Annotated in this window: 41 protein-coding genes, 1 tRNA gene and 1 pseudogene; 15 read left to right on the top strand and 28 right to left on the bottom strand. The window is 41.2% G+C overall.

The features are described 5' to 3' along the window. Positions 1 to 76: 76 nt before the first annotated feature. The 3 genes from RMY31_RS31975 to RMY31_RS31965 form a co-directional block, all read right to left on the bottom strand. A complete protein-coding gene (locus RMY31_RS31975; RefSeq protein ID WP_322659957.1) occupies positions 77 to 1,111 on the bottom strand; it encodes a YihY/virulence factor BrkB family protein in 1,035 nt (344 codons plus the stop codon). Positions 1,112 to 1,395: 284 nt separating this feature from the next. Then, entirely contained in the window at positions 1,396 to 1,608 is a 213-nt protein-coding gene (locus tag RMY31_RS31970) for a hypothetical protein (RefSeq protein WP_322659955.1), read from the bottom strand. A gap of 234 nt (positions 1,609 to 1,842) precedes the next feature. Continuing rightward, a complete protein-coding gene (locus RMY31_RS31965) occupies positions 1,843 to 2,079 on the bottom strand; it encodes a hypothetical protein (RefSeq protein ID WP_322659953.1) in 237 nt (78 codons plus the stop codon). A gap of 509 nt (positions 2,080 to 2,588) precedes the next feature. Here RMY31_RS31965 and RMY31_RS31960 point away from each other — a divergent pair. Next, positions 2,589 to 2,891 (top strand): hypothetical protein, encoded by a 303-nt coding sequence (locus RMY31_RS31960; protein ID WP_322659951.1) that lies wholly within the window; start codon positions 2,589 to 2,591, stop codon positions 2,889 to 2,891. Positions 2,892 to 3,028: 137 nt separating this feature from the next. Here RMY31_RS31960 and RMY31_RS31955 read toward each other — a convergent pair whose 3' ends face one another. The 3 genes from RMY31_RS31955 to RMY31_RS31945 form a co-directional block, all read right to left on the bottom strand. Beyond that, positions 3,029 to 3,439, bottom strand: a complete 411-nt coding sequence (locus RMY31_RS31955; protein ID WP_322659949.1) for a response regulator — start codon at positions 3,437 to 3,439, stop codon at positions 3,029 to 3,031. Between the two features lie 154 nt (positions 3,440 to 3,593). Beyond that, the gene (locus RMY31_RS31950) at positions 3,594 to 4,331 is read right to left on the bottom strand and encodes a Crp/Fnr family transcriptional regulator (RefSeq protein WP_322659947.1); all 738 of its coding nucleotides are present in this window, start codon (positions 4,329 to 4,331) and stop codon (positions 3,594 to 3,596) included. Positions 4,332 to 4,666: 335 nt separating this feature from the next. Further along, complete coding sequence (locus tag RMY31_RS31945; protein ID WP_322659944.1) at positions 4,667 to 5,680, bottom strand: NAD(P)-dependent alcohol dehydrogenase; 1,014 nt, start codon at positions 5,678 to 5,680, stop codon at positions 4,667 to 4,669. A gap of 102 nt (positions 5,681 to 5,782) precedes the next feature. Here RMY31_RS31945 and RMY31_RS31940 point away from each other — a divergent pair. After that, a tRNA-Val gene (locus RMY31_RS31940) sits at positions 5,783 to 5,855 on the top strand. Between the two features lie 399 nt (positions 5,856 to 6,254). Next, positions 6,255 to 7,409, top strand: coding sequence for a glycosyltransferase (locus RMY31_RS31935; RefSeq protein WP_322659942.1), 1,155 nt, complete (start codon positions 6,255 to 6,257; stop codon positions 7,407 to 7,409). A 657-nt stretch (positions 7,410 to 8,066) separates the two neighbouring features. On the opposite strand, the gene RMY31_RS31930 is transcribed toward RMY31_RS31935, so the two are convergent. Then, the gene (locus tag RMY31_RS31930; RefSeq protein WP_322659940.1) at positions 8,067 to 9,353 is read right to left on the bottom strand and encodes a hypothetical protein; all 1,287 of its coding nucleotides are present in this window, start codon (positions 9,351 to 9,353) and stop codon (positions 8,067 to 8,069) included. A 13-nt stretch (positions 9,354 to 9,366) separates the two neighbouring features. Further along, entirely contained in the window at positions 9,367 to 11,187 is a 1,821-nt protein-coding gene (locus RMY31_RS31925) for a fatty acyl-AMP ligase (RefSeq protein ID WP_322659938.1), read from the bottom strand. Positions 11,188 to 11,305: 118 nt separating this feature from the next. Between RMY31_RS31925 and RMY31_RS31920 the strand changes: the two genes are divergently transcribed. Further along, positions 11,306 to 11,818, top strand: a complete 513-nt coding sequence (locus tag RMY31_RS31920) for a sterol desaturase family protein (protein WP_322659935.1) — start codon at positions 11,306 to 11,308, stop codon at positions 11,816 to 11,818. 111 nt (positions 11,819 to 11,929) lie between these two features. Here RMY31_RS31920 and RMY31_RS31915 read toward each other — a convergent pair. Both RMY31_RS31915 and RMY31_RS31910 read right to left on the bottom strand, forming a co-directional pair. Further along, positions 11,930 to 12,311: pseudogene (locus tag RMY31_RS31915) on the bottom strand (IS4 family transposase); the annotation flags it as partial. A gap of 21 nt (positions 12,312 to 12,332) precedes the next feature. Then, the gene (locus RMY31_RS31910) at positions 12,333 to 12,812 is read right to left on the bottom strand and encodes a cupin domain-containing protein (RefSeq protein WP_322659932.1); all 480 of its coding nucleotides are present in this window, start codon (positions 12,810 to 12,812) and stop codon (positions 12,333 to 12,335) included. Positions 12,813 to 13,087: 275 nt separating this feature from the next. Here RMY31_RS31910 and RMY31_RS31905 point away from each other — a divergent pair, with 275 nt between their 5' ends. Continuing rightward, on the top strand, positions 13,088 to 14,203 hold the full coding sequence (locus RMY31_RS31905) for an acyl-CoA desaturase (protein WP_322659930.1): 1,116 nt from the start codon (positions 13,088 to 13,090) through the stop codon (positions 14,201 to 14,203). Here the strand turns inward: RMY31_RS31905 and RMY31_RS31900 are convergent. After that, positions 14,192 to 15,514, bottom strand: a complete 1,323-nt coding sequence (locus RMY31_RS31900; RefSeq protein ID WP_322659928.1) for an oligosaccharide flippase family protein — start codon at positions 15,512 to 15,514, stop codon at positions 14,192 to 14,194. The genes RMY31_RS31905 and RMY31_RS31900 overlap by 12 nt on opposite strands. 63 nt (positions 15,515 to 15,577) lie before the next feature. Here RMY31_RS31900 and devC point away from each other — a divergent pair, with 63 nt between their 5' ends. Continuing rightward, on the top strand, positions 15,578 to 16,744 hold the full coding sequence (gene devC / locus RMY31_RS31895; RefSeq protein ID WP_322659926.1) for an ABC transporter permease DevC: 1,167 nt from the start codon (positions 15,578 to 15,580) through the stop codon (positions 16,742 to 16,744). A 23-nt stretch (positions 16,745 to 16,767) separates the two neighbouring features. Further along, positions 16,768 to 18,243, top strand: coding sequence for a cyclic nucleotide-binding domain-containing protein (locus RMY31_RS31890; RefSeq protein ID WP_409879003.1), 1,476 nt, complete (start codon positions 16,768 to 16,770; stop codon positions 18,241 to 18,243). 173 nt (positions 18,244 to 18,416) lie between these two features. Here RMY31_RS31890 and RMY31_RS31885 read toward each other — a convergent pair whose 3' ends face one another. From RMY31_RS31885 to RMY31_RS31875, 3 genes are all read right to left on the bottom strand, one after another. Continuing rightward, on the bottom strand, positions 18,417 to 19,571 hold the full coding sequence (locus RMY31_RS31885; RefSeq protein ID WP_322659921.1) for an ABC exporter membrane fusion protein: 1,155 nt from the start codon (positions 19,569 to 19,571) through the stop codon (positions 18,417 to 18,419). A gap of 90 nt (positions 19,572 to 19,661) precedes the next feature. Next, on the bottom strand, positions 19,662 to 28,019 hold the full coding sequence (locus tag RMY31_RS31880; RefSeq protein WP_322659919.1) for an SDR family NAD(P)-dependent oxidoreductase: 8,358 nt from the start codon (positions 28,017 to 28,019) through the stop codon (positions 19,662 to 19,664). 377 nt (positions 28,020 to 28,396) lie between these two features. Continuing rightward, positions 28,397 to 28,849 carry an Hsp20/alpha crystallin family protein gene (locus RMY31_RS31875; protein ID WP_322659917.1) on the bottom strand — a complete coding sequence of 151 codons (453 nt, stop codon included), beginning with the start codon at positions 28,847 to 28,849 and terminating at the stop codon, positions 28,397 to 28,399. Between the two features lie 687 nt (positions 28,850 to 29,536). On the opposite strand from RMY31_RS31875, the gene RMY31_RS31870 reads away from it, so the two are divergent. From RMY31_RS31870 to RMY31_RS31855, 4 genes are all read left to right on the top strand, one after another. After that, on the top strand, positions 29,537 to 29,830 hold the full coding sequence (locus RMY31_RS31870) for a hypothetical protein (protein WP_322659915.1): 294 nt from the start codon (positions 29,537 to 29,539) through the stop codon (positions 29,828 to 29,830). A 249-nt stretch (positions 29,831 to 30,079) separates the two neighbouring features. Beyond that, positions 30,080 to 30,262 carry a hypothetical protein gene (locus tag RMY31_RS31865; protein ID WP_322659913.1) on the top strand — a complete coding sequence of 61 codons (183 nt, stop codon included), beginning with the start codon at positions 30,080 to 30,082 and terminating at the stop codon, positions 30,260 to 30,262. Between the two features lie 120 nt (positions 30,263 to 30,382). Beyond that, entirely contained in the window at positions 30,383 to 30,787 is a 405-nt protein-coding gene (locus tag RMY31_RS31860) for a DUF4112 domain-containing protein (protein WP_322659911.1), read from the top strand. Positions 30,788 to 31,277: 490 nt separating this feature from the next. Further along, entirely contained in the window at positions 31,278 to 31,658 is a 381-nt protein-coding gene (locus RMY31_RS31855) for a nuclear transport factor 2 family protein (RefSeq protein WP_322659909.1), read from the top strand. 199 nt (positions 31,659 to 31,857) lie between these two features. Here the strand turns inward: RMY31_RS31855 and RMY31_RS31850 are convergent, their stop codons facing one another. The 9 genes from RMY31_RS31850 to RMY31_RS31810 all read right to left on the bottom strand — a co-directional run bounded on the left by RMY31_RS31850 (position 31,858) and on the right by RMY31_RS31810 (position 50,969). Beyond that, positions 31,858 to 32,130, bottom strand: coding sequence for a GlsB/YeaQ/YmgE family stress response membrane protein (locus tag RMY31_RS31850; protein ID WP_322659908.1), 273 nt, complete (start codon positions 32,128 to 32,130; stop codon positions 31,858 to 31,860). 615 nt (positions 32,131 to 32,745) lie between these two features. Continuing rightward, complete coding sequence (locus RMY31_RS31845; protein WP_322659906.1) at positions 32,746 to 33,126, bottom strand: cupin domain-containing protein; 381 nt, start codon at positions 33,124 to 33,126, stop codon at positions 32,746 to 32,748. 27 nt (positions 33,127 to 33,153) lie between these two features. After that, on the bottom strand, positions 33,154 to 33,990 hold the full coding sequence (locus RMY31_RS31840) for an EndoU domain-containing protein (RefSeq protein WP_322659904.1): 837 nt from the start codon (positions 33,988 to 33,990) through the stop codon (positions 33,154 to 33,156). Between the two features lie 521 nt (positions 33,991 to 34,511). Then, complete coding sequence (ilvC, locus tag RMY31_RS31835) at positions 34,512 to 35,507, bottom strand: ketol-acid reductoisomerase (protein WP_322659902.1); 996 nt, start codon at positions 35,505 to 35,507, stop codon at positions 34,512 to 34,514. 242 nt (positions 35,508 to 35,749) lie between these two features. Then, positions 35,750 to 36,616, bottom strand: a complete 867-nt coding sequence (locus tag RMY31_RS31830; protein ID WP_322666411.1) for an aldo/keto reductase — start codon at positions 36,614 to 36,616, stop codon at positions 35,750 to 35,752. Between the two features lie 303 nt (positions 36,617 to 36,919). Then, on the bottom strand, positions 36,920 to 42,367 hold the full coding sequence (locus tag RMY31_RS31825) for an AAA family ATPase (RefSeq protein WP_322666413.1): 5,448 nt from the start codon (positions 42,365 to 42,367) through the stop codon (positions 36,920 to 36,922). Positions 42,368 to 42,574: 207 nt separating this feature from the next. Further along, entirely contained in the window at positions 42,575 to 46,318 is a 3,744-nt protein-coding gene (locus RMY31_RS31820; RefSeq protein WP_322666415.1) for a HEAT repeat domain-containing protein, read from the bottom strand. A gap of 254 nt (positions 46,319 to 46,572) precedes the next feature. Next, complete coding sequence (gene metK, locus RMY31_RS31815) at positions 46,573 to 47,757, bottom strand: methionine adenosyltransferase (protein ID WP_322666417.1); 1,185 nt, start codon at positions 47,755 to 47,757, stop codon at positions 46,573 to 46,575. A 164-nt stretch (positions 47,758 to 47,921) separates the two neighbouring features. Continuing rightward, on the bottom strand, positions 47,922 to 50,969 hold the full coding sequence (locus tag RMY31_RS31810; RefSeq protein ID WP_322666419.1) for an HAD-IC family P-type ATPase: 3,048 nt from the start codon (positions 50,967 to 50,969) through the stop codon (positions 47,922 to 47,924). 453 nt (positions 50,970 to 51,422) lie between these two features. Here RMY31_RS31810 and RMY31_RS31805 point away from each other — a divergent pair, with 453 nt between their 5' ends. From RMY31_RS31805 to RMY31_RS31790, 4 genes are all read left to right on the top strand, one after another. Continuing rightward, entirely contained in the window at positions 51,423 to 51,863 is a 441-nt protein-coding gene (locus RMY31_RS31805; protein ID WP_322666420.1) for a pyridoxamine 5'-phosphate oxidase family protein, read from the top strand. A 160-nt stretch (positions 51,864 to 52,023) separates the two neighbouring features. After that, positions 52,024 to 53,142, top strand: coding sequence for an aldo/keto reductase (locus tag RMY31_RS31800; RefSeq protein ID WP_322666422.1), 1,119 nt, complete (start codon positions 52,024 to 52,026; stop codon positions 53,140 to 53,142). 47 nt (positions 53,143 to 53,189) lie between these two features. Further along, positions 53,190 to 53,429, top strand: coding sequence for a ChaB family protein (locus RMY31_RS31795; RefSeq protein ID WP_322666424.1), 240 nt, complete (start codon positions 53,190 to 53,192; stop codon positions 53,427 to 53,429). 685 nt (positions 53,430 to 54,114) lie between these two features. Further along, positions 54,115 to 54,630 (top strand): hypothetical protein, encoded by a 516-nt coding sequence (locus RMY31_RS31790; protein WP_322666426.1) that lies wholly within the window; start codon positions 54,115 to 54,117, stop codon positions 54,628 to 54,630. Positions 54,631 to 54,664: 34 nt separating this feature from the next. Here RMY31_RS31790 and RMY31_RS31785 read toward each other — a convergent pair whose 3' ends face one another. From RMY31_RS31785 to RMY31_RS31765, 5 genes are all read right to left on the bottom strand, one after another. Further along, on the bottom strand, positions 54,665 to 54,844 hold the full coding sequence (locus RMY31_RS31785; protein ID WP_409878994.1) for a hypothetical protein: 180 nt from the start codon (positions 54,842 to 54,844) through the stop codon (positions 54,665 to 54,667). 195 nt (positions 54,845 to 55,039) lie between these two features. Further along, positions 55,040 to 55,240 carry a hypothetical protein gene (locus tag RMY31_RS31780; protein ID WP_322666433.1) on the bottom strand — a complete coding sequence of 67 codons (201 nt, stop codon included), beginning with the start codon at positions 55,238 to 55,240 and terminating at the stop codon, positions 55,040 to 55,042. A gap of 147 nt (positions 55,241 to 55,387) precedes the next feature. Beyond that, on the bottom strand, positions 55,388 to 56,017 hold the full coding sequence (locus RMY31_RS31775) for an HPF/RaiA family ribosome-associated protein (protein ID WP_322666428.1): 630 nt from the start codon (positions 56,015 to 56,017) through the stop codon (positions 55,388 to 55,390). A gap of 65 nt (positions 56,018 to 56,082) precedes the next feature. After that, positions 56,083 to 56,748 (bottom strand): phosphoribosyltransferase, encoded by a 666-nt coding sequence (locus tag RMY31_RS31770; RefSeq protein WP_322666429.1) that lies wholly within the window; start codon positions 56,746 to 56,748, stop codon positions 56,083 to 56,085. Between the two features lie 39 nt (positions 56,749 to 56,787). Further along, positions 56,788 to 57,195, bottom strand: coding sequence for a DUF2267 domain-containing protein (locus tag RMY31_RS31765; RefSeq protein WP_322666431.1), 408 nt, complete (start codon positions 57,193 to 57,195; stop codon positions 56,788 to 56,790). Between the last annotated feature and the right edge of the window lie 476 nt (positions 57,196 to 57,671).

The raw sequence follows: 57,671 nt of genomic DNA, 5'->3' as shown, positions 1-57,671 counted from the left end.
TTTTCAATGCTTAAATTTCATCAGTATTAAGAATTCTCTCCTCTGCCCCTCTACCTATGACTCTTGAGGTTTTTAACTAAAAGTACTGGTTTTTTCTTCTGTATTTTAAGCATTTTGGTTGTTGAACATACCGAATAAGACGATTAATTAAGCGAGAAAATTGCTTTTTACTATTGGTGTTTTGCCCAGTTTTCGCAGTACCATTACTGTTCAAACTCTGATGAGCAGGAGCGTTCTTAGTCAGAGGTATAGCATTCTTAGTTGGAGTTATACCAGAACCGTGCCTTCTGGCATAAACCTGAGTAAATTCCGCACCAAAAAAGAGAATCTGAGCGGCATAGTAAACCCAAGCTATGATAACTACTAGTGAACCAGCAGCACCATAAGTTGAACCAAAACTACTGTTACCTAAATACTGTCCTAATAAATATCTACCAATGGAGAATAACAGGGAAGTGAGTATAGCTCCAATTAAAACATCCTTCCAAGTTATTTTGACATCCGGTAGAACTTTAAAAATTAGTCCGAATAGTACTGTAGTAATACCAAAAGAGAGGATAAAGCTGATTATCTGCCAAATAAAATCTACGCCTGGTACTAAGTTACTAAAATACGTCACCAGTGCTGCCAATGCCGCACTAATTACCAAAGATACCAGAAGTAAAAAGCCAATACCTAACACCATTGCAAACGATAAAAAGCGTTGACGAACGATGTTTTTTACGCCCCGTCCAGGTTTCGGTTTTACTTCCCAAATCGTGTTTAAAGCATCTTGTAATTCGGTAAATAAACCAGTAGCACCTAATAACAAAAGTACAACACTAATCAGAGAGGCAATAGTTCCTGTTTGCGGTCTATCGGCATTTTTGATCGCTATTTGGATGAATTCTGCGCCATCTTTGCCAACTAGCCCTTGAATTTGTCGGACAATTTCACCTCTTGCTGCTTCCTCTCCAAATACTGCTCCCGCGATCGCAATTACGATGATCAACAAAGGAGCGATAGAAAAAATCGTGTAATAAGCTAATGCTGCCGCTAACCGTGAGGCTTTATCTTCATTCCATTCTTGAAATGTCTCTTGGAACAGCGCCCAAATCGCCTGCCAATTCATCTAATCAGTCTCCTTATCGCAGGAATGTGGTTTTTATCCTGTTATATTTGATACTGATTCTCTGGATAATAACATCTTCCCAAGGATGTTAATAAAGCTTTCTGGAGGAGGAGTTTATTTATTACTAGGCTAGTTTAAGATTGAGTTAATAACTTTTTGTAAGAAAATTTAGGCATCCAATCAGCTTTTTTATATCAAAAGTTACAGCAATTTTCAAGTTGATGAAGTAAAGATCCTAAGTCTCAAACCCAGGCATAAAGCCTGTTTCACTTCTAAATTCTGAATTATGAAGCCAGTTGACGGCAGTTGCTACAACGGGGAGGCAGCCGCGTGGGCGGGTTTCCCGACTTGAGCGGACTGCCGTGGGAACCCCACGCCAATCGCTTCAACGGATAGCGAAGTGGTAACGAGTTACCGAGCGTCGGGAACCTCCGCACAGCGCTGGCTCCGCAACGCACTGCCTCCTCTACTTGGGGAGACCCCTGTGTACCCGTCACTGGCTCCTCCTGAATTCTGCTGTAAATATTTGAGCGCCGAGGTGAGACAGCGCTACGGAAAGGTTTCCCTCCGGAACCACTTCCCTATGGGGGTTCCCCCCTTGAGGAAAGTGGTATCAGGCGATTGTGTTAGCGCAGCGTTAGCGACGTTCGCGTTAGCATCTTGCACACAAGGAGCGCGTCACCCAAAGGGTCGATCGTTAGATATCACCTCTATTCAGTCAAAAACTTTATTTAAATCACAGCTTCTTCGCGTTGACAATCAAAAACAACCATGAAAGAAGCGTTAGGTTTCATTTGGCGTAGATGCTGCATGTAACCATCTGCATCAGAGCGACTGCGAAAACGAGCAACAATCTCCCGTTCTGCATCAGGAAGTATACGGGCAATAGCCCAAGAATTAAGACGCTCTTTGTAAGCAATACCCTGATTTTCTGAGTTAGAAGCTTTGTAATCAGTATTTTGTGGCATGATTATGTTATCCGTATTAACTTTTTCACAGGGCGTTACTGAGTCTCCAAGGAAAGATGTACTAACGCCTTTTTTCATGATTCTGCCACCTTGTTATTCGATTATTAATAAATTGTCAATACTTAGTGCTATATTTCAGACAAATTAAGTTGAAATTTTCAGTTAGCAACAAGCCTCAAAGCTTTAACTAGCAAATAAAAAAGGAAAAACAAACTTAAATCTAAAAAGTATGGCAAATATTCTATTCAAACTACTTGTATCATTAAATCTAAGTAAATTTAGTAGCAGTAGTTAAATACTTGATAGTGTTTTAAAAGATACTGAGCATTTTAAATTTTAGATAAAAATTAAGGTGCTTGATTAAAATTAATTAGTATCAGTACTTTCATATTTCGTGAGTTAAGATAACTTTTTAAGATTATTTTATTGATTTTTTTTAATATTTTTCGTGTTATATAATCTGCAAAAAATATTACAGGATCGAAATCTAACGATCGCAGTAAGAGAAGATGAGTGTCTCTGTCTCAGTTACTTTGCATAATGGTGACATTATTGGCTATTCCAACCTCAAGTGGAGTGACCCATCAATGGGTGTGCTTTCAGGACAATTTACACCGATATCCAACTATGAATCTATAGCTTATGTGTTTCAATTTTTTGCTGAAAACCCTTACAGTCTGCTAGAGAAAAATGATTTACGAGATGTTTACAATAAGATGCGTGACGAAATGGGACTTCAATTATTTGACCATAAAGGCGATCGCATTACAGATGCACAGCAATCTACATTGATGATTACTCTCGTGAGTTAGGTGCAGATGGACAAGAGCTTGTAGTCTTTATAAGGGATGGACAGCATTGGGAACAGTATTTGCCAAGGTAAATCTCAACTCTATTGGGGAAATAGTTTGATGATTTTGGTCTATTTATCCGAAAATGGTTTTTAGTATTAGACTAACTGCTTGCAGTCAGCTAGACTAGCAACTGCACAAACTAACTCATCTAAGTTGATAGGCTTGCATATATGCATTTGAAAACCTATAGCATAGGCGTATGCACGCTCTGTTTCTGAAGCAAATCCCGTTAAAGCAATAGCTGGAATCCATTTTCCTTGCGTTGCTACCAGATTTCTAACTTTTGTGAGTGATGAGTAGCCGAGTTCATCCGATAAGTAGATGTCGGAGATAAGGATATCAGGATTAAAATAGGACAATACTTCTAAAGCCTCATTTACTGAACCAACAGCTAAGATTTCTGCGCCCTCCATTTGAAATAGGATGGTAAGAATCTTTCTTGTATCAGCATCGTCATCAATAACTAGCAAGTGTAAGCCATCAACAGAGATGGGTTGACTATACATTAATTTTACCTTAGTGTAGTTCCAACACCTCGAGCAGCAATAGCATCGAAATGCACACTCCTCTAAATGGCATTAAAAGGCATAATTTTCTCAAGGTTACACAAACTCTAGTTTTAGTGTCTGTCCGGTTTCGCACATAGAAACCTAAAATTATTCATCGGATATTACGCTCAAATTCTTTAACTAAAAACTGCTCGTACTCGTTTTTGAGAACTCGATAACACTCACATGATGCGACTTCTAAAGCTTCGCGATTTATGATGCTGATATTACCACGATTGTAACACATTATTCCTGCATTGCTGAGTGTTTTAGCTGCCACACTCACACTGGAGCGACGTACACCCAGCATTTGAGAAATAAATTCTTGAGTGAGGAATAACCGATCTGATTGCAGACGGTCTGAGACGACCAACAACCAGCGAGCAAGCCTCTGCTCTATTGTATGGAGGCTATTGCAAGCAACGCCTTGTGCTACTTGGGTGTGTAAAGCGTGGATGTAACGTAACAAAAGACTTTGCAGTATTCCACCTCGATGGAACTCGGTTTTCAAGACATCTGCTCTCATCTGCATCGCACTCTCTGGAATTTGCACAATCGCTCTTGTGGTCGTTGTATTAGTTCCCAAAATTACGGATATACCTACCACACCTTCATTACTTACTACAGCGACTTCAACCGATGAGCCATTTTCCATAGTGGTTATTAAAGAAACCATTGCTTTATGAGGAAAATAGACGTGTGTGATAGGTTCTTCTGGCTCTATAAGAATTTGCTCAAATGAGAGTTGTACTAACTTTAGGTGAGGAACAAGACGCTTATATTCAGAGGTAGGCAGAGTTGAAAGCAACCTATTTTCTCTAAGAACTGGGACATTATTTTCTATTGACATTAAGGATCTCCTTGATATAGGTCTCTTTGCGAAAAAGCAGTTTCAAGCTAGAAGGAGAGCAACTGAGAACCTATTTGTAACGTCAACTAATGTGTATTTTCTCAAATAATTTTTTTCAGAGTAACATTTGATTACAGTATGTTGTAGATAAATTAATTGACAATTTCACTATTGCAGTAATTATAATCGTGAATCTCAAAAGTGTGGTGTAGGTTGCCAGAATTTTTTATGAATACCGAACAGCTAAACAATATACTTTGTATTATGGAGTTATTAGGCAACTCTTTACTCCATATTTTCTTTGTTAATTACCTGTAATTCTTCCAGTATAAAGATTATTCTATCTCAATCACAACCTTACCGAAGTGAGCAGCACTTTTGAGGTAAAGATAAGCTTCCCGTGCTTCTGTGAAAGAAAAAACTCTATCAATAATAGGCTGAAGTTGATGTTGAGCGATCGCCTGATTCATTGCCTCAAACATTTCCCGACTACCGACATAAATTCCTTGAACTGTTAAACTCTTGAAAAGTATCGGTGTGGGGTCAATTTCATTTCCTCTGCCTGATAATACGCCAATGTAGCTGATTTGTCCGCCGATCCTGACTGCTTGTAGGGATTTGGGAAAAGTACCCGCACCACCTACTTCCACTACACGATCTACGCCTGTGCGATTAGTTAGTGCATAAACTTGCTTTTCCCAGTCTGGCGTTGTCTTATAGTTTATGGTTTCATCAGCACCAAGCTGTTTAGCTCGTGCTAATTTCTCATCACTGCTAGAAGTAACGATCGCTCTAGCACCATGTATCTTGGCAAACTGAAGGGCAAAAATTGAAACGCCGCCAGTACCAAGCAACAAAACACTGTCATTTGGACTAACATTGCCCTTAGTTACCAAAGCCTGCCAAGCTGTAACGGCTGCACAGGGCAAAGTTGCACCTTCAGAGTAAGATAGATGGTCTGGTAATATTACTAACCCTTCTTGATGTAATACAACATACTCAGCAAGTACGCCATCGATGCCACCTCCCAGATCCGATTTCATTTTTTCTTTGCTCAAAGAGCCATAAATCCAGTTTTGGAAGAAGATACCAGCGACGCGATCGCCTATTTTTACCCGTGTGACTCCTTCCCCCACTGCCACGACTTCCCCTGCACCATCAGACAGGGGAATAAGCGGATATTTCACTCCAGAACCGTAGGCTCCTTCAGCCACAAGTAAGTCGCGGTAATTTAGGGATGTCGCTCGGACTTTGATGAGAACTTGCCCTGCTGCGGGTTTGGGTTCAGGGCGATCGACTAATTTGAGGGCATCAATGCCTGTATTGCTCTGAATCTCGTAAGCTTTCATAGATAGATAAAGGGTGAGAATTAGAAAGTCAAAAAGATTTTCCTAAAAATACTAGCGCGATCGCAAAATATTTTGCTATACTAAATTCTTGTGTGCAACAGCGGGTGGTTAGCTCAGTTGGTAGAGCGCCTGCCTTACAAGCAGGATGTCACTGGTTCGAGTCCAGTACTACCCATTTAAGAAAAAGCTGCTTAAATATCGACTTTTACTGTACATTGACAAAATTATTTGTCGCTGCACTCCGTAATTTCCGGTAATTCAATATCTGAAATTACCTCATATATTTGCAATTACAAAGTAATTTTAGCTCGTATTTAGCACAGTGAAACTAGCAATTGAGGTAATTAAGGCTAACTCCTGCTAATAGTTGTATTCGCAAGCAGACGTGTGAAAAACTGTATTTACTACATTAATTATAGGTATAAACTATTGCTTATTTTGCGTCTGCAATTACAGTAACCCCTAGACCAAACCAAGAATTATACCCACTGATAATGAGATAATTGCAGCGCTTGGCTGGGACATTTGGAAATTCGCGCTCACTTGCACGCCAGAAGTTACATTTGGATTAGTTATGAGTTATGAAAAAATCTTTTCGCTACATGTTTTTACACTCAGTGCTGGTGGAGGTCACTACGCTACCCTAAGAGCTTTAAGTGCGATCGCACAACAACAAAAACGACCCTGGCAGATCACTGTAACAGATATCGGTCAACTATCAGAGCCGTTAGATCCCTATAAAAAGCTGTTCGGTTCAGACGGTAATGAACTCTACAACCAGATGATCGGCGCAGATTGGACATGGCTACATCCAGTGATGATGTTTCTTGATAAGTTTTTCATTCGCTTGTTGCATCCGATTGGGGTGAAATTGGGCGAACGACATTGGCGACAGCAACCTCCTTTGGATCTAGTCATTTCTTTAATTCCCCTGTATAACCGAGCAATTTGGGACAGCCTGCAACGAGTTAAAGTCAACACACCTATGGTTACAATCATGACTGACTTTGCAGATAGTCCCCCCCATTTTTGGATAGAACCTAAAACTAAAAGTTACTTAATCTGCGGAACCAACCGCGCCACTGAACAAGCGCGTTCTTTAGGTGTATCAAAAGAATACATTGTGCAAACTTCAGGAATGATTGTACATCCCCGCTTCTATCAACCGATGTCTAGCAATCGCCGTGTAGAAAGACAGCGTTTAGGATTAGATCCAGACCGAGTAACGGGAATTGTTTTGTTTGGGGGAAAAGGTTGTGCAACAATGCTCAACATTGCCCAATCCTTAGATTGTATGAGCGATCGAGTGCAGTTGATTTTTCTGTGTGGTTATAATCAGAAACTTGCACAAGCATTGCAAGAACGTCCAACTCAGTTACGGCAACACGTACAAAGTTTTACTGATGAAGTGCCATATTTCATGAGTTTGGCTGATTTTTTTATTGGCAAACCTGGTTCTATTAGTATTAGTGAAGCGATGGTAATGAATTTACCTGTAATTGTTGAACGCAATTCCTCAACACTCATCAATGAAAAATACAATGTTGAGTGGATATTAGAGAAACAAGTTGGTCTGGCAATTAAAAGCTTTCGCAGGATTGTTCCAGCCGTTGAGGAACTCTTAAAACATGAAAATTGGCTTCGCTACAAGGCGAATCTTGCAGCTATTCAAAACCAAGCTGTATTTGAAGTTTGCGATATTTTACAAAACATTTTTGATAAAAAATAAAGTGTAAGATATTTATAGTCTATCTTTTGCAATAGAGCGATCGCGATAAGTTATGAAAAGCAATTGCTTCCCTGCTTAAACCGCAAGTGTTTCGGCTTTACAAACGTGCGATTCGATTGGCATACTTTGGGCAATGGAAAACCAAATTACAATATTCAGGAGCGATAAAATTCATACCTTAATAGTCATTGTCAGCTACACAAATCCCTTTACATTTAATACCGTTCGTAGCGGTGCGCTGACAATGAGAACATAGAACTTTTTCTTTTTCTGTTTCTTGATTTATCTTTATACTAATGCTTGCCGTCAGAGAGTCGTTTTCGGTCTGGAGTTTTACAGTCATAAGAATGGAGGAATTGTTTACGATTTACATTTTACAAGTCATAAAAATAGCGATTATCAGTTAAGCACGCTCTAATAATTCCATTGCACATTGAATTATTGAGTATTTTCGTTATATCTATATATTAAGCAACATTGCGCTCTTTTACAAAATATAGTGAATTGTTTTCTTGGATTTGAAATACACCTGCTTGTGACAGGCTTTGTGTAAGTGCTTAAGATTTTCTGCGTCGAGCCATGATGGGGTTTTAGTGGGGGATAATTTTATTTTACTTTCAGCATCTGGCTATTTCGTTTAAACGGACACGACATTACCTAACTCTCAAGCGATCGCAATAATATCTTACACAAGTTTGCACTTTGTTCTTCAAAGGTAGATGGATAGTTTTTGAGTAAGGCATCGATCTGATTTTGGTACAGTTCTTTTTCGTTTAACAAACGCCTGATTTTTAAATTCAAATCCTGGCGATCTGTAAAGCACTCACCTAATTGATATTTTTCGACAAAGCTAATAGCTCCTCGGTCGTTAGCTGCTGCTTGTCTAGGAAGTAATAATGGTGTGCGGGCAAGCATTGCTTCCAATAAAATACCTGCTGAAGGACGAGCCAGAATTATATCTACAGCAGACATCCATTTATGGAGATTATCTACAAAACCTAGCGATCGCACTTGGCAATTTTGCTTTTTCCCAGCCATCAGCTCAATTTTGACACGCAGTTTTTCATCTCGACCACAAGCCACAATTACAACTAAGGAGTCTAGAAATAGGCTTTGTAAATATTTCAGGTATTTTGTGCAAAAGTTGCCACCAAAACTGCCACTAATGATGAGAATACAGGAATTACTAGGGGATAGTTCAAAGCGATCGCGCAGTGTTTTTCGCTCTCTAATTTTAAAGTGCTTGGCTTCACGCAGAGGCCCGATTACTTGGCAACGAGCCTGATTTTGGGGTTTGTAATCTCTATCTATATTTCGATAGATTCTATTTTGTGGATAGCAAATCACAAAATCATAAAGGTATCTGCTAATAAACTGGATTTGCTCGGACAAGCTGCTGGAACGAGTTAACTCATAAGACCAATAAGTAAGTTTAAAGGGGAAACTCTGTACAGCATTCACAGTTTCCGGAAAATAGCAGATATGGGTGGCATCTGGGGAAACTAAATCTATAAAAACAGACAAATCTGTAATTACGAGAAAAAAAGGAATTTGCTTTTCTTTAGCCCAACTACCCAAGCATTTACCAGCAGTATCGGCAGTACAAATGAGAATATCTGGTGCAATCTGGTCTAAAGTTTGGTGCATGGCTGCAACTGAGCTAACCTCACCAATAGGCAATAAGATCAAGCGCATCAAATAATTAATTAGTATATCTGCCAACTCGATCCAGTTATGGCAGATGAAGAAGTTCCAAGCACTAACCCAAGCTTTTGTCAATAGTTCGCTTAATGGGTCTTGCAGTAATTCAGTTATGGTGTACCTGAGCGTTTCAAAACGATCGTCCTGTAAAATTTCCTCGGCGAGAATATTGGCCATAATTTCATGACCCATTCCCGATCGCTCATAGACAATCAAAATTTTAATTTTGGCGGCATCAGACATGGAATATGTGCAATCAAGCTTCTTCAATTCCTGGCAAACTAGTCAAATCAGTCGGATCTAATCGCTCCGACACAGAACAGAACCATTGTTCGACAACCGCTAAAGTTCCTGCTAAAAACCGATCCCGACAGCGACGGCGTTGTACTTTGCCACTGGAGGTTTTGGGGACAGTACCAGGTTTTAAAAGGGCGATCGCATAAACTTCGACCAAATGCTGCATCACGATAGTTTGACGAATGGCAGCAATTATGTCTGCAATTTGCTGAGAATTCAACTTGCGGAGGGCGTGGCGATCAATTTCTTGAGCAATTACTAGTCTTTCCTCTCCTTCCACATCTACAGAAAAAGCGGCACTGGCATTCGCTGATAAAGCGGGATGGCTCTTTTCTGAAGTTTGCTCTAGAAGTTGAGGATAGAAATTGCGTCCCCAAAAAATCATCATGTCTTTGAGACGACCAGTAATAAACAATTGGTCATTGTGAATAAAACCTAAATCCCCAGTTCTTAAAAAGGGGCCTTTACCACTATCTGACAAATAAGCCTGGAAGGTTTGCTCGGTTTCTTGGGGTCGATGCCAATAATTGCGACTCAGCCCTGGTCCTTGCACCCAAATTTCGCCGACACCATCAGACGGACAAGGAGCCAGAGTTTTCGGGTTGACAATTATCACCTGGTTTCCCGGCCACGCACGACCGCAGCTAATCACCGTTCGCGCTCCAGTTTGCCCTTTTGCTACGGTCACAACTCGATTCTGTTCCAAAGCTTGCTCATCCACAAACTGAATGGCTGATGACTCTTTAACAGCACCTCCAGAGATCACCAAAGTTGCTTCTGCCATGCCATAAGACAGATAAAATGCCTCTCGTCGAAAGCCGTATGGTGCAAATAAGGCTGTAAACCGTTCTAGAGTTTCCGGTCGTACGGGTTCAGCCCCATTGCCGGCGATTTCCCAACTACTCAAATCGAGGTCTGTTATTTGTTCTGGTTTAACCCTTTGCACGCAGAGGTCGTATACAAAATTAGGCCCTCCACTGATGGTTGCTTTATGGGTTGAGATTGCCTTGAGCCAACGACTGGGATTTTGAAATACAGCTACTGGTGACATTAAAGCAGTACAGGCTCCAGCATAAAGGGTTTGCATGATGCCAGCGACCAATCCCATGTCATGGGTTAAAGGCAGCCAATTCACCCCTCGAAAGTCAAGAGTAGGAAATGTCTGCTGAAAATTGGCGCAGTTTTGCAACACATTGTCGTGGGAGATGGCGACTGCTTTGGGAATTCCTGTGGAACCAGAGGTGTATTGGAAATAGGCGATCGCATCGCGATCGATTTTTCGTTCTTGCCAGTTCGAGCCACCATCCCACAAAATTCGATCCGTGGCTATCCAAGGTAGATTTTTGCTCTCTTGTGGCACCAAAGATTGAGCCAACCACTCTAACCATGAATCCTGTAACTTATCTATAAGTGCGGCAGAGGTAAGAGCAACACTTACTTGACATTCCCGAACGCGAAAGCCAAAATCTCCCCATTCTTCTGAGTTTTGAGGCGGTCTTGTGGGTATAGCGATCGCGCCAGCATAGAAGCAGCCAAACAAGGCTGCAATAAACTCCAGACAGGCATTGAAGGGATAAACTAATAAAACGCGATCGCCAACTGAAGTGACGGACTCAAGACTGGCAGCAATAGCACGAGCCTGTCGGTCGAGGTCTTGATAGGTAAGGCGATCTGATTCTATTTCCCCATCCTTGAGAAATGTGAAAGCCTGATTATGAGGCTGTTTTTGAGCGCGATCGCTCAGGAGGTCGATGAGAGAACTGAACGAGGAGGATGACACTGTAACAAAACTCTTATGATAAGGTGCAGGGCAAAATCATAATAATGCATTCCTACCAGTTTTGAAGGAATAGAGATGTTTGAGGTCGATTAAATGGCTACGAGCGAGTAAAAAATATATGTTGACTAATATTGCACAAATAATGGCTGCTTTGATGGCAGCTTTGCTGATTACTAGTCTGGTTGAGTACTGGGGTCATCGCCTGATGCATATATTTCCCCAAACTTGCCGATTTCATGTCGATCACCATCAGGACGGAACAGGACAAGGCGTAGTAAAAGAATTTCGAGATTATATCGTTGGTGGTTTGCCTATACTGTTGTTGACGGTTCTAATTCTTCAGCTAATTGGGGCAAACTGGTACATTAAAGTTAGCTGGTTAATTGGATGCTTAGGTTATACAGTGTTTGCAGCCTATGCTCATCAACTTCAACACGATAACCCCAAGCTTTGTTTCTGGATAGCGATGCCAGTTCACTATGTTCATCACCAATACAACCAATGGCACCACAACTTTGGTATTGGTGTTGATTGGTGGGATCGAGTTTTTAGAACCTATAAACCTATAAATTGGCAGACTGAGGCTGAGTTGCAGCCACAGCGTGGATATTTGCAAATCCGTTGGTGGTAATGAGTAGGTCGGTGTTAAAAATTGTCGTTATCACAAGGCAGATGGCAGAGGGCAGAAGGGAAGAGGTTTTTAGGTAACTTTACTTTTCATTACATTAATACCTTAGCCAATTTACGAGGGTTCAATGCCTGTGGAAAGGGGATGAATACGTCCGCGCATAAGTAAGCTTGGCTAAAATTTGAGCTAATAAAATCGGCTCAGGTTTTTCAGGAAGCATTTTTAAAATTTCACGTATATATCGAAAACCACGGTAATAAGCTTTCAGGTCAATAATGCCAGAGTTAGGATTATATTTACGGAAATCAGCGAGAAGATGATAGGATAAATTGACCATAAAGAATGCGAGATTAGCCGCATTGGTTACAGCAGTTTGGCTCAGATTCATAAAATCTTCTAGCCCCTAAAATTGCTTGGCATCACGGAAGTTAAACTCGATTTGAAAGCGGAGTTTGTAGTAATCTATTATTTTGTCACATGGCATGGAGTCGAGATCGCCTTACTGACTCTTCCAAAATTAGTACGGTGTGCCGTCTTTATGGACAAATCTCCACTTGCCATTCTCTAACAAGGCCATGAGGTCGTCATCGGGATAGCTGCCTTCGTCTTCCGGTGTTCTGTCTCCGATTTCTAGGTAAAGAACATCCTCTGAGGTTTCATTGATTAGATGGTGGCCGTTACCAGTACCAGCCTTGAAGCCGGCACACATACCTGGGGAGAGTTGTGTACAACCTTCGTCGGTACAAAGCGTTGGATGCCCCTCCAAGATGTACACGAACTCGTCTTGCTTGCTATGAGCGTGACGAAGAGCTGAAATTGCCTGGGGAGCTAGGCGTGTTAGGTTTACACCAAAGTTCGTGATGCCAAACAGGTCACCAAGTGGGTGTTTCTCCCTGCCCACCATACGCGATGCAAACGGTTCAGGATAGTTTGAGGGCTTAGTTCTTGTCGGTGCATCAGATGCGTTGATGGCGATCAATTTTTCTCCTTCTGACATAAGAACCTCGTAAGACGAATGATAAGGGCTAATACCAATTTAAAATTTTTGTAGGCTCTTATTTTGGCAAAGGTATTATTACATACTTCGGTTTTTTGCGCCTCTCTACTTACCATTTTGGATCGCTATATGCTTTGTGAAAATAAGGCACAAGAAAAGAGAGTTTTGCACTTTTGGCTTTATGTTCATATCTTAATATTTCATTGTGCTTTCTTACTTAATGGGTATAGTCATAAAAAATTGAGATCGTTGCGACATTATCTAAGAGAGAAGTTATGCAAGTTAGTAAAGTTCGCTTTTCCAACCAAGAGGCGACGCTCTTTGCACAGGAAGTAAAAACACAGGTTGCAGATTATTTTGCAGTCACGGGTCGCTCGCCAAAGGCTGATTCCCGAATGGTCTTCAAGACAATTGTTTTCCTTGTAATCACCTACGGTAGCTATGCCCTCATCTTGAGTAACCAATTTTCGGCATGGCAGATGCTCGCTCTGGCTGTATTAATGGGTGTAGGAATAGCAGGTATTGGCTTTTGTATTGCACACGATGCGCTGCACGGGGCCTACTCGGCAAACCCACGAGTGAATAAATTCATCGGCTATATTTTCGATCTGCTGGGCGCTAACGGATATATATGGAAAATCGCCCATAACACTATCCACCACACATACTCCAACATCCCCGGAGTAGACCAAGACCTGATGGTTTCGCCGCTCATCCGATTTTCATCGGCTACTCCCCTAAAACCTATTCACAAATATCAACATATCTATGCTTTTTTAGCATATAGCCTTGCCACACTGAATTGGCTTTTCATGAAGGATTTTCTTTGCTTTCAATTGCGGGACTTTGGGCCATGTAAAGACCTAGTACATTCCCGTGCTGAGGTCGTAAACCTGATTTGGACAAAGTTATTCGTCTATGCCTACACGATCGCAATTCCATTACTGGTTTTAGATGTAACCTGGTGGCAATTTCTCATTGGGTTTGTAGTCATGCACGTCACGGCTGGACTGATTCTCGGTGTGGTATTTCAGTTAGCACACGTAGTTGAAGGACTGGAATTTCCTGTGCCAGATGAAAACGGCACGATCGAACATACATGGCTGGTTCATCAGATGGTAACTACAGCTAATTTTGCCCATGAGAACCAATTTCTATCTTGGTTCGTAGGCGGGTTAAACTATCAAATTGAGCATCACCTGTTCCCCCAAGTATGCAGTATTCACTATCCAGCAATCAGCCAAATTGTACGTGAGGTGGCTCAGAAACATAGCGTACCATACAACTATTACCCAACATTTTTTGGTGCGATCGAATCACACTACTCTATGTTGAAGAAGTTGGGCGCTCCACACACAGAGGTAAACACTAATCCCAGCCTATGTTCGTAACCTCTGACGTAACTGATGCCAGATTAGTACGCTACTGAAAATTAGGATTAAAGCTGTGGACGATAAGGTTGCTATTCCTGTACCGACGATGCCAAAGGATTGAGTTAAAACCAGCAGCAACGGCAAATAAACTCCCAAAATGGCGATCGCATTTATTCTCAATGGGAAACTGGGCTTGCCGATTGCATAAAAGGCGGGTTCTAAAGCACAATTTCCCATTGTAAAGACTTCTGCTGCCACTAACAGTACTAAAATCCCATAGGCCGAAATAAATGCCTCGCCAAAGGCATACTTCAGAACGATCTGACCCAAGCAAACGATAATGATGAAGATTATCGCCCCAATTCCGGTGGCGATCGCAGTTGATTTCAGCAGCAAGGACACGAACAAACGCCATTTATCCTGGCTGTCTAACCGAGCCAATTCTGGATAGACAGATTGAGTCAAAATCTGAGCTAAATCCTTAAGTGGAGTAGACAATTCATAGCTTACCTGGAACAGTCCTGCGGCTGCGTGAGTAGTCAAAATTCCCACTACTAAGGGACTGGCTTGTCTCATCATCATTGGCAAGGAAGAATCGAAGTTAGACACGATGCAAAACTTCAACAAGCCGCGATGGTGTTGGCTCAAATCGATCGCAGACCAATTTATATTCTTTAACATTCCTCGTTTCCAAGCTTCTCGCCAACCAACTAGGAACAACAATAACCCTCCAGAAGCTTGGGAAATAAACCAAACCAGAAGATATCCCCATACAGGAGCATTCAGAATGGCAGCAACGAACGCTCCAAACATGCAAATAAAGGTAGGAATAGTAATCTGTAACGCTAACAAATCAAAGCGATTGCAAAGCTGTAATAAACCTCTGGGTGTCGCTACACTCGTGAAAAGAATAATCAAGCTACACCACTGAACTTGAAAGATCGTCGCCTGATTCCATCCCATATAGAAACCAATATAGGGCGCAAGAATAACTGCGATCGCTAAACCAATCAGCACTCCTAGTAAATCGAGTAGGGTGGTAAATTTTAAGAGCTGTTGCAAAGCGACTTTATTTTTTTGCTCAAGACAAATAGTCCCGTAACGAATTACCGCCTGAGAGGATTGAAAGGTGGTTAAATCTGTGACTATCTGAATATAGGTTTGAATGAGAACCAGCGTGCCAAAACCTGTAACACCTAGGTGATGAGTAACTATACTTAAATAGACTAAACTGGCGAATCCAGTCATCACTCGCCCTCCCAGCAGCCAAGTAGCATTTTTTATAACTGTCGTGAGGAAAATACTGTCGGCAAGCCATCGCTTAATCATTGCAAACTAGATAAGTTGGAATATCAAAAATCAATATAAACAATTTGAATTTAAAAAGTATACATGAATTCTTTTGGAAGAATCCCCTTAGCTTGGTTGCAACTCACTCGCTATAAGCTGCGGCTTTTGGTAGCGATTGTAGGTATTGCTTTTGCGGCAATTCTGATCTTTATGCAATTGGCCTTTTTAGATTCTCTCTACGATAGCCAAACAGCACTACACACTCGTCTGGTGGCTGATTTGATTTTAATTAACCCTGAAATGAAGACTTTGGCTAACACCAGAGATTTTCCTCGGCAATACTTGTATCGCACGCTCAATTTCAGCGAAGTTGACTCTGTTAACTATGTGTATCACGGACAGCAGTCTTTCAAGTATGGCAATGTTAGTGGAGGAAAAGGAATTATTATCTTGGGTATTAACCCGGATAATTGCCCGTTTAAAATTGCCAAATTCGATCGAGTTGCTCATTTGTTGAGGGCTAGGGGTGTGATTCTATTCGATCGCAACTCTGACTTAAAAGAATATGGCAATATCTTAAACGATTTGGACTCAGGAAAATCAATTGCAGCAGAAATAGGCGCTCGGCAAGTTTGGATTAGCGGCTTAGTTGATTTTGCGGGTGCATCTTTTGCCGATGATGGCAATGTAATTACCAGCAGTGCGACTTTTAATTATTTATTACCCGAACGTTCTGCAAACAATATTACCATTGGGTTGGTAAACCTTAAACCTGGTGTCGATCGAAAAGCGATCGCCAAAAAAATCAGCACTCAACTTCCCGCTAATGTTCGAGTAATGACACGGCAAGAATTTATTGACTATGAAAAACATTATTGGGCTACCAGCGCTCCTATTGGATTTGTATTTAGTACGGGAGTCTTCGTTGGTTTTTTAGTAGGTGTGATTATTGTCTATCAAATTCTATATGGCGAAGTCTCAGATCATTTACCAGACTATGCTGTTCTCAAAGCCAGAGGCTATAAACATCGTTATTTTTTAAACGTTTTGTTTCAAGAAGCACTTATCTTAGCAGTATTAGGTTATATTCCTGGGCTAATCGTTTCTATAGGATTGTATGAAATTGTCAAAGAAGCAACCGCTTTGCCTATGTACATGACGTTTCCCCGAGCATCATTAGTACTTTTACTAACTATTATTATGTGTTTTACATCCGGCAGTATTACTATGAATAAGCTCAGAGATGCCAATCCAGCAGACTTGTTTTGAACAATCCCCAATCCCCATTTCTCGTGTCTACTCAAACAGTTGTTTCGATTCAAAATCTCAATTACTTCTTTGGAGAAGGCGAACTCCAAAAGCAAGTTTTATCTGATATTAATCTGGAAGTTAAAGCCAAAGAATTTGTGATTTTGACCGGGCCTTCAGGTTCAGGAAAAAGCACATTGCTCAGTTTAATTGGTTGTCTGCGTTCTGTTCACCAAGGAAGTCTCAAGATTTTGGGACAAGAACTCAATGGTGCTACCAAAGAGCAATTAGTCCAAATGCGTCGGAATTTTGGTTATATTACCCAATCAAGTAATTTGTTGGATTTCTTGACAGTTCAGCAGAATATTCAGATGTCATTGGAATTGCAGCCAGACTTCTCACCTAAAGAAGCTCGTGCAAAAACAGTAGCTATACTGGAGGCTGTTGGATTAGCCCAGAAGCTCGATGCCTATCCAGGAAATCTTTCTGGGGGACAGAAGCAACGCGTGGCGATCGCCAGTGCCTTAGTGACTAGACCCAAGTTAGTACTTGCCGATGAACCTACAGCATCTTTGGATAAAACAGCAGGACGCAATGTAGTAGCGTTGATGCATCGTTTAGCTAAAGAACAGAGTAGTGCTGTTCTGATTGTCACCCATGATAATCGCATACTTGATTTGGCAGATCGCATTGTAAATGTTGAAGATGGCAAGTTGGGTTTAGCTTTCAACCAAGAACTTTCACTGGTGTTACCTGGTTTTGATGATGCCTTGCTAGAAAAAGCAACCACTAAACCAATCCTGTTGACTTACCAATCAGAGGAAGTAATTGTTCACCAAGGCGAGCCAGCCAGTAAATTTTATATTCTTTTAGAAGGTGAAGTCGAAATTTTCCAAGAATCTCCTGATGAACCACCTCGCCTGATAAATCATCTCAGTCGTGGGGATTATTTCGGTGAAGTGGGCTTGCTTCGAGGCGGTAAACGTACAGCTACAGTACGCGTTGCTAAAAATTCAGAAGTTAAAGTGATGGTGATTGAGGAAGAACTGTTCCAGCTTTTCCTTGGGAACTCTGAATTAACCAAAGCTGACATTGTGCGTCGCTTGCATCAACGTGTGATGACAAGTCATCTCTCAAATGCATTGCCCAACGTCGATCCGTCCCAAACTATAGCAGTTGCCTCCCAAGCAAAGGTAATTAGATACGGAGCCAATTCTACTATCGTTAAACAAGGTGAAGTAGCTGATAAATTCTACTTGATATTAGAGGGAGAAGCTGAAGTATTTGTGGGCGATCGCCATAATGAATTAGCATCCTCTCAGATAAAAGCAGGCGAATACTTTGGTAATGCCCAGTTGGTTGATGGGCAAAAGTATCCGTTTACCATTCGAGCCGGAGCCAATACAGATATTGAGGTTATGGTAATCGATCGAGAAAGTTTCTGTAGCCTGATTTTAAAATCCAATACAAATCAGGATGTTGTTGCTTCTGTACTTCGCCATCGATTGATGAACTCTTGACCAAGCCTTCTGGGAAGGCTAAGGGCAGATGGCAGAGGGCAGAAGGGAAGAAAGATGTTTAATATCAAGTCCGGCTAATTATTTATAATTCACCGAATCTATGCAGAAGAGCAGCGAAAACCCCTCCCCTCTGCTCCCCTGCCCCTCTGCCCTCCACCTCGTACCTTTCTTCATCACCGAACTTGAATCGATGCTCTTACCTGTAACTTATTTAGGGTTCTCACTCGTTCGCTGTCATTGGGATTGAGACGAATTTTAACTTTCACAATTCTGACATCTGCTTTAGCAGAGGGATCGTCATTCACAATTCCTGGCTGATCGATTTGCAATCCAATGCGATCGACAACTCCTTTAATTTCCCCAGTGAACCCTCCATATTCGCTAACAATGATTGCGGGCTGATTTATCTTAATGTATTGAATATCGCTTTCGTAGACTTCAGACATAACATACATCTGCTGTGTCTGGCCAATGTCAACAATGCCACTACTGCCGACAACTTCACCTACTTTAGCGTTGACACTTAAGATTTGGCCTGCTACAGGTGCTTGCACATAGGTAGATTCCAGGTCAACTTTTGCTTTTTGTAATTGAGACAAAGACTCATTCAATTCTGCTTTGGCTACCAGGATATCTGTTGGCTTCACATGATTGAGACTTTCCAGAGTTGCTTGAGACTCTTTAAGACGCTCCTGACGCGTACTAACTTGTTCGCTCAGGTTTGCTTTTACTTCCTGTAACCTTTGTTTCTCAATCTGTACCTGCAAACGTCTGGTTTCAGTATCGGCTATGGAAACAGCGCCTTGTTGCGATAGAGCTTTGTACCGCTCATAGTCATTTTCGGCTTTGCGTAGTTCCACTTCCTGACGGGCAATAATAGCTGTTTGAACCTTTACGCCCTCAACTAACTGAGCTTTCATTTCCGCAACTTTCTTGCGTTGAGCCTCAATTTGGCCAAACTCTTCACCAGCCTGCACCTGAGCTAAACGCGATCGCGCTACATTCACTTTTGCTCTAGCATTTTCCACAACCGCTTGATACTGATTAAAGTTGTCCATAATCGCAAGGATTTGGCCTGCTCTAACCCGATCGCCTTCCTTCACATGCAGTTCAGCCAAACGCTGGTTAGAGGCTGGAGCAGACAGATGAATGATATCTCCTTGGGGTTCCAAGCGCCCCAAAGCTGTTACATGACTTATAGTCTGTTCGTGACTTGAGGTTTCCTGGAGGTTGTTTTGCTTGGTGCTTAAATATCCCCGTGAATTAAGACCAAAAATAGTACAAACAGTAACAACACCAATAGATAAAAGCAAAGCGATCGCTTTCATGTTAAGTATAGATTGAGCTTGGCTAGGTACTTATTTTGCCCATTATGTTTACGAGTTAAATATGTTTGGTGCAAAATATCGGTTGAAAACCTAATCCCCAATCCCTTTTATATCTTGAGATATTGCTGACAAAAGCAGGTTTTGATCGCTGTGTAAGAACAGATGGTTGCCAGGAAAAATTTGCAGCTTAAATGTGCTGCAAGTCTGGTTGCGCCAAGCCTGGAGATGTTCTTGAGTTATCACCTTATCCTGTACGCCTCCAAAAGCAGAAATTGGACAGTCTAAAGGTTCCTGCTGTGAGTAGGTATAATTTTGAGAAATCAAAATTCCTGCCTTGAGACTTGGTAGCAACAACCGCATCAGATTGCGATTTTGCCAAAATGATTCCGGGAAATCGAGCAGAGATGCTTTTTCTAGGGCTTCGGAGTCAGAGAGTTGAGTAACACAAGGATAGGGATGCGGTAGCTGGGGAGCCTGCAAAGCAGCAACGAACAGGTGGACGGGAATTTTACCAATTTCTCGGCGCAGATATCGAGCGAGTTCAAAGGCGATCGTTGCTCCTAGACTATGACCGTAAAAAGCAAATGGCTTGTCTAGATTGGGAAGCATAACACTTGCCAAAGTTTCCACCAGCAAGTTCAAAGCTTTGAAAGGTTCTTCGCTCAAGCGATCGGCTCCCCCAGGTAGCTGAACGGCACAAACTTCAATCTCTGAGGGCAGTTGCTTTGACCAGTCACGAAATGTGGAGCTACTTCCGCCAATATAGGGCAAACAGAACAGGCGCAAGCGGGCATTGGGATTTGGTTTGGGGAAGACGAGCCAATCAGCTACTACCGTAACCGAAGAGTTGGATTGTTGGGAATTGACTGCATTAGCGGCAGAAGTACCTGTCAATTGCTCAATTAGCTCTGTTGTTAACTGGGAAATGCTCAAACCCTGCATCAGTTTCATTGCGGGTACTTTCGCATCCATTTCGTTCTTGATGCGATTGCTGAGTTCCACTGCCATAAGGGAGTCAAGCCCGAGACTAGTTAGCGGTTTGGAGTTGTCCAGTTTGGCGGCAGAAGTTCCTAATACTCTGGCAACTTGTTCGAGTAGGCGAGACTCCAACAACTGTTGACGCTCTGCTGGTTCAACTGCCAGAAGGGTATTGTACAGTGAATCTACTTCACTATTGGAATTACTTGCTGCTTGAGAGACAGCTGCTTTGCTTGTTAGATAAGAGAATCGCGGCGATGTGCCAGCAGGATAAGCTTGATGCCATTGCTGCCAGTCTACTGGAGCCACTGCTGTCTGGACTGCTTCAGTTCTGAGCAATTCGCCCAGAATCTTCAGTGCTTGCTGTGACTGCAACGGTTTAAGTCCAAGTCGCTGGAAATGTTCCCCAATCTGCGGGTTCTGAGCAACGTAACCAACATCGGCAATCACTCCCCAGTTGACGGTCAGGGCTGGAAGTTGGAGGGTGTGACGGTGATGAGCTAAGGCATCCAGAAAAGCACTGGCAGCCACATAATTTCCCTGGCCTGGGTTGCCAATAGTTGCAGCAACAGAGGAGAATAGCACAAAGCAATCCAGAGGTGCATTCAATGTCTGGGCGTGTAAGTTCCAAGCACCAATAATCTTGGGACTTGTAACCTTAAAGAATCGCTCTGGGTTTAGTTGCAGCAATACAGCATCGTCCAAAACCAAAGCTGCATGGAATATGCCTCGCAACGGTGGCATGGATTGCTTGATATCAGTCAGAACATTAGCTACTTGGTCGGCTTGGCTTACATCTGCCTTTGCCACCACTACCTTCGCACCTGCTGCTGCTAAAGTTGCGATCGCTGACTGAGCGGCTGGTGAAGCGACACCACTCCGTCCCATCAATACTAAGTGTCTAGCACCGTTTTCTACTAACCATTTAGCCACCGCTAAACTAAACCCACCGAGTCCGCCAGTAATCAGGTAAGTGCCATCTGAGGGAAATGTCACTTTCTCTTCTGTTGCGGGAACCACCATTACATCTGATTCTTGTAAAGAGACAATAATCTTACCGATGTGTTTAGCTTGAGCCATGTAACGGAAGGCGGATTGCACCTGAGAAATAGGGAAAACTCGATGAGGTAAGGGGTGCAGGGTTCGCTCTTCAAAGAGTTTCATGACTTCGCCAAATAAAGACCCGGCAAACTCAGGGCGTTCTCGCCACAGTCGGTCTAAATCCACAGCAAAAAACGACAAGTTATTCTGAAAAGGTCGCAGACCCAATTTACTGTTTTCGTCAATATCCCGCTTGCCGATTTCGATGAAACGACCGTAAGCTCCCAAGACAGAAAGGCTCTTGGCGATCGCAGCTCCCGCTAAAGAATTAAGTACAATATCTACACCTTTGCCATCGGTGCATTCCATCACCTGCTCGGCAAATGCTAAAGACCGGGAATCCATCACATGTTCCACACCGATCGCTTGCAAAAATTCCCGTTTTTCGGGACTACCTGCTGTGGCAAAAATTTCTGCCCCAGCTTTTTGCGCTAGTTGGATTGCTGCAAGACCTACACCACCTGCTGCGGCATGAATCAGAACCCGATCGCCTTTACTGATTCGTCCCAAATAGTGTAGGGCATAGTAAGCAGTGAGGAAAACAGCAGGAATAGTGGCAGCTTCTTCAAAACTGAGATGTGCGGGTTTACGTACCACCAAGCGAGCATCTGTAATGGTGTGGGTGCTGAAGCTATGCGGAGCGCTGGCAATCACTTCATCGCCGATTTGAAATTCTGCAACGCCAGAACCAATTGCGGTGATTTTTCCGGCACATTCCAAGCCAAGCGATCGCCCGGAGAAATTCCCTTCTAAGTTCGCATCAGCCAACAAGTTCATTGCTTTAGCTACATCTTTAAAGTTAAGTCCCGTGGCGTAAACTTCAATCTCCACCTCTCCCATCCCAGGTTTTTGTCGCTCTAACTGCCGCAAAGTCAGGTTGTCTAAAATTCCGGGTTGGGTAGTTTCCAAACGGAAAGGTTGATTTCGGATTTGGGATTTAGAATTAATTTCTGCTGCTTGTATCCGCACCAGTCGGTGGACGTATCGCGCTTTACCTCGCAAAGCTATTTCATCTTCTCGCTCATCTGACCACAATTCGGCAAATAGAGAATCAATTTCTTCAAAGTTTTTGGTGGAGCTAATATCCACCCTCACACACTGAAGATTCGGAAATTCATTGTTAATTACCCGCCCCAGACCCCACAAGGGAGATTGAGCCACCGAGACGACTGGGTGCTGAGTTTCTCCCCCTGTCTCTTCTCCTAATGCCTGCACTCCTGTAGTAACAAGCACCAGACGAGGGTAACTCCCCACTCGCTCCAATGCTTGAACTAGGTGCAGTACGCACAGACAGCCAAGTTTCTGGGCTTGTTCGAGAGAAACAACGGTGGTTTCCTCGGCGGGAGGGATGTCGAGACTCCAGAGGTGAATCACACCACTCAAAGCAGGCTGACTAGTACTCACAGCCTCTAAGAGTTGCTGCATATCTTCTGGATGCTCTGGGCGAATCTGGAAAAAGTCAGCATCAAGGTGCTGGTAGTCATCTCCAGGCAAAATAAAAATGGGAGTTTGTGAGTATTGTTTGAGTTTTTCTGCTAATTGCTGCCCAATCCCAAAGCGATCGCTAAAAATCAGCCAAGTTCCTGGCTGTTGGGGTTGCAGAGGAATGGCAAACTCAGGTAGAGTTTCTGGCTGAACTTGAGGGCCTTGAGCCAAAAACACTGTATGCACCGGTTCAAAAGTCCCATCTGTATCGGAAATACCGTCTACCTCTGCAAACCCGACTTGAGAGAGTAAATCTCGCCACTTTGGTGCTGAAAGCAGTGGGTTTAGCGATCGCAAATCCAAATCGGAAAATAGCCACCAGCCTTTGAGCATTCCAAATACTAAGTCGCTCCAGTAGGGAGCATTTGTCAGTTCGATAAATACCAGCAAGCCCTCTGATGCTAGCAGCTGTTTGATATTCTCTAGGGTGGAGCGTAAGTCACGGGTGGCGTGCAATACATCTGATGCCAAAATCACATCGAAAGTATGGGCATCGAATCCCTGGGAAACTGGATCGGCTTCAATATCCAAAACCAGGCACTCAATAAAAGGATAATCGCTAAATTTCTGCTGGGCAGAGGTAACAAAAACTTGGGTCACATCTGTAAACACATATTCCGTCTGCTTGGCTGGTAGCTTCGGCAAAACGTAGGATGTCATTGAACCCGTACCCGCACCAATTTCTAATATTCGCAGCTTTCGCCCTTTTGGCAAGCGCTCTAGAGCGAGGGCGATCGCTTTTTGCACCAGCAGATTGTAGATGCGGTAATTAGGCGAGTCTTGGTACAGTTGCTCGGATGCTGTCAGAGAACCTTCCGGGAAAATCAGTTGCAGGGGATCGACTTCACCACGCAATACCAGAGTCAATTTCTCACCGCACCGTCGATGTAGCATCAGTTCGGCTTGATAAGCTGGAAATTGAGCAAAAAGCCCTTGCCAAATCTCCTGTGGTGCTTTAAATTCTGGATGGCGTACCTGCCATTGGTCATCTACGAGTTGCAGTACACCTTCTTGCTCAAGGATTTCCAGCATTCTACCTAGAAGACGGCGATGCTGAGGCACTACACCCAATTGCTCTGCTAAAGAATTCGTGCTGATGCGAGTCAGTAATTGAGGTTGCCAACCGAGCTGTCTAAGAGCTTGCAAAATGTAAGCGGCAGATAAAACATCTACTTGGGGATTTACCGTTTCGTAGTAATGTTTGCGTCCTAATTGCTTACTCAACCGAGCCGCTTCGCTTTGTAGACTGGCGGCGATTTGATGGGGAGAGGACAGATAATTAGCAGGCTGGCTGATTAAGGTTTGACCGAGGCGGGGCTGCAACTCCCACTGATATTCGTAGAGATAACCATCTTGTTTGGCAACACCTTCCTGTGCTTTGCCTAAAGACTGACAGCAGAAACCCTGAATTTCTACTAGCACATTGCCTGCTTCATCCAACAGGTGAATATCTCCGTGAATTTGCTTAGTATTTTGTGCAACCAAACGAGCGTGACTCCACACTTGCAGTCCGGGGCGCTCGTAAATGCGAAGTCGTTCGATCCGAGTTGGTAAGTAAGTGTTTTTGTCTGACACAGCGCCAATCAGAACTTGAAAGCAAGCATCCAAGATAGCCGGATGCAACTGGTAGTCCTTGACTTCTGGCGCTAAAGCTTCCGGAAGTTTGATTTGAGCGATCGCTTCTTTTTCACCACCCCAAAGTTGCTCTATACCCTGAAAGTTCGAGCCATATTCCAATCCCATGTCTTGGAACTGCTGGTAAAGAAGATTTTTGGAGATTTCGCTAGGGCAGCGGCGGCGAATCTTATCCAATCCAACCGCATCGGGTATATTAGTCTGTAGCTTGAGTAAATTGCCTGTAGCATGGCGCATCCATGACATTTGCTCGCCTTTAACAAGACTGTGGATTTCAAAAGAAGTTTGACCCTGGCGTTCTACGCTCAGCTGCACTGTAACTGGTTCATCAGCCAAAAACAGCGCCTGCACAAACTCAATATCTTCCAAAACATAACGCCCCTCACCGAAAATTTCCTTAGCAGCAGCCAGAGCCATTTCCACATAAGCTGCGCCTGGATACACCACAGATCCTTGTATGCGATGATCGTCTAAATAAGTCAGCGTCGCTTTGTCGATCGCTGCATTCCACAAGGGCTGAACTGATTCTAGACGGCTTCCTAGCAGGGCATGGACTGGTCGTCCTAGCATATTTCGTAGGTAGGTTTGTCCGAGCCTAGCTTGCTGGGATTCTTCCGATTCGTGCCAATAGCGATCGCCCTGCCAAGGATAAGATGGTAGGCGAACAAATTCACCTTGCGGATAAAGCCGATGCCAGTCAACCGGATATCCTAGCGTGTAGAGCTTGCCAAATGACCCCAGCAGCATCACCTGTTCTAATTCTTTACGCCGCAGGCAAGGCAGCACAGTTGCTGTTTGATTGACTTCTAAAATGTAGTTTGCCAGGACTGGATGAGCGCCGATTTCCAGAAACAGGTTATACTTTGCCTGCATCAGTTCCGCTACTGCTGTGGCAAACAGCACCGGATTCCTGATATTTTGCCCCCAGTATGCCCCATCCATTTCTGTCCCTGCGACTTGCTGACCTGTAACGGTGGAAAACAGGGGAATGACAGCTTTTTGGGGGGTAATTTCTTGTAAAGATTGGGCTAATTTTGCTTTTAAAGGTTCCATTAAAGGGCTGTGATAGGGCACTTCCACCTTGAGAAACCGACAGAAAATCTCTTGCAGTTCTAGAGAGTGGGCAATTTCTTCTAAAGCCTTGCTATCTCCAGATAGGGTGACGGAACTGGGGCTGTTGACAACTCCCATGGAAACTCGTTCTTGATATTCGGCTAAAACTTTTTCTGCTTGCTCTAAGGACAGCCCAACGGCTAACATTTTTCCTTGTCCGGCAGTAGTTGCTTGCAAGCGGCTGCGGTGGAAAATCACCCGTACAGCATCTTCTAAACTCAGAACTCCGGCAACGTGCGCGGCTGCTACTTCCCCGACACTATGACCGACGATCGCTTCTGGAATAATACCCCAATTGCGCCATAAAGCGGCGAGAGCGACTTGTACAGAAAAGATGGCACACTGAGCGATTTGAGTTTCGTTGATGCGAGAATTTTCCTCTGATGCCGTCAGTTCTGCCCACAACGACCAATCAGTATATTGCCCAAGCAATTTGTCACACCGTTGAATCGTTTCTCGGAATACAGGCTCCTCTTCTAATAGAGTCCGCCCCATCGCCCACCATTGCTGCCCCATACCGGAAAAAACAAACGCAAGTTTGGACTTGTGGGCGACAACACGACCCGCAGACATCCCCAAACGAGTTTCTTGGGCTAAAAAAGCTTCTAAGTTTGCTGTTAGTTCCGCTGGAGATGCCACTACTGCCAATCGGCGCTCGTGATGAACTCGGCGTAGGCTAGCACTATAGCAAATATCCAATAATGAGCGATCGCTTGTTGTTAAAAATTCTTTATAAGCTGCTGCCAAGTCTTGGAGTGCTTCCTGACTACGAGCTGACAGGGGCAATAAAAATAATTTAGGATTAATTTCGCTATTAGTAAGATTTACAGGTACTTCTGTGAGAACTGCGTGGGCATTGGTGCCACCAAATCCGAAGGAATTGATGCCAGCGATGCGTAGCTCGTTGGCGTTGGGCCATGGTTCTAAGGCAGTTGCCACGCGCAACCGCAATTCTTCAAAGGGAATTTGGGGATTTGGTGTTTGAAAATGTAAATTTGGCGGAATCTGACCGTGCTTGAGAGCTAAGGCTACTTTTACGAGTCCAGCAATACCCGATGCTGATTCCAAATGTCCGATGTTGGTCTTAACTGAACCAATTACGCAATAGTTTCCTGAGGGACGATTTTTGCCTAGTACGTTTCCTAGAGCGTTTGTCTCAATCGGATCGCCTACAGGTGTACCCGTTCCGTGAGCCTCGATATACTGTAACTGCTCTGGCAATACTCCAGCCTGTCGGCAGGCTTCTCGGATTGCTGCTTCTTGAGCCTGTCCGTTGGGAACTGTAATGCCATTGGTTTGACCGTCTTGGTTAACTGCGGTAGCTCGAATCACGGCATAAATTGGATCTCTGTCTGCTTGCGCTTGGGATAAAGGCTTCAAGACAACGATCCCAGCTCCTTCCGCTCGCACATAACCGTTGGCTCGTGCATCAAAGGTAAAGCAACGACCGTCGGGAGAGAGCATAGATGCTTTAGAAAATCCGATGGTTGTTTCTGGTTTGAGGATGGCATTTACGCCTCCGGCTATTGCCAGCGCCGACTCTCCATTCCAAATACTTTGACAAGCAAGATGGACTGCCACCAATGATGAGGAGCAGGCAGTGTCAACCGCCATACTTGGCCCTTTGAGGTTCAATATATAAGAGATGCGGTTGGCAGCAATACAGTGAACGCCGCCCAAATGTGTATAAGCGTTAATGGAATTGCGATCGCTAACATTTAATTGAATATGGTGGTAATCGCTACCCGATATACCAATAAACACCCCTGTGTTTGAACCAGCCAGACTTTCACTCACCTGTCCACCATCTTCCAGCGCTTCCCATACTACTTCTAATAGCAATCGTTGTTGGGGATCTATACAAGATGCTTCGCGCGGGGAGATCCCAAAAAATTGGGCATCAAATTTGTCTATATCTTCAATAAATCCACCCCAACGGGTTCTGATTTTGCCTGGTTTGGCAGGATCTGGATCGTAGAAATTGCTAAGATTCCATCGGTTTGCAGGCACTTGGGCGATCGCATCTACGCCATTTTGCAACAGTCTCCAGAAAGCTTCTGGGTTATTAGCACCACCCGGAAAGCGGCAGCCAATGCCAATTATGGCAATAGGTTCTCTATTCTTAGGTGTTTTCATCGTTTCTGAAGCACTCTGCGATAGGCCATCTACGATCATAAGTAAATCTTGATACCTCGATCATTCAAAATATTGGTGTAATAAGTAACTGAGTATTTTACTGGTCTTCTTTGTCGAGGATCTATTAATTTTTGATTAATTCTTGCTCTGTCATTTCTATTCCAATCCTTAAATCTTAACTTTAGAGGATGTTTGAAAAGTGAGGCATGTTGTAAAAAAGTTCACAAAGGTTAAGCTGATTCAGAACAGTTTCAAAGCAAGTAAATTTTGTCAATACCTCTAAAGTGCAGAAATGAAAAAGAGGTCACCCATGATGAAGGGCAACCTCTGCTTAATTTATCTCATCTTATGCGTTCGGTAATTTCGCAGATCGCAACTTAGGCAGATGCTTCTTCCAGATTGACTTTGACGACTTTATTCTTTTCTGCTTCAGTTTTTGGCAGTGTCAGGTTCAGAATTCCGTCTTTATATTCAGCAGTAACATTGGTATTTTGAATTCGAGCAGGTAGAGGAATTACGCGCTGGAATTGACCATAATGGAATTCACTTTTGGTAACACCCTTGTCTTCAGTTTTAGTTTCTTGCTTGCGTTCACCGCTTACACGAACAGTATTTTCTGTGACTTGTACATCTAGGTCTTTAGCTTCTAGCCCAGGAATTTCTAGTTTGAGATGAACGGCATCATCTGTTTCATAAATTTCAGCAGCCGGAACTCTGATAAAGCCTCTTTCCCAAGATGTCGCAGGTACTAAACTTTCTTCAAACAAACTATTAATTTGACGTTGTAGAGTGTCAATTTCTCTCCAAGGATTCCAACGAACTATTGCCATATCTCTTTATTACTTCATTTAACTTTGTGTTTACATTCTTATCTTATGTACGAGCGGATATATTGAAAATTCGGTTTTTAGCACCAATTTTATAATGATTACCGTCCTAAAAATACGGGTAAAACTTAGTAGAGAAAACTGAAATATAATCGGTTCGGTAAACACTATAAAAGTTTACTTGCAAGACTATATCTTTAGTAGGCAAATTATACGAAATAACAGAACAAATGCAAGCGATCGCAAATTTTATAGATAAAACCACAGCGTACCAGACCAAATAGTCCATCTACTTGAATTCTATCGCTGATGGAGTTAAATAGTAATTTAATATACAAATTTATTATGTAATTTAACATAAAACGTTTACCAAACATACTAAGAATAACCTCTTGAAAATAGGCACTCGGATTAAATCATCCAAGAATAATGAAAGATGTATTCTATACTAAGTAAATGGAGATTACAAATATTAAAGAGATGATGCAAAGATATTTGCTTAAGTAGTAAAAATACTATTAATTAAAGGTTTTATCTAAATCACGCGTGAGTAGACTCTACATTACACTCCAGGTTAGAAAGCAATATAAATTACAATTTTAATAATTTTCAATTCAGTATTTTAACTGTAGCACTATCCTTGAATGCCTGTGTAACATAGCACAATATCTTTTTATCACCTCAGCCATTGTGAAATCTATTTTACAGACGTACTTAGAACAAGAAATTTGGATATTAATAAGAGATAAGTGGTATTTTGCTACAGTGATTGGAGTTTGGGATGACTTGTTGTGGTTTAAACACAGAACCTACAACAAGGATACAGAGGAGGATACTCTGTGGGAAATGGTTGTCAAAATCAGTGAAATAATTGCTATTGATAAGGTTAAGTCTGTTGTGAGTAGAAAACCAGACGTATTTATGTCCAGACTAAGAGAAACCGATAAAGGCACAAATACTCATCAAGAACCTGAAAATTCATGAATTGCTCAAACTTGTAGTCTGATATTCGACACTTGCATATATTTATTTCAAGAGTTGCAATATTAGGAGTGATGCCACCGCAGCTAATTCAAGATTAATCTGCGGTGTCAGATAATTTTCTGTAGGGTTCGCCAAGCACGTAAGATTTGGATCGGTCGTTACACTACTAGTTTTCTTATTTTTAGCCAAAATGAAATTTAGTGGTGCAATATATTGCATCTTTTATATAGCTAAATTAAGAGGCGAACTATGTTTCCTTTTTGGGATAATTTCTGTTATGGCAGCGAACCTATTTCGCGTAAAGCTCGTCTAGAGCGTAAACTAAAATTCTTGACTTGGATGCGAGATGATTTAGAGTCCAAGCTGGCTGGCGTTAATGCTGCTATTGATACCATTCGCCAACAAATAGAACGCGAAGACACAGCTGCTTAGAATTTCATTTGGTAGAGAGACGCGCATGACGCGTCTCTACAAATTGCTTGTTATTTCTCACGATACAAGACAAGTAACTGAAAGTCGTGCAACATAAAATTAGTGTAAATATCGTAAATTATGGACGCTGCCAAACGCCTTGTTACTCTCAATCGCATCCGTAAACTCAGCCGTCTGATGGATACATCTATACGTATTCCTCTGCTTGGTTTTCGCATTGGATTAGATCCAATTATCGGATTAGTTCCTGGTGCTGGCGATTTAATCAGTACGGCGTTTTCGGCTTACATTATCTTTTTAGCTACCCGCTTCGGCATTCCACAGCGAGATTTAGCCCAAATGATTTTCAACGTCGGTTTGGAAACTGTTGTTGGCACTATGCCTTTAGTGGGTGATTTATTTGATGCTTTTTATAAGTCTAACATTCGCAATTTGGCAATTTTAGAGCAACATCTCATGGCAGTTGAACCAGAACTGGAAAAATCTGCATCTGAACTTTACTCTCGTGAGGTTAGCCAAGTTTAACAAGAAAGGCAGAAGGTGAGCCACTGCGGTGGACGGGTTCCCCGGCATAAAGCAAGTGGCGTTAGCGACGTTCGCGTAGCGTCTCCCCTTTGGGAGAAGACAGCAAGTGTCGTACTGCCTTCTGGAAGCGTGACTAAAGGGAACAAGAGAGTCTAGCGATCGCTTCGACGACATTAACTTTGATAGCATTAACTTGCTCCCTAAGTCATATTTGTAGTATCTTTTAGCATAGACAAGAAAAATATTGCTAAGGCAATCTCGATTACTAGGGCTATGCGAAAGCCCACCTTGGCGCAATCGCGTTTTAAAAAGCAACCAAGTTCAGATTATCGAGCTTTGCAAGTATTCAAAACGACTTCTCAAAGATTCTCTAACTAGGTTGCTAAATATTAAAATAAAAAATCAAAACGCCATTTTAACTAATATCCTCATATTAGGATTAATATTATTTAGCTTTTTTTCTATATCTGCATTTACTAATCAATACAGTATGAGTAATCTAGAAGATATTAGGACATTAGTTGAGAAAGCCAGAGAAGCTTGGGTTACTCAAGATGCTGATGCTCTAACACAATTATTTACATTAGATGGAGAAATTATTGTGCCAGGGCAAAGATGGCAGGGACAAGCAAGAATACGGGAAGAAATCGCTCATTTTGCTCAGCAGTATTCAGATGTGAAAATAGATATCCAGCGGATTTTGATTGAAAATAATCAAGCCGCGGTCGAGTGGTATTATGAAGACACAGAGAATGAGACGGGTTATCGTAATAAAGCCGATGACGTTATTGTTATTGATTTTCAAGATGGCCTTATTAGTCGATGGCGTGAATATTTCGACACAAAAACGCCAGCTAGTAAACAGCCATGATTGCGCGGATTGTTCATTATTATGGCTTCCCAATCAAGGGCATATAGTACTCGACTGATAACCGCTACACAACATTTATTAGCAATAATAATAGCGCTCACCTATAGTTATGTAAGCGCTACTTCTGATTTAATTCAGGGATACAAACAGTAGAAATGAATTCCCTGAGGTTTATTATAGGTGACTGCACTTCGATTTACTACACAGCACTGCTACGAGTTAGTAAGTTCCACAAGAACACTGCAATAAGTGCGCCAATAACCGCCACTATGATACCAGGAATACTAAGAGCAGGAGCAGTTAGTGCAAAGGTTCCTGTACTGAAGAAAACACCTAAAGTACCACCAACAAAAGCACCGATAATTCCTAATATGATTGTTCCTAGAATTCCACCGCCTTGATGACCGGGGTAGATAGCCTTAGCGATGGCACCAGCAATTAGACCTAAAACAATCCAAGCAAGAATGTTCATTGTAAGTTAATTTGGTAAATTTTTTCTTGAGCATATCTATATTAACAATTCATTTTTTGGTGTTGAATCTATCAAGAGAAATAATTATTTATATCCTTAAGGAATACTTTAATTACTATTATCTTTTTTGACATATATCCCATAGGAATGGATAACTAGTTAGAAAAAAGCTCCTAGTTGGTCTAAAACTAGGAGCTTATAAATTCATTGCTTGGTAATTGTAGTATGGACATTTATAATTATCTGTATCCTCTACTTGAAGAATTAAGCTGAGTTGAAAATAGGGAGGAGCTACTGCGTTGTAGAAGACACTGCACCTCACCAGTTATACCATTTCCCAAAAATAATGATACAGATCCAAACCCAGAAGCCTAGACTAAATGGGACTTTCTTAATTACGAATTACGAATTACGAATTACGAATTACGAATTACGAATTACGAATTGGTATTACCTGGAATAAAAGGTAATTTCTACTTTTGTATTATTGCTGTTGTTCCCGTTTAGCTTGCGCTTTCAACATTCGTTCCGTCAACTTGGCGTTTCTCTCAGCAATGTCTTCTCTACCCTGATATCAAAGTGGAATATCATCATAGTGGGGTGTACCGTCATCAATTAAGTAGCGGGAATGAGGATTTTTCGGAAAGCCTGATGCACTCCACCCACACAAATCACAAATAAAGCCGTCTGTTTAGCTGCTTTTAGCGCTCTTCTCGCTTGGGGAGATACTCTCACTAAATCTCCGCGTTCAATTTGCACAAGTTCCCCATCAATGAGTATTTCCCCTTGCCCAGAAACTACGATATAAACTTCTTCCTGTTCTGCATGGCTATGGGTGAAAGTGTATCCTTCATCATCTGGTAGCTGAATTAAACCAATGCCAACAGCGTGCAAGTTGAGTTGTTGGCGTGGACTACTTAGTTGAGGTAAGTTATCAAAGTCAAAGTGGAGTTTAGTAAAAACATTACTGCTAGTATCATCTTTATTCATTGGCATAAATATGTAAACAGACTCCAGCCAATTTTAACTTCTACATTTTGTTCCTTGGGGAGTAGCATCGGGATAGAAGGTAATTATTGCCCTTTGTTTCCTCACAAAAACTGTAGGAAAAGATTTTCCTCTTTCATCATCCCGTACATTATAAATGCAAGCGCCCTCTGTATTTCCTTGTCGTTTAAATGCTCTGGTTACGTCTAGAAGCATTTTTTCGGCGTTGCTGAGGTAGCCGTAACCTTTGAGCGTATCTGTTACTGTAAGGTTGTCTTGTTTAATTACTACACCCATCGTATAAATTACACCCGGAACAACTTCTTCTCGTTTCTGATTGTTTGGTAAACGTCCGCCAATTCCTTCATTTTGCAACTGTAAATATCTGCCGTAAAAATGTAAGCCACCAATATCATTTGCATTATATATTTCGCCACAAAAAATATGCTCAAATCCCCGACGTTTGAACCAAATATTAGTTAAATCTTCTAGGAATTGTGCCTTTTTCCAACGACCTGGAAGCAGTTCGCCACCACTACTTTTCTGAATTTTCTGCAAGACATTTGGGTAATAAGACAATAACTGTTTAAAATTATTAGCACTAACTCTTGTTCCAATCGGACCACAGAGTTTTAGTACAGCTCGATCGAAAGAATTTAATAGTGGTGGTGGTGGCGTGATGTCTATCTGCTGTCCTGCGGGAAAACCAACAGGTACAGGGTTATCTAAATTATCAAAAAATGGCAGTAGTTTGGTATCTGGCTGTGACTGCGCCTGAACAGAATTTTGTAAACCTAAGGAACAAGCTAGTGCTAGCAAAGTTAATCGATTTGCTATCTGTTTACATAGCTTCCTTGCACTGATTCGTTTCATAAATTTGGATGATTTGCTGAGATTAGTTTACGCAGAGGTCAGCGAAGTATAATTCTAAGTATTTAAACTTAGTAATAATTGCATGAGCAATGCAGGGAATACTGTACTTGTGGACTAAGTTGTCAAAAATGTACTAATTCATCCAGAATATACTGATGAAAATAGTATTCGACATGCACTTTATAGAATAAATTTATTTTTGAAAAGTTAACAATAGACTTCTTGCATAAATTAACTTATATCATTTTGGATTTGAGATTTTAGTCAAGCAGTACAATCTTAGAGGTCATCCGGTGCAAGATATTAAATTGCGTACAATGAAGGGAAAATTTATATACACTGCCTAGATAACATAAACATAGACGTTTTAGGGGTTTGCTAGTTAATATATAAATTTGATTAAAGACTAATTTGTATATATTTAAATTAAATTTGCCAAATATTTGTGCAATAACTTTAATAGTCAGTGAACAGAAAACAGAACTATAACTGATAACTGTTCACTGAATTATTTATTGCTACTAAACCTTTTTCAACCAGCTAAACATAGCACGTAAATCTTTGCCGACTTCCTCAATTTTGTGTTCAGCTTCTTGACGACGCATAGAAGTAAATCCAGGTTTACCAGATTGATTTTCTAAAACGAATTCGCGGGCAAATTGTCCAGATTGAATTTCGCTGAGAATCTTCCGCATTTCTGCTTTAGTTTGGTCAGTGACAATTCGAGGGCCACGGGTATAATCACCATATTCTGCGGTATTAGAAATGCTATCGCGCATTTTGGCTAAGCCACCTTCTACAACCAAATCTACAATCAATTTGACTTCATGCAGACATTCAAAATAAGCTAATTCTGGTTGATAACCTGCATCTACCAAAGTTTCAAATCCGGCTTTGATTAAAGCGCTCAAACCACCGCACAATACTGCTTGTTCGCCAAACAAATCGGTTTCGGTTTCTTCGCGGAAGGTAGTTTCGAGAACACCAGCACGAGTACCACCGATACCTTTAGCATATGCCATAGCGCGATCGCGTGCCCGACCACTAGCATCTTGATAAACTGCAAACAGTGCTGGTACGCCTTGTCCTTGTTCGTAAGTCCGCCGTACTATATGTCCTGGGCCTTTGGGTGCTACCATCACCACATCTACGTTAGCAGGCGGTACAACTTGCCCAAAATGGATATTAAACCCGTGGGCAAAGGCTAACACATTTCCTTCTTCTAGATTTGGTTCAATTTCGTTTTTGTAAATTGTTTTTTGCACTTCATCAGGTAACAAAATCATGATGAAGTCAGCAGCATTGGCTGCATCTGCGACATTTTTCACAGTTAACCCAGCTGCTTGGGCTTTTTCTGCTGACTTACTACCCGGATATAAGCCCACAATCACATTCAAACCACTATCTTTTAGATTGAGGGCATGGGCATGACCTTGAGAACCATAACCGATAATTGCAATGGTTTTTTCAGCCAAAAGGTCTAAATTGGCATCTTCGTCATAGTACATCCGGGCCATAAAAAGTATCTCCTGTCAGCAAGCATCGTCATTTATTGGCAGGCTTTTGATTGTACCCCAAATTGGGAAGCAGGGGGAGATGAGGGGGCAGAGGAAGCAGGGGAGCAGAGGGGCAGGGGGGCAGAGGGGAGAATAATTCTTAACTCCTAACTCTTGTACAGACGCGACGCCAGTCGCTACAACGGGGGGAACCCCCGCAACGCGCTGGCTCATTAATCGCGTCTGTACTCCTAACTAAATAATTACGTTGCCCGATCTATTTTTTGCACTTCTTCATCCGATAGTTTGACATTGATAGCATTCACTGAATCTTCGATGCTGGAAATCTTGCTAGCACCAGGAATCGGCAAAATAGAGGACGACTTGGAACGCAACCATGCTAGGACAATATTATAAACTGATACGCCTTTTTCCTTAGCTAATTGAGCGATCGCAGGAATATCTTGCAAATCCTGATGGCGACGACTACCACCAAAGGGACTCCAAGGCAAAAAAGTCAATCCTTCTTGTTCGCAATACTTCAACACGCCATCAATTTCTGGCTGTCTTTCCCAAGGGCTGTATTGATTTTGCACTGAAACAATATCTACTACATCCCGCGCCCGCTTAATTTGTTCGACAGAAAAGTTAGAAACTCCCACAAACCGAATTAAACCAGCTTCTACAGCTTCCTTCGCTGGTGCGAGTGATTCCTCAATTGTGTAATTGGAATCGGGGGAATGATATTGCCAAACATCGATAGGTTTAGCACCACCTAAAGCCTCAAAACTGACGCGAATTGTTTCGCGCAAATGTTCTGGGTTGCCATTGCGCGTCCAATTGCCATCGGGACGCATCAAACCACCCTTAGTTGCCACAACCACTTGGCTGACATCACCTTTGTAACTGGCCAGTGCTTGGTGAATTAATCGCTCATTGTGGTGTTTGTCTGATTCATCTTTGCAGTAGGAATCAGCAGTGTCAATGAATGTAATACCTAAATCTAAAGCACGATGAATAACTTGGATTGATTGAGATTCGGGAGGGCGATTATAAATTGACATCGGCATTCCACCCAAGCCAATGGCACTGACAAAGACACCCGTTTTTCCTAGCTGTTTGGTTTCCATGCTTCTAGCCCCAGTTTACAGCGTTATTACTCTTTATGTACTAACGGGTTAGATAATGTTTTGACAATTAGTCTGTGGGTAGGAGTTAGTTGTCAGTTGTCGTACAGACGCGATTAATGAGCCAGCGCGTTGCGGGGGTTCCCCCCGTTGTAGCGACTGGCGTCGCGTCTGTACAAGAGGCAGGAGGTAGGAGGTAGAAGTATGGATTCTTCATTTTGAATTTGGAATTTTGAATTGATTTGTCTGCCTCATCTCATCCGCCCCTCCTCCGCCCCTCTGTCTCCCTTGTCTCCCCCTACTCCCTCACTCCCCAGCAATGGGAATAGAAATGATAAATTCTGTTCCTTGTCCTAAAACTGACTCACAAATTAAGCTACCACCATGATTTTCTACTATAATCTGCCGACTGATAGATAAACCTAATCCTGTACCTTTGCCTACATCTTTGGTAGTAAATAAATGGTTAAAAATACAAGATTTGACTTCTTCTGTCATGCCCAGACCATTGTCTTTAATCTTGATAATTACATTTTGATTATCTTTATTTATCTCGGTTTTTATCGTAATAGCACTATGAGTAGTGGCTAAATTTTCTTCATAACTACGACCAGCATTTACTTCTTCTAAAGCATCAATTGCATTTGCCAGAATATTCATAAATACCTGATTTAATTGCCCTAAGTAACACTTAACTAAGGGAATATCTCCATACTCTTTGATAATTTCAATAGCTGGACGGTTAGAATTAGCTTTCAGGCGATGTTGTAAAATCATCAAGGTGCTATCGATGCCTTCATGGATATTAGCTGATACTTTTGAGACATTATCAGCGCGAGAAAATGTCCGCAGAGAAGTACTGATATTGCGTATGCGTTGCGTACCAACTTTCATACCGTCAATCATTTTGGGTAAATCTTCTAGAAGAAAATCTACGTCTATTTCTTCTGCTTTTTCCTCAATTTCAGCATCGCGATTAGGAAATTTAGCTCGGTATAGTTGCAAATAATCTATTAAATCTTTGATAGCATCTTTTGCTTGGCTAATACTACCTGTAATAAAACCAACAGGGTTATTTATTTCGTGTGCTATTCCTGCAACTAAATTACCAAGAGAAGACATTTTTTCGCTTTGTATAAGTTGCAGTTGTGCCTCTTGTAAATCTTTGAGATACTGTGCTAATTGTCTAGATTTTTCTTGCTCTCTAGTATACAAACGGGCATTTTCTATAGCAATAGCCATTTGAGAAACTAAGACTTTTAGTACTTCTATTCTTTCAGGAATAAAAGCTCCTGCTGACAATTGGTTTTCTAAGTAAATAATACCTGTCAACTGTGATTGATACATAATCGGCAAACAAAAGATTGATTTTGATTGATACTTCCGAATATAGGTATCAAGGTTAAAAGGTTCAGTCACTACCGCATCATTCAAAACGAGGGGTTGTTGAGTTCTAAAAACATAATTAACTACAGAAACAGGTAGATCGTTATAGGTTTCAACAGGAATTGACTGTAAAACCATCACTACATTATCAGTATTACCTGAAGCTTCAATGTATAGTTGATTATCTTCCAGTAGCAGTAGCACTACTTTTTGAGCAGCAGCATTTTCTAGTAATATTTTGATTAACTTACTCAACAAGTTTTCTAAAACAATTTCATTGGTAATTGCGTGGGAAAACTTGATGAAGGTATTAAAATCCAAGAAAGCACTCAATCCGTTACTGGTAGTGGTGTTAGTGGTAATATGAGTGACATCTAGTTGTAAAGCAGAAACTTCTGTAATATTGGTTTGTTCTCCTAGAAAAGGATATTTTGATTCTAGGTGTTTAACTTTAGCGATCGCTCCCCAGCGAATATAGGCATAATAAGCTTTAGTGAGGTAAGTTTGATAAATTAACTCTCTACCTAAAGACTGATAAAATTTTCCTGCTAACTCATAGGCTAAAGCTTCTTCTTGGAGACAACCGCTTTCTTTAGATTTAGCGATCGCATATTCATAATAGTCCATTGCCTCCAGTTTTTGACCCAAAACCTGACACCGTTCTGCTTCCACCAAATAAAATTTATTTAAGTGATTCATTGGGGCATGAGTAGCCCAGAGTTCCATCTTTTGTTGATTAGCTCGTACTTTTTCCAGAATAGACTGCTGTTCGGGCTTATTCACAATCCGGTAAACTGCTAGTTGAGCTAAAGAATCATAAAAATAGAACAAAGGTACAACAAACAATCCTGTAACGCCACCTAAAGATTTTTCTGCCATTACAGCATTTTCTCTAGCTTGCAGGTACTCCCCAAACAGATAGGAAAGCATCAGCTTATTGATAAATAAGTGATTAATTGTATAAAGGTCGTTAAATTTTTGATGAATTGGCAGCATATTTTGCTCATCGTATGCTTCTCCAATTAAACACCACACATTTTCTGAATTTCCTTTCAAGTTGATAACTGTTTGCAAATATATTTGGTTCCAAGTTAAGGCAACTTGTTGCTTAATTTTTTTCAGCGATTCGCAATAAGCTACTAGTTCTGTTTCCAAAACCCAGAGTTCCTTACCAAGCCAAAATGAATGATAAGGATAAATGTAACCACAATAGCCGGCATATTCTAAATCTCCGGTTTCTAAACCACTAGAAAATCCTGACTTGGCTGTTGATAATGTCTCCTTAACATGATCTTTCCAATGGAGAACATGGGCACTAATAACTGTGAGAATTTTAGCCTTGAGTTCTTCAGCATTAAATTGTAATACCAAGCTTAAAGCTAGTTTGCCAAATTCATAGCCAGAATCAATTTCTCCTTGAACTCCACAAAGAATTAATCCGTAAAGGCTGTAACCATAAGCAGACACAGCATTATTGCCATATTTTAAAGACAAATTGACCATTTCACAGGCAATAATTGGCATCATTGCCGGAGCAGTTTGAAAAGCCGCTGGGAGAACTCCCATTAAAATTCTCATGGCTGCTATCTTGTTCGGGTCGGTCATTAGAGGTAAGTTAATTAAATCTGCGATCGCTTTTCCTTGCAAATGATTACCGATATTATCCATCCCTAGCTGAATATCAGATGCTGTCGGTTGTTCTGGAAAGTCTATTTCTAATAATTTGAGAACTGCTAGTGCTGTTTGAATAGCTTCTAGTTGTTTACTTTGGACTATAGCAGCGATAATTTTTACTTCATAAACTTTTACTTTATCTAGTAGAAATTTAGCTTCTTTCAGCACTACTTCGGTTAATTGCTGCATCTGCTCAAAATTCCCACTGAGATAGGCTACTTCTGCGGCTCCTTCATATAAACCTATAGTTAGGTTATATTCATTTTGCCAAGCCTCTACACTTAAAAGTTCTATCCCAGTTTTCAAGTACTTCAAAGCAGCTTCATAAGCTGTAGATGCTTTTGCTTTACGTCCTGCAACTAAATTTAGTCGTGCCAATTCAGTTTTTTGGGATTGCTCATTCAGGAAAATAGTACCTACATTCAGCTGATTAACAATATCAAAAATATTGGCTTCTACTTCCTCTTGTGGTGTATTTTGTAGGAGCAGTTGACCTATTTTTAGATGAGTAGATTTTTTCTGAGATTCTGGAATTAATGAATAAGCTGCTTGTTGCACCCTGTCATGCAAGAATTTATAACCCACCCGTGAAGTATCAAAATTCAAATGAGCCGCTTCTTCTTGATTAAAAACTAAGGGAATGCGGTAAGCATCATTTAAGGGCAGGATTAATCCCGCTTGTAAAGCTGAATATAAATCACTTGCCGTCAAAGAAGGGGATTTTTCATTGATTATCGATAAAACATCTAGGCTAAATCTATCACCTACACAAGCCGCTAATTTCAAAACATCTTGAGTAACTTGTGGGAGTTTTTCTAATCTACTGGCAACTAGTTCAACTACATTTTTATCGATAATGCCAATTGCTTGAATTTCCTCTAGGCTCCATTGCCATTTAGCACTAATAAAGTCAAATATTAGTAATTTTTCTTGATACAGTACCTGTATTAATTGTGTGATAAAGAATGGATTACCACCTGTCTTATTAAAAATTAACTCAGATAGTTGGATAATTTTACGAGCAAAATCTTTGATATATGATTCATGGTTATACTCTAAACTGTTACCTTCAAAATATCGACTTGCCTGTAAAGTTTCAGTAATCAAATCAATAACATTTTCCAATTTTAAAGGTTGCAACACAATATTATTAACTACTGTGCCAACTTTCTGAATTTCTTCTAATGTTTGAATTAAAAGATGGGTCGGACTAACTTCATTATCCCTGTAGGCCCCAATGAATAATAGATAATTACTTTTGGCATTACTCATGAGCAGTTGTATTAAATTCAAGGTGGCTGAGTCTGCCCATTGCAAATCATCTAAAAATATGACTAAAGGATGTTCTTTTTGAGTAAAGACTTGGATAAATTCCTCAAAAACACGATTGAAGCGGTTTTGTGATTCAGTAGCACCAAGTTGAGGAACTTCTGGTTGTTTTCCAATAATCAATTCGACTTCTGGGATGACATCAGTAATGACTTTTCCGTTGGCTCCTAATGCGGCTAGTATTTTATTACGCCATATTGCTATTTTTTCATGGTTTTCTGTAAGCAAAAACCTAATTAAATAAGTAAAAGCTTGAATTAAAGAAGCATAGGGTACATTCCGTTTTAATTGGTCAAATTTACCGTAGATAAAGTAACCTTGACGATGAGTAATAGGTTTATTTACTTCATTGACTAAAGCAGATTTACCTATACCAGAATAACCAGAAACTAGCATCATTTCACTAGTTCCACATGTAACACGCTCAAATGCAGCTAACAGTTCATGAACTTGTTTTTCGCGACCATATAATTTTTGGGGAATTAATAACTGACTTAAAATATCTAATCGGCCTGGTTCAAAATCAGTAATTTGATTTTTAGTTTCTAACTGCTTAAGACATAATTCTAAATCTGCTAATAACCCTATCGCACTTTGATATCTGTCTTCTGCATTTTTCGCCATCAGTTTCATTACAATTTCAGAGATGGCGGCAGGAATGTTTGGATTTAATAATTGTGGATTTATGGGTTGAACAGCAATGTGGTTGTAAACTATCTCTAAGGGATCTTTGCTAAGAAATGGTAATTGCTCTGTGAGCATTTCGTATAAAGTTACGCCAAGAGAATAAAAGTCGGTACGATAATCAAGAATGCGATTCATTCTCCCAGTTTGTTCGGGAGACATATAAGCAAGCGTACCTTCAACGCAGTTAGGATTATTAAACTGGGGATTTTCTTTATTAAGGCGGGTGGCTATACCAAAGTCAGTAAGTTTAACAAGACCTGTTTGGGAGTTGATGATGATGTTGCTAGGTTTAATATCTTTATGAATAATCTGGTGTTTATGTAAATAATCTAAAGCTTTAGTCAGCTGAATAACTATTTTCAAATAGCTAACTAAGTTAAATTTTTCTATTTGTAGAAGTTGTGCTAAAGACTGACCATCAAAGTCTTCCAATAAAAGCCCTATACGATTGTCAAAGTTTTCCAGACTGATTGCTTTAACTATGTTGAGATGGTCTAAATTTTGCTGAATTTGGTACTCATTTTTAATGCGAGTAAAAGCTTCGAGGGTAGGATATTCATTTTTCAGCAGCTTGAGGATAACTTGCTGTTGTGTCTTTGGCATTTGTGCCCGATAAATGATAGTTTGAATTCCTTCATGGAGAGTAGAGCTGATTTGGTATCCAGTACGATTTGGCATTGATTTTTACTATTTTTTACAAAAATTAATATCATCCCTTCTCCTTTAGGGAAAAGGTTTCTTTTTAATTGTTCCCAGTGAATAGGAGATTTTGAACATAGCGATCGCGTACCCCAGGATTGTATTGTAAAAGGAATGTAAAGCGATCGCTGTGTAGAACCACTGTTATTCAATACCTAAAATAAAATTTTGACTAGGTATCAGTCATCAGCCATCAGTTTTATCTAATGTGACCTCAATTTCTACCAACTTCTTTTTCGCAAACTCACGTAATTGCTTATCTGGGTCATTTTCTGCTCTGTCACGCAATAGGGGTAAAGTTTGGGGATGATGAAGATATTGCTCGATAATTGCCTCAAGTGCAACTTGTCGTGGATTGTCTTGAAAGTTATATTCACGCGTAAAGGAATCGTTGACAGCACAGTTGTAGAATACTTCAAACATCCCTGGTTCATCTTTAAATCCCCTAGCTAATTCTTGCAATGCTACTTGTCGCACATCCGAATATTTGTCAACAGTGGCGCGTTTTTTGAGGATGGGGAGAGTATCGGGGTCATTTTTAAACCCTCTGGCTAATTCTTGGACTGCTGCTTGCCGCAAATCCACATATTTCTCAGATGTAGCGTGTTTTTTGAGAATGGGGAGAGTATCGGGGTCATGTTTAAATCCCCTGGCTAATTCTTGCAATGCTGCACGCCGCACATACTCATTATCATCAGTAGTGGAGCGTTGTTTGAGGATGGGGAGAGTATCAGGGTCATTTTTGAATCCCCTGGCTAGTTCTTGCACGGCTGCACGTCGTACATCAGAATATTTATCAGCGATCGCTCGTTGTTTGAGAATAGGCAGAGTATCAGGATCGTCTTTGAATCCTCTGGCTAATTCTTGGACTGCTGCTTGCCTGACATATTTATCATCATCAGCAGTAGCACGTTCTTTAAGCCAAGGTAGCGTCTCTGGTTCATCTTTGAACACCCTAGCTAATTCTTGTACTGCTGCTTGTCGCACATCTGAATATTTATCGGTAGTGGCACTTTGTTTAAGAATAAAAAATGTATCAGGATCGTCTTTAAATCCCCTAGCTAATTCTTGCACTGCTGCTTGCCTGACATATTCATTATCATCAGCAATAACACGTTGTTTGAGCATGAGTAGAGTATCGGGGTCGTCTTTAAATCCCCTAGCTAATTCTTGTACTGCTGCTTGTCTAACAGTCCAATCTTCATCAGCAACAGCATATTTTTGCAGCCAAGGTAAAGTTTCGGGGTTATCTCTAAATCCCCTAGCTAATTCTTGTACTGCTACTTGTCTGACAGTTCCAGAGTTATCAGCAGTGGCCCGTTGTTTCAGCCAGGGAAGAGTATCTAATTCATCTTTGAACACCCTAGCTAATTCTTGAACTGCTGCTTGTCGCACATATTCATTATCATCAGTAGTAGCTTGTTGTTTTAAGATAGACAGAGTATCAAGATCGTCTTTAAAACCTCTGGCTAATTCTTGCACTGCTGCTTGTCTTACAGTCCAATCATCATCGGTAGTAGCGCATTGTTTCAGCCAAGGCAGGGTATCAAGATCGTCTTTAAAACCTCTCGCTAATTCTTGCAATGCTGCACGCCGTACATACTCATTATCATCAGCAATAGCGAGTTGTTTGAGCCAAGAAAGAGTATCAGCATCGTCTTTCCAAGTAGTGGCTACAGATGCAACGGCTGTGGTACGGATTTCTTGAACTAATTTGGTTTCTTCTTCATCTATATAAGGTTGATAATAGTAATCAAGGTCATATTTGGTTAAATCTTGGATTTTATCCAGTAATTTAGTTGCTGTTGATGCAATTAACAAGCGATTTCGCACTTCTGCAAGACACTTGGCTGCTAGAAACAAATTGATGAATTTTTCTTCTTCACCATTTTGATCCATCAAGTAATCCAAAACTTCACAGACAAATCTTGGCTCAATCATGCCTGTAATCAAGCGTAAAACTTCATGCCAAGTTTCATCCTGCCAGTGTTTACCAAAAACTTCATACATGAGTTCTTTAATTGACAGCGTTTGCGTTTCTTTAAACTGCCAAACAAATTCCCAAGCACAAAAATATTCTAAAAAAGTCCGATGGACAAAAGCATAATAATCTGCGCCCAAAAAACATAACATAAAGTTGCGGGTTCGCAGCTGATTAATCATCACCCTAGCAACTTTGGTGGGATGGTCGAATTCTATATTTTTCAAATAGCGACTCAAAATCTTTTCTAAATCGCCGACACTAATTAAATTACCTGCCAAACCTTTTGCACTTGTTTGCATATGATAGGCGGTTTGACGTAAAATTGCCTGCTTATCTTTATAATCAATGGTTTTTGGATCTAGCCGAGAATCTTCGACTAAAGCGCGTTCCACATCCCATTGATGTAGCAAAACTCGCGATGCTTGTTCGTAAAGTGTTGCTCTATCTCTTGGCAGTTCTTGGTTGCGATTGAGAATTGCCATCATTGTTAATAGTAGGGGGTTTCCCGCCAGTTCTAAAATTGATTTTGATGTGTCAATTGCTCTTTGCAGGCGCTGTCGCTTTCGCAGTCTATCAACTCGGTCGTAGAAGGCTAATTCATGCCAGCGGTTGATAAAATCTTGAATTTGTTCTGGCTCTAAATCTTGTAGCATAAAGTGCCGAAATTCAGCATCTCGTAACCGTTGTGGTTTGTAGCCAACCACGCGAGAAGTCACTATCACCCGCACGTCAGGATATTCATTTGTAAAGCGATGAATATCGGTAATCACATCTTCTCGCTTGCCGATTTCAAAAACTTCATCCAAACCATCAAACATCACTAAAGCATTACCAGCTTTTAAATGTTCGTAGAGTTGATTTTGATTGAGATGATGGACAGTACCACTACATTTGTGGAAAAATTCTAGAAAATTACTGCACTCATTATTTTCTCGTCTACGGATATAAGTGCGTAACTCAATTAATAAAGGAATTGGCTGAGAAATTACATTGTTGAGAGGTGTTTCTGCCCAATTTATCGCCAAAAATTGCAACAAAGTAGACTTCCCAGAACCAGGGTCTCCCAAAATCACTATATATTTATGTGTCAGGCGATCGCTAATCACATCCAAGACTGAAAGTATTGGCTGTTCAAAATAAACTTGCTTGTAAACTTCTAACTCTTCGAGGGCAATTTCTTCTCCGAGTTGGTTACTTTCTCGTAATCTTCTGAGATGTTCTTTGGGTAGTTCGTGGACGTGAGGCAAAACTTGGTGAACTTCCCGCACATTGAGGGCGATAAACATCCGCCATAACTTCAATTCATTATAGGCATAACCAGTAGTATCTAAACTATCTAGTTTCAAATTGCCATATCGCTCGCGCAGTCCTTCTTGATATCCTGGTAAGTCAAAATCTATGGGAACCCCAGCAATTTGTTTGAGAGTATCTTTTGCTTCTTCCAGATTTTGTGAATCTAGGATAGAACGTAACTCATCTGATTCTCTGATAATTGCTTTAACTTTTTTGAGATAACGCTTGGTGAGTCTTTCCCACTCAAATTCGTTGGGCAACATAAGCAAATTCATCTCATACCAAGTATTTGCCAATACTTTAGAGTCTAGACACTGACAATCTGGTTGAAAGGGATGCCCCAGAATCTCTGTGAGAGATTTATTATTAATAAAATTATTTAACGGTTTGGTGTATTGCTGTAGTTCTGCTTCTTCTAAGTCTGCATCTTCTAATTCCTGCTGCATTAATTGCAAAAATTCCTTTAATGCTTTGCCAGCAGCAATTTCAATATCTTCTTTTTTGAGTTGCTGTAATATATTTTTAGGAATACCTTTTAATAAATCTTTAGCCCAGTCTTTAGCCGCGTCTTTTGCTAAGTCCTCGAAAATAGGCTTAAAAGCAAACCCGACAGCTTGAGTTACGCCCCAAACAGCTAGCCAATCTACTATCATACTCGCGTCTGCTCAGTCTCAAACTTCGAGTATATACATCAGTTTCAAGAATAGCTCTAAATTTCAGGATATTTGAAGAAGTGTCACACATTAGGCGATCGCTGTTGACTAAATCCACGTATTATTTCTAACTGCATAGTTATTTTCGCCATGCTGCACTAGTAGAGCAATGCTCTTGATATTACCAATACTCTCACCATCGTATTCCGCCACGATTCTCTTCTGTCAAAGCTTCAGAATTAGCAAAGCTATTGCTAGAAAACACTAATTTTATCTATTTGTTCCCAAGGAAGTTCCATATCTGCCCTGCCCACATGACCATAAGCAGCTAATTTTCTATAGAAACCACCTTTAGTCAATGAAGGTAAATGTCTTAAATTAAACTGTTTAATGATACCTGCAAGGCGGAAATCAAAATGCTTTTCTAGAATAGTTGTGATTTCTTCATCAGAAATTTTGCCTGTACCAAAAGTTTCTACTTGGACACTAACAGGTCTAGCAAGCCCTATCGAATAACTTAGTTGTACTTCACATTCATCAGCAAGTTTCGCAGCAACCACATTTTTGGCTGCATAACGAGCAGCGTAAGCCCCCACTCGATCTATCCTAATGGGGTCTTTACCGCTCAAAGCGGAACCACTATGTTTGGAGTATTCACCATAAGTATCTATGGCATTTTTTCTCCCTGTTAACCCAGAATGAGCAGCAGGGCCTCCTTTAATAAATGGCCCATCAGGATTGATAAATATTCTTGTTTGTTCATCTGGTTTAATATCTTCATCTTCAAATACAGGAGCAATAACAGTTTCTCTAATATCACCGTGTAATTGCTGTAAATCAGGTTTTGAAGGTTTATTTTGACTGGCAATTACTGTAATACTATGGATTCTATAAGGTCGGCGATTTTTATATTCAACTCCGACTTGAGTCTTGCCATCAGGGGTAAGGTAGGTGAGTATTTTTTTGCGTCTTACTTCACTAATTTGTCTTGCTAGTTTGTGTGCTAACCAAATTGGTAACGGCATGAGAGTATATGTTTGATTGCAAGCGAAGCCAAAGACCGTTGCTTGATTGTTAACAGTAATTTGCTCTATTTCTTCATCAGATAAACTTGTTTCATTAAACAAATGGTATCGATCGGGAGGTAATTCCCTCAAGCTGGTCAAAATGCTACAGGTCTTACCATTAAATTCCTTTTGCTCGTAACCAACTCGATCGATGACCTGTCTTGCTACATTAGTAAAATCCACATTAGCATTAGGTTCAAACCTAGCAGCAATGAAAACGATGCCTGTGGATACAGCGCATTCTGTAATTACCCTTGAGTAAGGGTCTTGTTGCAAAAAACGATCTACGATCGCATCACTGATCTGATCGCAAAGTTTATCAGGATGCCCCTCGGTTACTGATTCAGATGTAAACATGAAGTCTTTTTTCATAAGCTTTACCGCCCAGATATCAGATAAATACGCTACTACTAATCATTTTTTATTTTTAACGAGAAAGAATTTAAGAGCCAAGAGAGAGAAGTGAATAATCAGGAGTTAGTATAAATTTCTGTTACTAGCAAATGAATAAACAGATTTAATTCTTCCAGTAAATCTTAAATTTGGTGGTCTTCAATTGTTGATTGTTTTAAATTTCTTACTGACTGCATTCTGACTTCTGAATTCTGGCTTCTGACTTCTTGTTTAATTTTTTTCGTGCTTTCATTTACGAGTAAAGGCAGTAAAGCGCTACCTCCAATAACACTACAATCTGCAAGATTAATTGGTGTAATCTTCAAAAGACTCCTCAGTTGTGGAACGGCTATAGCCAGAATTTGGATGCCAAAAGAGCCAATAATAGCAGCATTTAAGTAAGAATTATTCGGCAGTTTTTCTTTATTGAATATGCTATGTTTTTCTGAACGACAACTAAAAGTATGTAGCAGTTGCCCCGATGTCAAACTCATAAAAGCAATAGTGCTTGCTTGGGGGCTAATGCCATATCTAGACATAGCGTAGCCATAGGCTGCTAAACAGCTGACAGATATTGTTGCTGACTCAAAAGCAATTCTGCCAAAGTCGGAGTTTTTGATAATTGGTTCGTTAGGATTGCGGGGTGGCTGACTCAACACATCAGGTTCTGGTGCTTCCATGGCCAAAGACAAACCGGGGAAAATATCTGTTACCAAATTCAGCCATAAAAGTTGGATGGCATTTAATGGTTCGCCTAAACCAAGTGCGGTGGCGGTGGTCATCACCATAATTTCACTCATGTTTGTAGCTAACAGAAAATGCACAGATTTTCTGATGTTGTTGTAGATTGTCCGTCCTCGACTGACGGCAATCATCATGGTTTCAAGTCTGTCATCTTCCAGGACGATATCTGCAACCTCCCGTGCCACATCGGTTCCCCCTTTACCCATTGCTACACCCACTTGTGCAGCTTTAAGCGCAGGTGCATCATTAATACCATCGCCAGTCATAGCAACAACTTTTTCGGCTGCTTGCAAAGCCTTAACGATTTGTAGTTTATTGCTAGGACTGATGCGGGCAAAAACATCCACTTTATCGCTGAGTGCTATCAATGCCTCTGGATTGAGATTGTTGAGGTCAGTAGAATCGAGAATTTCTAGTTGCGGATCTCGACTTAAATCTAATTCTTTAGCGATCGCATATGCGGTTGGGCTTTGATCGCCGGTAATCATCACTGTATCAATGCCGGCTTGATGAAAGTCACCTATCAATTCTTTAGCACCTCTTCTAATTGGGTCTGCCATACCAATAAGACCCAACCAAATTAAGTCTGACTCATGATTATTCCCATTATTTAAATCGTCAATATAACCATAAGCCACGCCCAGTACTCGCAGCGCTTTATTTGCCATGCGATCGTTTTCAATCTCGATGGCCCCTCTATCTTCTTCTGTTAAAGGCATCACTCGCCCATTTTTTATCCAACTGCGGCATATCTGAATAACTTCGGTGGGATTGCCTTTAACTGCAACAAACTTGCGGCGATCGGGAGTCTCATGAATTGTACTCATGATGTTGCGGTTTTCCGATCGCAGGTTGGTTTGCAACAAGGGATACTTTTGTCTGAGTTCTATGACATCCACACCAGCGCTAATTGCCATGTAGACCAGGGCATTTTCTGTTGCCGAACCTATGACCACATACTCACCATCACCTTCTTTGATGACTTCACTTTCATTACAGAGAACTAATACATGAATTAGCTTTAATAGTTCATCACAGGTATAGGGGTTGATATTCTCTTTCTCTACAATAAATTTGCCGTCTGATACTTTAATGTGTCGGGTGTCGGTCAGTATCTCTACCACGGACATTTTGTTTTCTGTAATTGTCCCAGTTTTATCTAAACAAATTGTCTGCACTGAACCCAAAGCTTCTACTGCACTGAGACTGCGGACGAGGACTTTGTTCTTCCTCATATCTAGGATGCCTAAAGCCAGAGTTGTAGTAGCGATGGTGGGTAGCCCTTCTGGAACCGCGGCCACGGCTAGAGATATGGATGATTTCAGCATTTGTACTAAACCATATCCTCGTAGTAATCCCAAACCAAAGACAAGACCGCAAATTCCCATACTAATTAAAACTAGTTGACTGCCGACTTCATCTAGTTGTCTTTCTAAAGGAGTTTCTGTGGTCTTCGCCTCGCCTACTAGTTGTTGAATCTTGCCCATTTCGGTAAATTTGCCTGTGGCTACAACTACGGCCAATCCTTGACCGCCAGTGACCAAAGTTCCTTTATAGGTCATATTTAAGCGATCACCTAACGGCACATCTTGAACAGTTAAAGATGCAGTATCTTTGGTAACGGGGATACTCTCGCCAGTTAAAGCAGACTCATCCACACTCAGGTTATCAGCCTCTATCAATCGGGCATCTGCTGCTACATAGCTGCCGGGTTTAAGAACTAAAATATCTCCCAAGACTACATTTTCTGTAGGGATTTCTATCTGGTTAATTTCTCTAATTACCCAAGTAGATGTTTGTTCCTGATTTTTGAGAGACTGAATGATTCTTTCTGATTGGCTTTCTGTAACATAACCAATTGCCGCATTCAGACCAACAACACCCATAATCACCACAGCATCAACTACTCCCCCAGTGCAAACAGAAATCGCAGCTGCAACCCCCAGCAAAGCAACTGGTAAAGATTTGAACTGGTCAATTAAAATGCTCAGATCGGAACGTGTTTCTATTTGGGATAGAACATTTGGTCCATATTTATGCAGGTTTACTTTGGCAGAATCATAGGATAATCCCGATTTGGAAGTATTAAATGCGTCTATGACTTTATCTGCTGCCATTAAATGCCAGTTTTCTCTATTTTGCTCTTTAGCATTGACAACAGGTTGTCTACTTTTTTTGAAATCTGTTAATTTTTCTATCTGATGAAACTCAGGATTTTTTTGATATTTTAATACAGCTTGATTAATTAAAGACTTAATTTTATTACTATTCGTTTGGTGAAAACGAACTAAAATATTGCTAGTTAACGGATTTGCCGAAACGTAAGTTATTTCTGGGTTTTTGGCAAGCGATCGCTCCAAGTAGCTTTTCAAAGATGGCGAACGGTAAAGTTCTTTTACTTTATATCTTGCTCTCCCTTTAACACTGGTATGTATTGCTTGAATCACAGCAATTTTTGCTCCTAGAATGCACCCATGATTTAGAAAAGTTTACAAATAGGCTATCTATCTTTTATTAGAGTTTTCACTATTTAAATGCTTCGATTTAAGAATAATGATTGCTATTAATAGTTACATCAGTCTCAAGTTACAGAGTTAGTTGAAATTTATTCAATCAAGCCTAATAATTATTTCTAAAGCAGTAAAGAGAAATATAACATTTCGAGCGTTTATATTTAGGTTTATTTAGGTATAAACACACAAAAAACTTCCTCGATATATATCGCTCTTAAAAAATATCTCTATAGGTATACCCAAAAAAACTAATTTCAGCAGAATTCCTTCTCTAGGTTCACGTAATTGAAGATAAAAAACGTTAACAGTATAAAGGAGTTTAAAAGCCAGAGAAATTGGCTGTAATCAAAAACTCACATTCTAAAAAACATTGAGAAATACAAATAAATGACAACTTCTACAGACCGCAACCAGCAAATTCAGAAGCTGCGCGAACTAATAGCAGATATTGACAGTGGCATGTTGACTACAGTAGATGACGATGGCAGCTTGCATAGTTGTCCCATGTCAACGAATGGCGAGATTAACTCTGATGGCATACTTTGGTTTTTCATTTACGGCAGTTCTCATAAGGCGACTGAGATCGAACACAATCAGCAGGTCAATGTGAGCTTTGTGTCACCCGATAGACAGCGATATATTTCTGTATCGGGTACAGCCCAACTGGTGAAAGACCATAATAAGATGCAAGAACAATGGAAGCCGGAACTGCAAACTTGGTTTCCCAAAGGACTAGACGAACCCGACATTGCACTGCTGAAGGTAACTATGGATAAGGCTGATTACTGGGATGGGCGAACAAGTTTTAAACCACAAACAATTAGTTGATTGACACCACACTGTTGATATCACTTCTCTAAAATCTGCCAACAGATTTAAAGGGTGAAAACCCAGGTCGAATCCAACTGTTGGAATTATGAATTGGTATGAAAACTAGAATTGTGGTGCGTAGTTAGGAAATGTAAGCATTTTTAGGTATAAAAAGTCAATGGCAGGTCAAAACGACGAAACTGACCAAAAGCATCTAACTTTAGAGTTAAAACGACGGCAGTTTTTACAGGGATTAGGCTTTATTGGTGCAGGTGCAGGGGCAATTTTCACCGATCGCATCCTCAATGCCAATTCCCAAGCGGAAGCAGCACAAGTACAAGAATTCTCTGCAACTCCCAGAAATAACCAAAACACTGGTGAAATTCCTCGCCGTCCCTTGGGAAAAACAGGGGTGAAAGTGTCAGCAATTGGGTTGGGGGGTGCGACTTTGGGGCAGGCCAAAACTAAGGAAGAAGCGATTCGCATCGCTCACGAAGCCATTGATAACGGCATCACCTTTATGGATAACGCCTGGGAATATAACAAGCACCGCAGTGAAGAGTGGATGGGAGAAGCGTTACAGGGGCGGCGGGATAAAGTCTTTTTGATGACCAAAGTTTGCACCCACGGGCGCGATCGCAAAGTCGCAATGCAGCAACTTGAAGAATCCCTGCGCCGCCTCAAAACCGATCGCCTCGATCTGTGGCAAATCCACGAAGTCGTCTACTACAACGACCCGGAAATGATTTTTCGTCCTAACGGCGTAATTGAAGCTTTAGCTCAAGCGAAGAAAGAGGGTAAAGTCAGATTTGTTGGCTTTACAGGTCACAAAGACCCCGCCATTCATCTCAAGATGCTTTCTTATAATTACCCGTTTGACACGGTGCAAATGCCGCTCAATTGTTTTGATGCCAGTTTCAAAAGCTTTGAGCAACAGGTACTACCAGAACTCAACAAACGAGGCATTGCCGCAATTGGAATGAAAAGTCTTAGCGGGAATGGTAATGCTGTCAAAAAAGGTATAGTATCCCCACAAGAAGCCATACGCTATGCCATGAGTTTACCAGTTGCTACTGTTGTCAGTGGCATTGATTCATTAGCTGTGCTGCGTCAGAATTTAGCGATCGCCCGTGGCTTTCAACCAATGCAAGCAAAAGAAATGCAAGCACTGCGCGATCGTTGTGCCCAGTATGCTGCTGATGGACGTTTTGAACTATTCAAAACCTCCAAAGAATTTGATGCAGACGAAGGCAGAATCCAGCATGGCTTTCCACCTCAAAGCCAAATGGCAACTTAGGAAGTAAGGAGACAAGCCAATGCCCCAGTCCCCAAAGGAGTACAATTATGCCTTACAAACAGATAAATGACTTACCAGATTCAGTAAAAAACAACTTACCTAAACACGCTCAAGAAATTTTTCAGGCTGCATTTAACAATGCTGAAGAAGAATACGGTGAAGAAGAGCGTGCCTTTCGTGTTGCCTGGAGTGCAGTGAAGCGCGATTACGAAAAAGGCGACGATGGGCATTGGCACAAAAAACCAGAGGACATAACGCAATACAGTTCAGATAAGGCTGAAAACTAAGGTGGGTTGGGTTGACGTTAGGAAACCCAACATTTGCGATGAATTTGTTAGGTTAAGCGGAGCGCAACCTAACCTACTTTTGTTAACTGAACCGTATTGGAATATTACACATCTGCTTTAAGATAGAAATACTTTACCTCCCTTGTATCGTGTGACACAACTTTGATTTTCTTCCGCATCAGATAAGCATTCATGACATTCGATAAAACTTGTCTGATATTTCCTTGGTACAGATACTTTCCAGATGAAAACTCAATACAAATTTACAATGCCAAAAATATTTTCTTATTAAAGACAAGTTCCTTCTTAAGTTAGAAGTTTACTGAAATAAGAAAAGTTATTTTGCTTACTAGCAGTAGTAGTAAACGAACTATCCTGGGAACTCTAAAACACAAAGGTAATAGTCTTGGTATTTAGACTTGTTGGCTTGAAGTCTAGGAGCTTCCTAGGTTACCTACTGTTGCTAGAAGAAAAGTCACCAAGAACAACAATAGTTCTTAGCAGTTTAACTCGTTGGAAGTACAAAGCGAGTCAATGATGCAATCTCCCTAGTTTACTCATCTGATAATTATTAAAGTTTGCCAGAATAACTTTGGCTATAGATGCCCGAAAAGTAACTGACAAAGTTCATTTCATACTTCACAGTACGGGCGTAAGACTACAGCGCCCCTTCATACTTCATCTTATGAATTATCTTATTGCAGTATTACCAGACCGAACACAAGCGGAAGCTGCCTATTCAGATTTGGAAAAAGCAGGTTTGCCAACAGCACAAGTCAATATTTTGGGTAAAGGTTATAAAAGTGCTGATGAATTTGGATTTATCGATCCAAATAAACAAGCTCGCAAACAGACTAATCGACTTTTATACTGGCTCATACCTTTTGGATTTGTAGCAGGTTATGCTTTCAACTACCTGACAGGAATTGAAATATTTCCAGAGACTACCCGATTTGGCAATGAAATTATTGCTGGTATATTAGGAGCTATATCTGGTGCATTAGGTGCTGGATTAGTAGGTCGATTAGTTGGCTCAACAGTTGGCAGTGGCGATGCTTTACCCTATCGGAATCGTCTTAATGCTGGCAAATATTTGATTGTGGTAAACGGTGATGAAAATTTAACCCGCGAAGCTACTCGCATACTTCGTCAATTTGAACCAGAAAATATTCAAGGCTATACAGACTATACTAATTCGTAATTCGTGAGGGAGTTGCCGTCTTGGATGCCACTTGCTACCCTGCGAGAACGCTTTCAGCGAACAAGTCGGTAGAGTCGCCAAACGCACTGGCTTTGCTTTGCGTCGTTAGGGCAGCGAAGCGCGAGTCTTCTCCCAAGGGGCGGCCAAAAGCGTTAGCGAGTCCTCTCCCAAGGGGAGACGCTAAGAGCGAACGAGCGTCACGAGCGTCTGGCAAACTCCCGTTAGCGAGCTTGCGAGCGTCACCCAGAGGGTAATTCGTAATTTGTAATTAATATCAAGTCCGGCTAATTAAACCTCGTCCATTTTGAAACCTGGAGTTGGCAATAATTCAGATGCGTCATTGCGACGTAAGGAAGCAATCTCAGTATCTTGGCAAAAGACTACAGTTCTCAAGGTAGACGAGGTTTAGTTACGGCTTAACTTGAGGATGTGCATTTTCAATATGCTTAATTAAGCTTTCAGCCATCTCAACGGCAATCAAAATCAATTGTTGTTCCATTTTTCCGTAGCCTCCCTCATCACTTACCTGTGAATAAATATGCGGATTGGATAGCATCGCTGCTAGTAACTGCGATGCCGTTTGTTTCAATTCATAAACTTGTAAGTTCATACCAGATGGGGATAGGTAGTATTGTTTGGGAAACAAAGTAAAGTATTGGAAACCAGCCGTATCAAGCTTTTTGCTGTGGTTATTAATTACGATTTATTCTCTGCTCTTTCATTTGTCCTGGTATACGCAGTTCATGACAGCTACTTATTACTCCCTCCAATCTAAGGGTGGTTCTATGAGGACCCGATCTGACTTACCTGCACGGACACCTGGCTTATCAACAATCTTGACGGTGCTTGCTTGGGGGCCTTCTTCGCCCTGTTCGAGATAAAAATGAACACCTGTACCAACTTCTAGACGTTGAAAATCGTCATGTAACACACTATTGGAGTGAAAGTAGATTTCCTGACCGTCTAAGGTTTTTAAGAAGCCATAGCCCCGATCTCGAAATAGCTTCGTGACAAGTGCTGTTGTTTCCTGAGCTACTTCACGGCTTACAGATTTATCGCTTTCATGTTGGCGCTGGGTGAGTTTGACCAACTGCTGACGAGCGGCATCAAAGGCATCTCGGATTACTGCATCCAGTGGTTCGTACTGGATGCCTTCTGCCGGGTTGCTTTCCGCTACGAGTTCATGACCAGGGGGGATAGTAATATCAATTCGCACGCGGTAAGGAGAACCACTACGGGGGCGATCGTGTATTTTTTCAATTGCAATATGGCAGCTACTAATATAACCACAAACTTGCTCTAACTTGGCAATTTTTTCATTAACTAAAGTATCAATTGCATCTGTTTTTTCTACATTACGATAGGTAATTTCTGGTGGTAATTTCATTTCTTTTAAAATCCAAATAGACAATCTAAAAAAGCCAATTTCGAGATTCCCAAACGCTCATAGCATTACGTGCTGAGGAATAACGATCGCTGGTTTTTTGTAGCTGTTGCTAAAAGGTCGCGGACTTCTTCATCCGTGGTTTGCGGGAAGTTTTTGTACCAGCGACCAACACTATAAAAAGGGCTGGGTGTGGCAGAGCAAACAATTTTGTCTACCTTACCTGCTAACTCTTGGTAGGTTTCAGGCGCGGCAACTGGCACAGCAACCACAATCCGAGCAGGTTGCTGTTGTCGCAATGCCAATATAGCAGCCCACATGGTTGCACCCGTTGCTAAACCATCATCTACCAAGATGACAGTACGTGCCCACAAATCTGGAAAGGGGCGATCGCCTCGATATAGCTGTTCGCGTCGCTCTAGCTCCTCTCGTTCTTGCAGCGTAATTCCGTCTACTACTTCATCAGAGATATTAAGTTGCTGGACAATATCTTGATTGAGTACCCGCACGCCACCAGATGCGATCGCTCCCATTGCTAGTTCTTTGTTATCAGGCACGCCCAATTTGCGAACCACAAGCACATCTAAAGTGACATTTAATGCCTTGGTCACTTCAAAGGCGACAGGTACACCACCCCTAGGTAGCGCTAACACCAGCACGTCTGAGCGATTAGCATAATCTGCTAACGCTTCAGCTAAAAATTGACCTGCTGCTGTTCGGTCTTGGAATAGCATGGTGTCACGCTCCTATATATTTGTCCTAGAAATGGGTTCTTAATTATTTACACGCATCCGTCCTTGGCTTCCTGCCTCAAACAATGGATCGTATTCTGATGGAAGTTGCGAGCGAATATCATCGATCTCGCCTGAACTAATAGCCTCTGTTAGTACCTCTATCACTACGCGGGCATGATAAACAGCATTTGGCAGTTCTACACCTTCTCGTTGGCTGACTCGTTGAAAAAATTCATCCAGAGAAAAGCGAGTTCCCATACCTGCATATTCGTGTTGTAAATAATTTGCAATGCCTTTGGGAAGTTGGGCGGCAGCGTTGAGAGGCTCATCTCCAGCTAAGCGTTCAGCCAATGTCTCAAGAGTAGCACGGGTTGCGACTTCTGCATCACCACGTGAACTGAGGTGAGCGCGATTTTGCACTTGTCCAATAAACTCATCGTGTTGCATTTTCCCTCCAGATGTCTCTTAATGCGTGACTTGTATCGTTGCTGATGCTAGTCAATGAGTTTTTGCTACTGTTTTTTAACTTATAAACCAATCATAGAAACCTAAATATTATGTGTCCTCTGACTAACGAAGCGACATCCTCAATCCAGTAATCTACCTAATGGATGACTTAACAAGCAGTTTGGAGTCCAGACTAATGCTTTTATATGGCAATTCTATCTGATTTCTAAAAATTGAAAGACTAAGATTTACGAGTTTTATAATAATTCGCAAATCTATTGGCAAATCTTGTTTTTCACTAATGATTTAGGACTGCTATACCATCTAAAGTAACATTTACAGCACTTCCCGTTGTTATGAGGTACAGTTAGTAAGAAGAAAAATAATATCTTTTCATGAAAGCATATTCAATCGATCTCCGAGAAAAAATAGTTGCAGCACATATTCAGGAGAAAATATCAATTCGTCAAGTGGCA

The sequence above is a fragment of the Dendronalium sp. ChiSLP03b genome (assembly GCF_034531165.2).
Classification (GTDB): domain Bacteria; phylum Cyanobacteriota; class Cyanobacteriia; order Cyanobacteriales; family Nostocaceae; genus Dendronalium; species Dendronalium minutum.
This window is presented reverse-complemented; position numbering and strand designations above follow the sequence as displayed.

Coding starts and splice junctions, on each gene's coding strand:
- RMY31_RS31920 (WP_322659935.1), top strand. CDS start 11,306: ATGTTGACTAATATTGCACAAATAATGGCTGCTTTGATGGCAGCTTTG.
- RMY31_RS31900 (WP_322659928.1), bottom strand. CDS start 15,514: ATGATTAAGCGATGGCTTGCCGACAGTATTTTCCTCACGACAGTTATA.
- RMY31_RS31960 (WP_322659951.1), top strand. CDS start 2,589: ATGAGTGTCTCTGTCTCAGTTACTTTGCATAATGGTGACATTATTGGC.
- RMY31_RS31865 (WP_322659913.1), top strand. CDS start 30,080: ATGTTTCCTTTTTGGGATAATTTCTGTTATGGCAGCGAACCTATTTCG.
- RMY31_RS31790 (WP_322666426.1), top strand. CDS start 54,115: ATGAATTATCTTATTGCAGTATTACCAGACCGAACACAAGCGGAAGCT.
- RMY31_RS31950 (WP_322659947.1), bottom strand. CDS start 4,331: ATGTCAATAGAAAATAATGTCCCAGTTCTTAGAGAAAATAGGTTGCTT.
- RMY31_RS31955 (WP_322659949.1), bottom strand. CDS start 3,439: ATGTATAGTCAACCCATCTCTGTTGATGGCTTACACTTGCTAGTTATT.
- RMY31_RS31880 (WP_322659919.1), bottom strand. CDS start 28,019: ATGAAAACACCTAAGAATAGAGAACCTATTGCCATAATTGGCATTGGC.
- RMY31_RS31770 (WP_322666429.1), bottom strand. CDS start 56,748: ATGCTATTCCAAGACCGAACAGCAGCAGGTCAATTTTTAGCTGAAGCG.
- RMY31_RS31780 (WP_322666433.1), bottom strand. CDS start 55,240: ATGAACTTACAAGTTTATGAATTGAAACAAACGGCATCGCAGTTACTA.
- RMY31_RS31840 (WP_322659904.1), bottom strand. CDS start 33,990: ATGAAACGAATCAGTGCAAGGAAGCTATGTAAACAGATAGCAAATCGA.
- RMY31_RS31860 (WP_322659911.1), top strand. CDS start 30,383: ATGGACGCTGCCAAACGCCTTGTTACTCTCAATCGCATCCGTAAACTC.
- RMY31_RS31795 (WP_322666424.1), top strand. CDS start 53,190: ATGCCTTACAAACAGATAAATGACTTACCAGATTCAGTAAAAAACAAC.
- RMY31_RS31885 (WP_322659921.1), bottom strand. CDS start 19,571: ATGAAAGCGATCGCTTTGCTTTTATCTATTGGTGTTGTTACTGTTTGT.
- RMY31_RS31805 (WP_322666420.1), top strand. CDS start 51,423: ATGACAACTTCTACAGACCGCAACCAGCAAATTCAGAAGCTGCGCGAA.
- ilvC (WP_322659902.1), bottom strand. CDS start 35,507: ATGGCCCGGATGTACTATGACGAAGATGCCAATTTAGACCTTTTGGCT.
- RMY31_RS31820 (WP_322666415.1), bottom strand. CDS start 46,318: ATGATAGTAGATTGGCTAGCTGTTTGGGGCGTAACTCAAGCTGTCGGG.
- RMY31_RS31830 (WP_322666411.1), bottom strand. CDS start 36,616: ATGGAAACCAAACAGCTAGGAAAAACGGGTGTCTTTGTCAGTGCCATT.
- RMY31_RS31765 (WP_322666431.1), bottom strand. CDS start 57,195: ATGCAACACGATGAGTTTATTGGACAAGTGCAAAATCGCGCTCACCTC.
- RMY31_RS31910 (WP_322659932.1), bottom strand. CDS start 12,812: ATGTCAGAAGGAGAAAAATTGATCGCCATCAACGCATCTGATGCACCG.
- RMY31_RS31775 (WP_322666428.1), bottom strand. CDS start 56,017: ATGAAATTACCACCAGAAATTACCTATCGTAATGTAGAAAAAACAGAT.
- RMY31_RS31965 (WP_322659953.1), bottom strand. CDS start 2,079: ATGCCACAAAATACTGATTACAAAGCTTCTAACTCAGAAAATCAGGGT.
- RMY31_RS31845 (WP_322659906.1), bottom strand. CDS start 33,126: ATGCCAATGAATAAAGATGATACTAGCAGTAATGTTTTTACTAAACTC.
- RMY31_RS31875 (WP_322659917.1), bottom strand. CDS start 28,849: ATGGCAATAGTTCGTTGGAATCCTTGGAGAGAAATTGACACTCTACAA.
- RMY31_RS31905 (WP_322659930.1), top strand. CDS start 13,088: ATGCAAGTTAGTAAAGTTCGCTTTTCCAACCAAGAGGCGACGCTCTTT.
- metK (WP_322666417.1), bottom strand. CDS start 47,757: ATGAAAAAAGACTTCATGTTTACATCTGAATCAGTAACCGAGGGGCAT.
- RMY31_RS31855 (WP_322659909.1), top strand. CDS start 31,278: ATGAGTAATCTAGAAGATATTAGGACATTAGTTGAGAAAGCCAGAGAA.
- RMY31_RS31935 (WP_322659942.1), top strand. CDS start 6,255: ATGAGTTATGAAAAAATCTTTTCGCTACATGTTTTTACACTCAGTGCT.
- RMY31_RS31975 (WP_322659957.1), bottom strand. CDS start 1,111: ATGAATTGGCAGGCGATTTGGGCGCTGTTCCAAGAGACATTTCAAGAA.
- RMY31_RS31945 (WP_322659944.1), bottom strand. CDS start 5,680: ATGAAAGCTTACGAGATTCAGAGCAATACAGGCATTGATGCCCTCAAA.
- RMY31_RS31930 (WP_322659940.1), bottom strand. CDS start 9,353: ATGTCTGATGCCGCCAAAATTAAAATTTTGATTGTCTATGAGCGATCG.
- RMY31_RS31850 (WP_322659908.1), bottom strand. CDS start 32,130: ATGAACATTCTTGCTTGGATTGTTTTAGGTCTAATTGCTGGTGCCATC.
- RMY31_RS31825 (WP_322666413.1), bottom strand. CDS start 42,367: ATGCCAAATCGTACTGGATACCAAATCAGCTCTACTCTCCATGAAGGA.
- devC (WP_322659926.1), top strand. CDS start 15,578: ATGAATTCTTTTGGAAGAATCCCCTTAGCTTGGTTGCAACTCACTCGC.
- RMY31_RS31800 (WP_322666422.1), top strand. CDS start 52,024: ATGGCAGGTCAAAACGACGAAACTGACCAAAAGCATCTAACTTTAGAG.